Below are 55,873 nucleotides of genomic sequence, written 5' to 3'. Positions count from 1 at the left end.
CCGGACCGGCGCCATGGGCGATCCGCCGCGCCGCGGTCTCCACCTCGCTCATCAGCTGCCGCGCGACGGCGACGTGAATCTCGGCCTTCGAGCCAAAGAAGCGATAGACGTTGGCGGGAGACATGCGCAGCGCGCGCGCAATGTCGGCCACAGTGGTTTTCTGGAACCCGATTTCGCGGAAAAGCCGCTCGGCCGTCTCCACGATGCGCGCGCGCGTCTCGGATTCGCGAGAGGCCGCCGCCTCGGTCACATTGGTCATTCGGCCGCCTCCCCGACGAGACCCCGGCCGCGCGCGACGGGCGCCGGCGCATTGGCCGGCAGGCGGGCGTCGAGATGCTTGCGGAACCAGAGCGCGTAAAGCGCCGGCAGGAATAACACTGTCAGGAAGGTCGCGACAAACAGACCGCCCATGATGGTGAGCGCCATCGGTCCCCAGAAGGCGGAGCGCGAGAGCGGAATCATGGCCAGAATGGCGGCGAGCGCCGTGAGCGCGACAGGTCGCACCCGCCGCACCGTGGCGCCGATGATCGCCTCGCGATAATTGGCGCCGTCTTCGAGATCCTGCCGCACCTGATCGACGAGGATGATCGAATTGCGCATGTCCATGCCCGACAGCGCAAAGAGGCCGAGAAGCGCCACGAAGCCGAAGGGCGCATGGGCGAGGTTGAGCGCGAGCGAGGCGCCGATGAGGCCGAGCGGCGCGCTCACCATCACGAGCGCGACGCGGGTGAAGTCCTGCAACTGGAACATCGCGATCGTCAGCATGAACAGGATCACGACCGGAAACAGCACGAAGATCGAGGCGTTGCCTTTGGCCGATTCCTCGATCGCGCCGCCCATTTCGATGCGGTAGCCGCTCGGCAGGCTGTCCCGGATTTCGGAAAGCTTGGCCCAGACGCGGTTCGAGACGTCGGGCGCCTGTGTTCCGTCCTTCACGCCCGAGCGCACCGTGATCGTCATGTTGCGGTTGCGCCGCCAGAAGATCGGCTCCTCGTGCTCATAGACGATCTTGGCGACCTGCGAGACGGTCACGGGCTTGCCGTCGCGGGAATAAACGACCATGTCGCCGAGCCGGCCCAGCGCGCCGCGCTCCTCGGGAACGGCGCGCGCCACCACGTCGATCTGGTCCGTGCCGTCGCGCAGCGTCGTCACGGTGACGCCCGAGATCGCCATGCGGACGCGGTTCGAAATGTCCTGCGGCGTCACGCCGAGAAGACGCGCGCGATCCTGGTCGAGAACGAGACGCACGCTCGGCGTCTGCTCGTTCCAGGACAGATGCGGATCGTCCGCGCCGGGGTCCTGCTCGAGAATGTCGCGAATCCGATAGGCGATGTCGCGCACCTTCTGCGGCTCGGGGCCGACCACCCTGAATTGAACCGCGAAGCCGACCGGCGGGCCGTAGGAAAAGCGATCGACGCGCGCGCGCGCCTGTGGCAGCGCGCCATTGGCGATGGCCGTTTCCAGTTTCTTCTTCAGCCGTTCGCGCGCCGCGATGTCCTTCGAGACGATGACGGTCTCGGCATAGGCCTCGTTGGGAAGCTGCGGATTGAGCCCGAGCCAGAAGCGCGGCGGCCCCTGCCCGATATAGGTCGTGAAGAAATTCACGTCGGAGTCGTCCTGCAAAAGCGCCTCCGCCTGCTTGGCGGCCTCGAGCGTCGCGCCGATGGAGGAGCCCTCCGGCAGGCGCATTTGCAGGAACAGCTCGAGGCGCTCGGCGTAGGGAAAGAACTGCTTCTGCACGACGATCATGCCGAGTATGGCGAGAAGGAAGACGGCCACGGTCGAGGCGATTACCTTCATCCGATTATCGACCGCCCAGCCGACCACCGCACGCAGGCGCCGATAGAAGGGCGTCCGGTAGATCTCGTCGGGATCGTGATGGGGATGCAGCTTGCCGAAATCGGGAAGTAACTTCACGCCAAGGAAGGGCGTGAAGGTGACCGCCACCAACCATGAGGCAAGGAGCGCGATCAGCAGAACCCAGAACATCGAGCCCGTATATTCGCCCACGCCCGAGGCGGCGAAGCCGACTGGCAGGAAGCCGGCGGCCGTGATCAGCGTGCCGGTCAGCATGGGGAAGGCGGTCGAGTCCCACGCGAAGGTCGCGGCCTTGATGCGGTCGAAGCCCTGCTCCATCTTCACCATCATCATCTCCACCGCGATGATGGCGTCGTCCACCAGAAGACCGAGCGCGATGATGAGGGCGCCGAGCGAAATGCGCTGCAGGTCGATCCCCATCAGATTCATGAAAATGAAGACGACCGCGAGCACGAAGGGCACGGAGGCCGCAACGATGACGCCCGTGCGGAAGCCGAGCGACACGAAGCTCACGCCCAGGACGATGACCAGCGCCTCGACGAAGGAGCGGGTGAATTCGCCCACCGCCTCCTCGACGACCTTCGGCTGATCGGCGATCTGGTCGATCTCGACGCCGATGGGCGTCTTCGCGCGGATGTCCGCGACCGCCTCGCCGACCGCCTTGCCGAAGTTGAAGACGTTGCCGCCCTTCGCCATCACGGCGCCGACGACGATCGCCGGCTGCCCCCTGTAGCGAACGAGAAACGACGGCGGATCCTCGAAGCCGGCGTGGACATCGGCGATGTCGCCGAGCCGGATGACCTTGCCATTGGCGGGGATCGGGATCGCGGAAATCGCGTCGGAGCCTTTCAGCTCCTCCGTCACCTGCACGCGAATCCTGTTCGACGAGGTCTCGAAGGCGCCGGCGTCGGCGACGGCCGCCTGCTTGGCGAGCGAGTCGAAGATGGCCTGAGGCTCGACGCCGAGATTTGCGACCTTGGTCTGGCTGAACTCGACATAGATGCGGCGGGGCTGCTCGCCATAGACGTCGACCTTCATCACTTCCGGCGTCTCGACGAGACGCTGGCGCAGACCTTCGACGACCTTGTGAAGCATGTCGTAGTCGGCGCCGTCGCCCGTCACGGCGTAGAGCACGGAGTCGACGTCGCCATACTCGTCATTGACGTTCGGCCCGCGCACGCCAGCCGGCAAATCGCTCTTTATGTCGTTGAGCTTCTTGCGCAGCTGATAGAAGAGCTGCGGAATTTCCTTCGGCGGCGTCGTATCCTTGAAGGCGATCTGCGTCGCGAGGAACCCGGGCTTGGTGTAGGTCTCGATCTTGTCGAGATAGGGCAGCGTCTGGAGCTTCTTTTCGACGAGATCGGCGACCTGGTCGCGCATCTCCTGCGCGGTCGCCCCCGGCCAGGTCGCAATGATGTTCGCGACCTTGATGGTGAAGGACGGATCCTCCGCGCGCCCGAGCCGCAGATAGGAATAGAAGCCCGCGGCGCCGATCGCGAGCATCAGGAACAGCATCAGTTGCGGGCGCAGCACCGCCCATCGGGAGAGATTGAACCCCATGCGGCTTCCCTCCTCAAAGCGTCTGGCGCGTCAGGACGCGCACCTTGCGGCCTGGCTCCAGCTTGTGAACGCCGAGCACCACGACCTGATCGGCGGGAGAAATCTCCCCCGTCACCAGCGCCGCGTCGGAATCGAGGCGCACGAGCTTCACGGGCGAAAGCTGGAGGCGCCCGTCGGCGTCGACCTTCCAGACCGACGGTCCGGTCCCCTGATTGTAAAGCGCCGACAGCGGCACGCTCATCACCGCGTCAGTGCCGGCGGCGGCGATGGAGAGAGTGGCGCTCATGCCCAGCGCCAGCGCCGAGTCGGCGTCCAGGATCGAATAGCGGGCGGCGAAGGTGCGCGTCGCGACATCGGCCGAAGGGCTGAGTTCACGCAGCTTCGCATGGTAGGTCTTTCCCTTGCCGGACCAGAGCGTCAGGGTCGCCGCGCCCTTGTCGGCCAGGGGAGCGAAATCCTCGGGGAGCGAGACCGCCGCCTCGAGCTCGCCGGAATGGGCAAGGCGAATGGCCGTCTGGCCCGCGGCGACGACCTGTCCGGGCTCGACAAGAGTTTGCGTCACGACCCCGTCGCCATCGGCGCGCAGCGTGGCGTAATCGAGCGAATTACGCGAAAGCTCCAGCGCGCGTTCGGCGCGCTGCTGGCGCCCCCGCGCCTCCTGCGCCGCGGCGCGAATGCGGTCGAGGGTGGCGTCGGTGGTCCAGCCGTTCTTTCGCAGCGCCAGCGCGCGCTTCTCGTCGCCCTGCGCCTGCGCCACCACCATTTTCGCTGCGGCGAGCTCGGCCTCGGCCTGCTCCCGCTGGAGGCGGAAATCATTCTCGTCGAGCGCCGCAAGCGGGTCGCCCGCCTTCACCTTCTGGCCGGTCTGCACGAAGCGCTTCACGACCTTGCCGGCGACGCGGAAGCCCAAGTCCGATTCGACCCGCGGCCGGATCGTCGCCGCGAAGTCCCGCTCCTGCGACTGCGCCGCAACCTGAGGCTTCGCCACGAGGACAGGACGCTCATAGAGGGAATCTTTCTTTTCCTCTTCATGCTTGCCGCAGGCGGCGAGGCCGAGCGTGGCGGCGAGCGCCAGGGCGCCGGGCAAGAACAATCGGGCTGAGAATTTATGAGATCCGGACATGGGCCGCGCGGCGCCTCCTGCGCTGGTCGTGCGACATCTGACGATTTTCAATATTTATCATTCGTCACTAAATGGTCAAGGCGCCGGCGAGTCCATTCGACGAGACCCTTGCCGTAAGCTTTACCGGAGGAGCGGCGGCGGCTTGTCGCAGCGGATTCCTTCTTCTATATGCGGCCAGCCCTTGCGGCAGACCGGGGCAAATACAATCTTGGGAAACGACAGCGCCTGTGGATCGCGCGGCGGGCTCATGGCGAGCCGCCGTCCTCGGGCGTCGAAGGGACCGCTTCGGGGTCCAGTTTCGAAAGCGAAAGGAAGAAACAATATGGCCAAAATTATCGGCATCGACCTTGGCACGACCAATTCCTGCGTGGCCGTCATGGAAGGGTCGACCCCCAAAGTGATTGAGAATGCGGAAGGCGCGCGCACGACGCCCTCGATCGTCGCCTTCACGGACGACGGCGAGCGTCTCGTCGGCCAGCCGGCGAAGCGTCAGGCGGTGACGAACCCCGACAAGACCTTTTTCGCCATCAAGCGCCTGATCGGCCGCACCTTCGACGATCCGATGACCAAGAAGGACATCGGTCTCGTTCCCTACAAGATCGTGAAGGCCCCCAATGGCGACGCCTGGGTCGAGGCGGCCGGCAAGCAGTATTCGCCCTCGCAGATTTCGGCTTTCATCCTGCAAAAGATGAAGGAGACGGCGGAGGCTTTCCTCGGCCAGACCGTGACGCAGGCCGTCATCACCGTTCCCGCCTATTTCAACGACGCCCAGCGTCAGGCGACGAAGGACGCCGGCAAGATCGCGGGCCTCGAGGTTCTTCGCATCATCAACGAGCCGACGGCGGCGGCGCTCGCCTATGGCCTCGACAAGAAGCAGTCGGGCACCATCGCGGTCTATGACCTCGGCGGCGGCACGTTCGACGTCTCGATCCTCGAGATCGGCGACGGCGTCTTCGAGGTGAAGTCGACGAATGGCGACACCTTCCTCGGCGGCGAGGACTTCGACAACCGGGTCGTCGAATATCTCGCGGGCGAGTTCAAGAAGGAGCAGGGTATTGACCTCACCAAGGACAAGCTCGCGCTCCAGCGTCTGAAGGAAGCGGCCGAGAAGGCGAAGATCGAGCTGTCGTCAGCGACGCAGACCGAGATCAACCTGCCCTACATTACCGCCGACGCCACGGGTCCGAAGCATCTGACCCTGAAGCTGACGCGCGCGAAGTTCGAGGCCCTGGTCGACGATCTGATCCAGCGCACGGTCGAGCCCTGCCGCAAGGCGCTCAAGGACGCGGGCCTGTCCGCGGCCGAGATCGACGAAGTGGTGCTCGTCGGCGGCATGACCCGCATGCCCAAGGTGCAGGAGGTCGTGAAGCAGTTCTTCGGCAAGGAGCCCCACAAGGGCGTCAACCCGGATGAGGTCGTGGCCATCGGCGCGGCCGTGCAGGCGGGCGTGCTTCAGGGCGACGTGAAGGACGTTCTGCTGCTCGACGTGACTCCGCTGTCGCTCGGCATCGAGACGCTCGGCGGCGTGTTCACGCGCCTCATCGACCGCAACACGACGATCCCGACCAAGAAGAGCCAGGTGTTCTCGACCGCCGAAGACAATCAGCAGGCCGTGACCATCCGCGTCTTCCAGGGCGAGCGCGAGATGGCTGCGGACAACAAGCTGCTCGGCCAATTCGATCTGATGGGCATCCCGCCGGCGCCGCGCGGCGTGCCGCAGATCGAGGTGACCTTCGACATCGACGCCAACGGCATCGTCAACGTCACGGCGAAGGACAAGGCGACGAACAAGGAGCAGCAGATCCGCATCCAGGCGTCGGGCGGCCTGTCGGACGCCGACATCGACAAGATGGTCAAGGACGCCGAGATGCACGCCGCCGAGGACAAGACGCGGCGCGAGCTCGTCGACGCCAAGAACCACGGCGAGGCCGCGATTCACACCGCGGAGAAGTCGGTCGCCGAATTTGGCGACAAGGTCTCGGGCGCCGACAAGAGCGCGATCGAAGCGGCCATTGCGGCGCTGAAGACCGCGCTCGAGGGCGACAACGCCGAAACCATCAAGGCCAAGACCAATGAGCTGGCGCAGGCCTCGATGAAGCTGGGCGAGGCGATGTACAAGGCCCAGCAGGCGGGAGCCGCGGACGCCGGGGCGGCCGAGGCTCCGAAAGACGATGTCATCGACGCCGAATTCAAGGATGTCGGCGACGACAAGAAGTAAGCGCCGCCGGCCTCCGACGGCCGATGCGCTAGCCAACGGAGCCCGGCGTTCGCAGCGCCGGGTTTCGTTGCGTTTCGGGTCTTTTGCAATACGGTCGAAGGGCGTCCGGCGCGGCCGGGTCGCCGGGGCCGCACGACTTTTGGATTCGACGACCTGACCATGTCCAAGCGCGATTACTATGAAGTCCTCGGCATCTCGAGGACGGCGACCGAAGTCGAGATGAAGATCGCCTTCCGCAAGGCGGCGATGCAATGCCATCCGGATCGCCACCCGGGCGACACCGAGGCGGAGGCGCGCTTCAAGGAGCTCAACGAGGCCTATCAATGCCTCTGCGATCCGCAGAAGCGGGCCGCTTACGATCGTTTCGGCCATGCCGCCTTCGACCAGGGCGGCGGCTTTGGAGGCTTCGGCGCCGGGGAGGGCTTCGGGGCCTCGATGGCCGACATCTTCGAAGATCTCTTCGGCGACGTGATGGGGCGGCGCGGCCGGTCGGGTGGTCGCGAGCGCGGCTCGGACCTGCGCTACAACATGGAGATCACGCTCGAGGAGGCCTACAACGGCAAGGCCGCCTCGCTCAAAATCCCGACCTCCGCCACCTGCGAGGCCTGCGAGGGCACGGGGGCGAAAAAGGGCTCCAAGCCCAAGACCTGCACGACCTGCGCCGGACATGGCCGCGTGCGGGCGCAACAGGGCTTTTTCGCCATCGAGCGCACCTGCCCGGCCTGCCAGGGGCGCGGAGAAATCATCGAAAACCCCTGCCCCTCCTGTTCGGGCTCCGGCCGCAAGACGGTGGAGCGTTCGCTCTCCGTCAATGTGCCGCCCGGCGTCGAAGACGGCACGCGCATTCGCCTCGCCGGCGAGGGCGAGGCCGGCATGCGCGGCGGGCCGTCCGGCGATCTCTACATCTTCCTCTCAGTCAAGCCGCATCCCTTTTTCCAGCGCGACGGGGCCGACCTTTATTGCCGCGTGCCGATCTCCATGGTTCGCGCCGCGCTTGGCGGCGAGGTCAGGGTCCATGGCATCGACGGCTCCGAGATCAAGGTGAAGGTTCCCGAGGGCTCGCAATCGGGCAAGCAGATCAAGGCCAAGGGCAAGGGCATGCCGGTGCTGCGCGGCCGCGATCACGGCGATCTCCATGTGCAGCTTTCCGTCGAAACGCCGCAAAAACTCACCAGGCGGCAAAAAGAACTTCTCGCGGAATTCGAGAAGGAATCCTCCCACGAGACTCATCCCGAGGAGCACGGCTTCTTCGCGCGGATGAAGGATCTGTTCGGGGGCTAGGCGGGGCCGCGGATGTCGTCGCCCATCCCGGAGACTTGTCCCTTGTGCGCGCGCGAACTCGGAAGCGCGCGCATCACCGAGCACCATCTCGTCCCTCGGCGCTACAGGGGAAAAGAAACCCGGCGGATGCATGCGATCTGCCACCGAAAGATCCACGCGACCTTCACCGACCAGGAATTGCGCGACCGCTACCACAGTTTCGAGCGCCTCCTCGAGCATGAGGAGATCAGGATTTTCGTCGCCTGGGTGCGCAACAAGCCACCTGGCTTTTATGCGCCGACGAAGGTGAGCGCGCGCCGGAGGTAGCGACGGCCCTCATCGCAGAGCGCGCGTTGTCTTTGCCGCGCGCCTCCCCTATTGTCGCGCCACGGCCCCGGCAGCGGGGCCGTTTGCTATAGGCCGATAGAAGCCGACTTGAGGGAAACCGCCCTTGGACGACCGCAAAAGCTCGCTCGCCGACAGCGCCCGCTTCATCAAGCAGTGGGTGGAAAATCCGCGCCTCATCGGAGCCGTGTCTCCGTCGGGTCCGGCGCTCGCCAGGACGATGGCAAGCTACGTCGACCTCTCCCGCGAGGGGCCGATCGTCGAACTCGGTCCCGGCACCGGTCCCGTCACCAAGGCTTTGCTCGCCCGCGGAATCGCGCCAGAACGGCTGGTGCTCGTCGAATATGAAGGGCGTTTTTGCAAGATGCTCGGCGAACGCTATCCTGGCGTGCGGATCGTTCAGGGCGACGCCTATGGGCTGAAGAAGACGCTCGATGGAAAGATCGGGAGCCGCGTGGCGACAGTCGTCTCCAGCCTCCCCCTCCTGGTCCGGCCCGAGCGCGACCGCGTCGCCTTGCTGCATCAGGCTTTCGAACTGATGGGCGATGACGGCTTGTTCATCCAGTTCACCTACGGGCTGACGAAATCGCCCATGCCGCTCCATGCCCACGATCTGAGCGGCGCCTATGTGGGCAAGGGCTCGGCTCCGGTCCTGATGAACATCCCGCCCGCGCGCGTCTGGCGCTACCGCAAGGCCGGCCACGTCAACAAAATATAAAGCCCGAGAACGCAACGATGGACGCCAAGGCTCGCGACCGCCTCATTGTCGCGCTCGATGTCGAGACGGTCGAGGCCGCGCGCGCGCTCGTCAGGGCGCTCGGCGACGCCGTCTCCTTCTACAAGATCGGCATGGAGCTCGCCTATGGCGGCGGGCTTACGCTGGCGCAGGAGCTGAAAGACGCCGGCAAGCGCGTCTTCATCGATCTGAAGCTCCACGACATCGGCGCGACGGTCGAGCGCGCGACGCGGCAGATCTCACGCATGGGCATGGATTTCCTCACCATCCACGCCTATCCGCAGACCATGGCCGCCGCCCGCGCCGGCGCGGGGGATCTGAAGCTGCTCGCAGTGACGGTGATGACGTCCTACGACGACGCAGATCTTGAGGAAGCGGGCTACGCCTATGGCGTCGCCGACCTCGTCGCGCGGCGCGCCGCCCAAGCCAAAGCTGCGGGCGTCGACGGCCTCATTCTCTCGCCGCTGGAGCTTTCCGCGATTCGGGCGCTCGTCGGACCTGAAATGCTTCTCGTGACGCCGGGCGTGCGTCCGGCAGGCGCGGATGCCGGCGACCAGAAGCGCATCATGACCCCATCGCAGGCCATTGCGGCAAGCGCCAATCATATCGTCGTCGGAAGGCCCATCACCCGCGCCGCCGATCCGCGCCAGGCGGCGGAAGCGATTGTCGCGGAGATCGCGCCTTGAAGCCTTCCGCCCTTGCCGGAACCCGAAGCGGCGGCAAGGCTCAGCGGCTGCCGCGCTCCCCGAAATAGGGCGCTTCCGGCGTGCAGTCGGGCGTGGAGCAGCGGGGCTTATAAGCGTATGGGATCATCGCGACGACAAAGAGCGCGACACCCAAGGCGATGATGACGAGTTTATAGTTCATGCAACTCTTATGCAGATAGAGACGCACCCGCGTCCGTGACAATGTCTCTTTTCGGGCCGCCGAGCGAGGCCGCCTGCCCTATAGAATGCCCAAAGTCGGCGCATCGAATCGCCTGGGCCGGCAGAGAGAGAAGCGAGGCGCGTGTCGCAGGGTTGGCGCCGGGGGATGGCTGATTGGCCGGCAGCCAGGCAGGGGCAAGCGCGCTGGCCAGCGCCGCCGCGGAGTGCTAGAAGCCGACAGCGGATTGATCTCTATAGCATTCTCGACGTACGCCATGCTGACCCTCATCGCGCTGACTGCCCTCGCCGCCTGGCTCTATCTGCTCATTTTCAATTCCGCCTTCTGGCGGCTGACGGAACACGACAGCAAATTTGTTCCCGAGGGCGCCCGCCTGCCGGCGGACGGCCATGTGATCGCCATCGTCCCGGCGCGGGACGAGGCGGAAGTGATTTCGACGAGCGTCGCCTCGCTCCTGCGGCAGGATTTCCCCGGCCGGTTCGAGGTCGTGCTCGTCGACGACGACAGCACGGACGGCACCACCGAAGTCGCCCTCTCCCGCGCGCTGGCCGAACAGGCCGAGGACCGCCTCGCCATCCTGTCGTCGAACGGCCCCGGCGATGGCTGGACTGGCAAGATCGCCGCCATGCACAGGGGCTTCACTTACATCCGCGACCTGCCCCGCCAGCCCGATTTCGTGCTGTTCTGCGACGCCGACATCGCCTTCGAGCCACATGTTCTGACCCGCCTCGTCGCGGGGGCGACGGCCAGGGGCGCGGTGCTTTCCTCGCTCATGGTCAAGCTGCGCTGCGAGAGTCTGGCCGAGAAATGGTTCATCCCGGCCTTCGTCTTCTTCTTCCAGAAGATTTATCCCTTTCGCGCCGTCAACAATCCCAAAAGCAAGGTCGCGGGCGCGGCGGGGGGCGTGATGCTGGTGCGTCCCGAGGCGCTGGCGCAGGCCGGCGGACTGCCGGCGATTCGCGACGCGCTGATCGACGACTGCGCCCTGGGCGCGCTGATGAAGAAGCAGGGGCCGATCTGGCTCGGCCTTACGGACGACGTCTACAGCCTGCGCCCCTATCCGCGCTTTCGGGACATCGAGCGGATGGTGACGCGCTCGGCCTATGCGCAGCTCAATTATTCGCCGCTGCTTCTGGCCGGGGCCGTCCTCGGCATGGCGCTCGTCTATCTGGCGCCGCCGGCCCTGGCCTTCACCGAATCGCCGACGCGCGAGATTGCGCTCGTCGCCTGGCTGATCGGCGCACAGGCCTATATGCCGAGCCTGCGTTTCTATGGCCTTTCGCCCCTGCGCGCCTTTGCGTTGCCGGCGGTCGCGGCGTGCTATACGTGGTTTACCGCCGTTTCGGCCTGGCGGCACATGCGCGGCCGCGGCGGCGAATGGAAGGGCCGTTACCAGGCGTCTGCGTGATCGCGCGGCGCGGGGACATTCTTGGCGGCGGCGGGCGGCGCGAGGCTCCCCTCGCCATCGCGAAGGCGAGGGCATTGGCTGCTTGAGATGATCGACATCGCCGACACAAGTTCGGGAAAGACGCATCGCGACGAGAATTTCCCGGTCGCCTCGGTCCTGATCGCGCCGCAAAACCGCGCGCCGATCATGGCCTTCTATGACTTCGTGCGCGCCGCCGACGATATTTCCGACCATCCGACCCTTTCGGCGCAGCAGAAGCTCGATCTGCTGGAGCGCCTCGATCTCGCGCTCATGAATCGCGGCCCCGAGGAGCCGGTCGCCGCACGCCTGCGCGAGGAGTGCCGCGCCCGCCGGCTCGATCCCCAGCACGCGCGCGACCTCATCACCGCCTTCATGCGGGACGTGACCTATCTGCGCTACCGCGACTGGGACGACCTCATTTATTATTGCCGCTACTCCGCCATGCCGGTCGGCCGTTTCGTCTGCGACGTGCACGGCGAGAACCCCGAGCGTGTCTGGGCGGCGAATGACGCGCTCTGCGCCGCGCTGCAGGTGATCAACCACCTCCAGGATTGCGCCAAGGATTACCGCGACCTCGATCGCGTCTATGTGACGGCCGAGGCGCTCGACGCCCACGGCGCACGCGTCGAGATGCTCGCAGATGCCCGCGCGCCGGCGCCGCTTCTCGCCGCAATTCGCGATCTCGACGAGAAAACCGCCGGGCTGCTCGATCGCGCGCGTCCCTTCGCCGATCTCATCGACGATACCCGGCTCGCGATGGAAGTGGGCGCGATTCAGGCGCTCGCCGAGACGCTTGTCGCCCGGCTGCGCGTCGCTGATCCGCTCTGCGACAAGGTGCACGCCGGCAGGCTGGGCTTCGCCCTCGCCGGCGCGAGGGGCGCGCTCGGCGCTTTGCTGCGGCGCCCCCTGCGGACGCGCCGCGCCATTGCGGACGCTGCCTGATGACCATGGAAACCATCGCCGACATCGCGCCGCTCGAGACGCAGACCATTGCGGTCAAGAGCTCCTTCTATCTCGCCATGCGCATTCTCGAGCCATCGCGCCGGGACGCCATGTTTGCGATCTACACTTTCTGCCGCGCCGTCGACGACATCGCCGACGACGAGGGCGACCGAGCCGCCCGCCGCGAGGCGCTCGACGCCTGGCGTCTCGATCTCGACGAGCTCTACGCCGGCCGCATTCGCCCGCGCAGCGCCTTTCTCGCCGAGCCGGTGCGCCGCTTCAGGCTGGACCGCGCCGATTTCGAGGCCATCATCGACGGCATGATGATGGATGTCGAACAGGACATTTGCGCGCCGGACTGGGAGACGCTCGAAATCTATTGCGACCGCGTCGCGAGCGCCGTGGGCCGGCTCTCGGTGCGCGCGTTCGGCCTCGTCGAGGACGACGCGGCCGAACTTCCCACGGGGCCGAAGCTTCTCGCCTATCACCTCGGGCGCGCGCTTCAGCTCACGAATATCCTGCGCGACCTCGACGAAGACGCCGCGCGCGGGCGGCTATATCTTCCGCGCGAGGCGATAGACGAGGCGGGCGTCGCCACCCAGGCGCCCCATGCCGTGCTCGCCAGCCCGGCGCTCGACGCCGTTTGCGCGCCCGTCATGCAGCGGGCGCGCGAGCATTTCGAACAAGCCGATCTCGTCATGGCGGGCCTGCCGAAATCGGGCGTGAAGGCCCCTTATCTGATGGCCGCCGGCTATCGCTCCATTCTCGACCGCCTCGCCGAGCGCGGCTTCGCGCCGCCACGCGCCCCCGTGCGCATGTCGCGAGTGAAGCTGATCGGCGCCCTGCTCAGACACGCTTTCCTGTGAGCGGAACCATTCATATCGTCGGGGCGGGACTGGCCGGCCTCTCCTGCGCCGTCCGGCTCGCCGACGAAGGCCGGCGCGTGGCGCTGCATGAAGCCGCGCGCATGGCGGGCGGGCGCTGCCGCTCCTATTTCGACCCGTCGCTCGACCTCGTCATCGATAACGGCAATCATCTGCTGCTCTCGGGAAATTGGGCGGCGCGCGATTACGGCGCGCGCATCGGCGCGAGCGACGCCCTCGTCGGACCCGCGGAGTGCCAATTCGACTTCCTCGATTTCGAGACCGGCCGGCGCTGGCGGTTGCGGCCCAACGCCTCGAAAATCCCCTGGTGGATTTTCGTCCCCGACAGGCGCGTCCCCGAGACGCGCCCGCTCGATTACCTCGACGCCGCCAGGCTGCTATTCGCCAAAGCGGGCGCGACCATCGGCGAGACGATGCGCTGCGATGGCCTTCTCTTTGAAAAGCTCTGGCGCCCGGTGATGCTCTCCGCCCTCAACACCGAGCCCACCGAGGCGTCGGCGACGCTGGCGGGCGCCGTGCTGCGCGAAACGCTCGCCGCAGGCGGCGCCGCCTGCCGGCCGCTCGTCGCCAGGGGCGGGCTCGGCCACGCCTTCATCGAGCCGGCGCTCGCAAAACTTTCAGCGCAGGGCGTCAGCCCGCGCTTCGGCGCGCGGCTGCGCGAGATCGATGTCGACGACGGCCGCGTTCGCGCCCTGCGTTTCGCGGGGGAGGATATTGCGCTTGGCGAAGAGGACAGCGTCGTGCTCGCCGTCCCCCCCTGGAGCGCGACCGAGCTCGTGCCCAAGCTGGTCGCGCCCGACGACTATCGCGCAATCCTCAATGTCCATTTCAAGATCGCGCCGCCGCCCGGCCAGCCCTTGCTGCTCGGCATGGTCGGCTCGGTTTCCGAGTGGCTCTTCGCCTTCGATGACAGGCTCTCGGTCACGATCAGCGGGGCCGACCGGCTGATCGAGGAGCCGCGCGAGGCGCTCGCCGGGCAGATCTGGGCCGAGGTCGCCGCCGCGACGGGGCTTCCCCGCGATCTTCCCCCCTGGCAGATCGTGAAGGAAAAGCGCGCAACCTTCGCCGCGACGCCGGCGCAGGAAGCGCGCCGCCCCGGCGCCGAAACCGCCTGGCGCAATCTCTTCCTCGCCGGCGACTGGACGGCGACGGGCCTCCCCGCGACGATCGAGGGTTCGATCCGCTCGGGATACAAGGCGGCGGCGCTCGCTGGATGCGCGAAGGCTCCTTGACCATATGGTCAAATCACTATAACCGAAACGCCGTTCGGCCGCCCGCCGGACCGGAGGCGACCGACTTCTCACCCGAGCCGATGGACGACCCGCTTTCACCTCAAAGAGCCGCCGAGGACCATCTCCTCAAGGCGCAGCTCGTCGGCAGGATCGACGCGCTGCTCAAAGAGCGCGGCCTCAAGCAGATCGAGGCGGCGCGGCTCTTCGGCGTCAGGCAGCCCGATGTCTCGAAGATGCTGCATGGAGACTTCAGGCAGTTCTCGGTGGAGCGGCTTTTGCGCTTCCTCGTCGCCCTCGGACGGGACGTTGAAATCAACATCAGGCCTCATGCCGGCGCTGGAAAAACAGCGACGCTGCGCATCGCCTGAGACCGCATGACTTAAAGGGAATTTACGATGACCGCAGCCGCGCGCATTGAAACCTACGCTCCCGTCGGCGCCGAGGCGCTGGAGGCGAGCATCCAGAACGCCAAGCGCGCGCTGCTTGCGCTCGGCAAGACCGACGGCCATTGGTGCTTCGAGCTCGAGGCCGACACCACCATTCCGGCCGAATATGTGCTGATGCGCCATTTCCGCGCCGAGCCCGTCGACGCCGAACTGGAGCGCAAGATCGGCGTCTATCTGCGCCGCACGCAAAGCGAGCGCCACGGCGGCTGGCCGCTCTTCCAGGACGGCGACTTCAACATCAGCGCCAGCGTGAAAGCCTATTTCGCGCTCAAGATGATCGGCGACGACATCGAGGCGCCGCATATGGTGCGCGCCCGAAGCGCCATTCTCGCGCATGGCGGCGCGGCGACGAGCAATGTCTTCACCCGTTCGCTGCTCGCGCTCTATGGCGAAATCCCCTGGCGCGGCGTGCCGGTGATGCCGATCGAGATCATGCTGCTGCCGAAGTGGTTCCCCTTCCACCTCGACAAGATCTCCTATTGGGGCCGCACGGTGCTCGTGCCCCTGCTGGTTCTGATGACGAAAAAGCCAAAGGCGAAAAATCCCAAGGGCGTCCGCATCCAGGAGCTTTTCGTGACGCCGCCCGAGGAGGTGAAAGTCTGGCCGAAGGGCGAGCACCAGACCTGGCCCTGGGCGCATATCTTCGGCGAGATCGACAAGCTGCTGCGGGTTCTCGAACCCCACATGCCGAAGCGGTCGCGCGAACTGTCGATCGAACTTGCCGAAAAATGGACGACCGAGCGCCTCAACGGCGTCGACGGCCTCGGCGCCATCTTCCCGGCGATGGTCAACAGCCTGCTGATGTACGACGTGCTCGGCGCGCCCGAGAGCGACCAGCGCGTGAAGGACGCGCGCGAATCGATCGAGCGCCTGCTCGTGGTCAACGAAACGGAAGCCTATTGCCAGCCCTGCGTCTCGCCGGTGTGGGACACCTCGCTTGTCGCCCATGCGCTACTGGAGACCGGCGACCCGGATGCCCGCGAGCGTGCGCGCCAGGCGCTCGACTGGCTCGCGCCGCTTCAGGTGCTCGACGTGAAGGGCGACTGGGCGGTCCAGCGCCCGGACCTGCGGCCCGGCGGCTGGGCCTTCCAATACGCCAACGCCTATTATCCGGATGTGGACGACACGGCCGTCGTCGCGACCGCCATGGACCGGCTCACCGCCAATGAGAGCGCCAAGCCCTACGCCGAGCGCATCGCCCGCGCGAAGGAGTGGATCGTCGGCATGCAGTCGAAGAACGGCGGCTGGGGCGCCTTCGACGCGGACAACGCCTATCACTACCTCAACCACATTCCCTTCGCCGATCATGGCGCGCTGCTCGATCCGCCGACCGTCGACGTGTCGGCCCGCTGCATCTCGCTCCTCGCCCAGCTCGGCGAGACGGCGGAGACGAGCGACTGTCTGAAGCGCGGCGTCGATTACATCATCAAGGACCAGGAGAAAGACGGCAGCTGGTTCGGCCGCTGGGGCGCCAATTACATCTATGGAACATGGTCGGCGCTCTGCGCGCTCAACGCCGCCGGCCTGCCGCATGACCATGACGCCTATCGCCGCGCGGTGAATTGGCTGGTCTCGATCCAGAATCCCGACGGCGGCTGGGGCGAGGATCTTGTGAGCTACAAGCTCGATTACAAGGGCTATGAGCAAGCGCCCTCGACCGCCTCGCAAACGGCCTGGGCGCTGCTCGCCCTGATGGCCTCGGGCGATGTGGAGCATCCGGCCGTCGCGCGCGGCGTGGCCTACCTACAGGCGACGCAGGCCGAACACGGCCTGTGGAACGAGGCGCGCTTCACCGCCACCGGATTCCCGCGCGTCTTCTATCTGCGCTACCACGGCTATGCGAAATTCTTCCCGCTGTGGGCGCTGGCGCGCTACCGCAATCTGGTGGGCACGAACAGCAAGCTGGTGACCGTGGGGCTGTAAGCCCCGGCGCCGGGCGTGAGCGCTCCGTGACGGGGAAGTGCGCACGCCAAGTGCGCATACCCAGTGGGAGCGCGTGAACGAGAGGCATTTGCCGGCGGCGATCGCTGAGCCCAATTCACTAATGACGACCCGCTTGCTGGTCAGCCGTTGACTTCGCCCTCGGAAAGAGGGGAGTTAAGGCGACGGTCACGAAACAGGGAGAGGCCCATGACGCTGGTTCAGAGCCGCCGCAGAGAGGCGGCCAGCGTTCCGGCGCCGGGCCCGATCCTCGTTCTCACCGGCATGAAGCGCGAGGCTGCCTGTGTGGCGGGCGAGGGCGTCGTCGCCATTTGCAGCGGCGCGAATGTGCTCAAACTGCGCGCCGAGCTTGATCTCCTCCAGGGGCGCCGCTTCGCCGCCGTCGTCAGTTTCGGTCTCGCCGGAGGGCTCGATCACGCCCTGCGGCCGGGCGACCTCATGATCGCCGATACAGTCGTTTCGGGCGACGACCGCCACGAAACCCACGCGCGTCTCTCCGATGCGCTCGCCGAAGGCGCGGCCGCGAGGGGGTGCAAGACGATCTCCGGCGCCATTGTCGGCGTCGATCAGCCGGCGATGGATCGCCACGCCAAGACGCGCCTGCGCGAGCGGTCGCAGGCCGCGGCCGTCGATATGGAATCGCATCTCGCCGCCGAATTCGCCCGCGACCGGGGCATCCCTTTCGCCGTGGTGCGCGCGATCAGCGACCCCGCCCTGCGCGGATTGCCGTCGCTCGCCGCCAAGGCGCTGACGCCCGAAGGCGACGTGTGCGGAAAAACAGTGGCGCGCGAACTGATTCGCGCGCCCCGTCAGATTGGCGGATTGATGATGGCCGGGCTCGATTCCCGCGCGGCCTTCGGGTCCTTAAGCCGCTGTGGGCCGCTCCTCGGACCGCTTCTTCGCCTCGTGCTCACGGATCTCTGAGAGCTTGGCGATGTTCTCGTCATAGACATATTCGGCCGGGCGCTGATTCTCGAGCGAGATGTCGGGCGCCATGGGACCGTCGGTGCGAACGCCAAAGAGGGCGATCATGGCGGCCTTCCAGGGGCGACGCACCGAATCGGCCACGGCCGAGGGCTCGAAGCCGCAATGCACCATGCAGTCGGCGCATTTCTCGTAGTTGCCGACGCCATAGGCGTCCCAGTTCGTCTCTTCCATCAGTTGCTTGAAGGTCGGCACATAGCCTTCGCCGAGAAGATAGCAGGGACGCTGCCAGCCGAAGACCGTGCGCAGCGGATTTCCCCAGGGCGTGCAGAGATAGCTCTCGTTGCCGGCGAGGAAATTCATGAACAGGCCCGACTGCTGGAACTCCCAGGCCTTGCCGCCGCGCCCGCGGCGCAGGATGGCGCGGAACAGTTCCTTCGTCTTCTGCCGATTGAGGAAGTGGGTCTGGTCCGGCGCGCGCTCATAGGCGTAGCCGGGCGAGACCGTCATGCCGTCGACGCCGAGCGCGGTCGTCTCGTCTAGGAATTTGGCGACGCGCTCCGGATCGGCGTCGGCGAAGAACGTGCTGTTGGTGGTGACGCGGAAGCCTTTGGCCTTGGCGAGCTTGATCGCCTCGACCGCGCGCTCGTAGACGCCGTCCTGGCTCACGGCGCGGTCGTGCATCTCCCTGTCGCCGTCGAGATGGATCGACCAGGTGAAATAGGGAGAGGGCTTGTACTGGTCGATCTTCTTGGCGAGCAACAGCGCATTGGTGCAGACGATGGCGAATTTGCCGCGCTTGACGATGCCCTCGACGATCTGCGGCAGGTCCTTGTGCAGGAGCGGTTCGCCGCCGGCGATGACCACCACGGGCGCGCCGCACTCATCGACCGAGGCCAGCGATTCCTCGACGGACAGGCGCTTGTTCAGAATATGGTCGGGATAATCGATCTTGCCGCAACCCGCGCAGGCGAGATTGCAGCGAAACAGCGGCTCCAGCATCAGGACGAGAGGATAGCGTTTTCTGCCTAGAAGATGCTGCTTGACGATATAGGCGCCGATCTTCGCAACGTAACGGAAAGGTATGGACACGGCTTGTTCCTGTTTGTTGCGCGAACCTTCAAGGGGCCGCGAGACAAGAGGCGCCGGCGCGCGTCCTGCCGCGAGCGTCGCGCCGACTTGGCCCTCTAACACGAAAGACCAAGGAGGAAAACCCGGCCCGCCGCGCCCCCACGGCGCCTCTTTGCGGGCGCTCGACGCGACGGCTTGCGAAAAAGTGCAAATAGGTCTCATTTCCGTCCCATCAACCGGGAACCCTTGGGGCAGCAGGGCCGGAGATTCGAGGAGCGAGCTTTTTCCATGACCGTCGCGAGCCCGCCTGCGCGCCCTGAAAGCCCCGCTTCCCGCCGCATCGTCTCCCTGAGGGCGCTCCTTGCGCCGGCGAGACGCTTCTGGGCGGGGGAGATCGACCTCGGGCGCGTCGGCATGGCGGTGACGCTCCCGGTGCTGGCGTGGGTCTTCTATACGACCTCCTCGGGCATGATCGACATCATGCAGAAGGAGCCGGGCGATATTGTCGGCATTGTCGGCACGCTCGTCGCCACGACGGCCATTCTCGTCATGCTCGCCTCGACCTCCTGGTCGCTCGGCGCCGACCTCGCGGCGCTCATCGCGAGGCGGCGCATGGCGCGCGAGCGCATGCTCGTGAAGACGCTCGTCACGGCGGCGGTCTTCGTCTTCGTGTTCTCGATCTCCGCCTTTTTCTCCTTCACCTATTATTACAACAATATTTTCAAGCTCAGCTCGCGCAAGATCGTCGCCGAGCTGCAACCCATGGAGTTGGCCGCCAACGTCGTGCTGCCGGCGACGAAACAGATCAACGCGGCCTATGAGGCGGCCTCCGCCCGAATGGTCGCCGACCCCTCCTTCAGGAGCTATCTCGAGTCGCTCGACGCCCTGATCGACACGGCCCGCGCCGCGGGTCCGGCGCTGCGCGAGGCGATCCGCAAGAATCAGGAGGCGCAGCAGGCGATCCTCGCCAAGGCCGCGCAGCAGGTCGCGGCGGAGCTCGAAAGCGCCCAGACGGCGAGCCGCCAATATGACGAGGCGCGGGCCGAGATGACGACGCTCGAAAAGACCGTCGCCAGTCTCGACGCCATCATCAAATCCAAGCAGGAAGAAATCACGGCCCTCAACGCGACCGCCCGTCAGGAGGAGCAGCTCGCCGTGGACGCCGAGCACGGGCTCGACAATCGCGGCGCGGTGTGCGGGCCGAACTGCCGCACGCATCGCATCAAGGCCGAGGAGGCGAACCGACGCGCGGCGGCGATCCGACAGACGCTCGCCGGGCCGATGAACGAGCGCGCCAGCGCGCTCAGGAAGCGCGACGCGCTCGCCGCCCAGTCCATCGCCCTCAAGCAGAAGGCCGAACTGGCCGGCGTCGCCGCCAGAAAACCCGTTCCGAAAGGCGAGGCGGCGCTCGACCTCGACGCGACGCTGCGCGACCTCACGGCGCTACGCGACCAGTTGCGGGTCGAGCCGACCTGGGCGAAAGCGCGCGAGATCAGGCCGCTCTGTGAGCCGATCCTCGCCGCTGCGCGCCAGTCGAACGCCCTGCCCGCCTCCGTGGCCCACGACTTCGCCTGCGAGCCGCAGGGCGCCGCGCGCGATCTCCTGTCGGCGCGCGACGAGACGATCGCGGCGCGCGCCGCCTTCGACGCCAAATGCAGTCTCGACGGCGGGCTGCGCGACGAGCTCAACGCCATCGTCGCGAAAATCCGCGCCGCCCCCGCGTCGGACAGGAGCGCCGCCGCCAATGGCTTCAACGCCGCGAAGGGGCTCGTCGACGCCTGCGTCGTCGCCGGCAAGTCGGTGGGCTTGAGCGACGAGGACGTGCGCGAGCTCTTGAAGAAGAGCGACGCCTATCTGCGCGCGCACTCGACCGAGCGCAACAAGTTCGAACTGGCGCGGGAAGCCTTCTGGAGCTTCACGCCCGATTCGACCATGGCGATCGGCGTCGCCATGGCGCAGGACGCCTTCCTGTTCATCATGAAGTTCCTGTCGGAAATCTTCAAACGCGGCTTCGAGGCGCGCGAGCGGCGCCAGTTCATGACGCCGATGGATCTGACCGACGACGAGGAGGAGCCGGTCGAAGTCCGCGCCATGAAAACCATGCTGCGCGCCGCGCGGCCGGTTCACGGCGACATGAGCGAAATCGATCCCCAGGACGCCTCGCTGCTTCTGCTCGCGCCCAATGTGCGCGACAATCTCGTCGCCATTCTCAACCGGCTGGTGCGCGACGAGATCGCCCATGTCGACCGCCGCGGCGTCTATGTGGTGGACAATGTCACCATCTCGCAGGTCGAGGCCCGGCTCTACGCGGCGATGAAGCCCCGCGCCCGCGCGGCGCGTTTGGGTCTCGATAGCCTCGCCAATGGCCCCCGCGCCTATTACAGCGACCCCGTTCTGGCCCGCGCGCGGCGGCGGCGCCCCACCGCGCTGGAGCGTTATCTCTCGCCCGAACCCGCCTCGGCCGAAGAGGGCGCCGAGCCGGCGCCCTGATCCGCCGCGGGAAGCTGTCCGCTCAGCGGCAGGGACGGCACCAGCACCGGTAAGGACCGCAGGCGCGCACATAGCCCGGCGGACACCAGCGCCCCCATCCCTGGCAGGCGGCTTCCTCGATCGGCGTGAAGTTCCTGGCCTGCGAGTAGAGGCTGGCGGCGCCGTCGATCGGGCGGGCGGACGCCGCCAGGGGAACGAGACAGGCGGCCGCCGCGACCGCAACGAACAGTTTGCGCATAAGCTTTTCCCTTTTCGAGACAATTTGCGGCCCCAGGACGAGGCCGCGCCTGCTTAATGCGCTCGCGGCGGTTTGGTTGCGCAGCCCTCGCTAAATGGTCGGCCGGCGCCTTGGTCCCTTGCTGAGAACCAGCGTCGCCCAGCCGTCGATGTCGCCGCGCCGGGCGAGATAGAACCCTTGCCCGCGATAGGCCGCGAGAACGCCCGCGACGTCGCGCGCCAGAAGGCCGGACAGCACCAGCTCCGCGCCCGGCGCGGCGGCGCGGGCGATCGAGGGCGCGAGCAGCCGCAGGGGCTTGGCGAGAATATTGGCGAAGATCAGATCGTAGCGTCCGCCCATATCGCCGTGACGCAGCCCCGTCGCCACGACCGGCCGCACGAAGGCGACTGCGCCATTGGCGATGGCGTTGGCGCGGGCGGTCTCGACCGCCACGGGATCGATGTCGCCGCAGGCGACCTTCTGGCGCAAAAGCTTCGCCGCCGCGATGGCGAGCACGCCGGTGCCCGTGCCCACGTCCAGAACGCGCCGCGGGCGGCGGCGCTTCGTGACGCCGTCAAGCGCCCGCAGGCAGCCCAGCGTCGTGCCGTGATGGCCGGTGCCGAAGGCGAGCGCCGCCTCGATCTCGACGCCGACGTCATTGGGCCTCAGCCGCGCGCGATCATGCGCGCCGTGCACCAGCACCCGGCCGGCGCGCACGGGCTCGAGCCCGGCGAGCGATTTCTGCACCCAGTCTTCCTTTGCGATCTCGCAAAACTCGGCGCGGGCGGCGGTCTCGGCGTCGCTCACCGCCTCGATCAGGGCGCGGATTTCATCCTCGTCCGGCGCTTCGGCGAAATAGACCTCGACCGACCAGACCGGGCCGTCGTCCACCTCGAAGGCGCCGGCGGCGGTTTCCGTCGGGTCGAATGTCTCGACGATGATGTCGGCGACGGCGCGGGCGCGGCTTTCGTCGCAGGAGAGGCGCAGCACATGGCTGGCGCCATTGGGGGGAAGACCTTCGAGCATGGGAGCGCGCTTAGCATGGAGTGGCCGCGCGCGTCACCTTTCCTCCCTCGCCTTTCCCGCGTCGCCTGCGCCCTGTATGGTCCCGGCGTCGCAAGGGAGCGTAAATGACCGAGAAAGTCGCCATTTGTCTCGTCGGGCCGAAGAAAGGCGGCAAGTCTTCTCTGCTCGCCACTCTCACCGATTGCGTCGCCCAGAGCGCCTTCGGCTATTCGCCCCGTCTGCGTCCGGCCCTTCAGGCGATCTCGCAGGCCGAATTCAGCGCCGAACCCGCCGACTTCCGGCGCAGCGATCTCTTTTCGATCGAACAGGGGGATTACGAGCGCCTCAGGCGCGATTTCTCAGATGGGGGCGTCGCCACCGACACGCTCAACACTTACGAATATTATTTTCGTCTCTCCGTGAACGGCGAGGCGCCGCCGGAGGTGGTCACGCGGGGCCCCTGGCTTCTGGAGATCGTCGATTCGGCGGGCGAGATCGCCGTGCCGCCCGATGGCGGCGAGGTCGCGATCCTGAACGACGTCAAGGCGAAACTCGCCCGCCAGCTTCTCGAGTCGGAGGCGATCGTCATGGTCCTGCCGCTGGTGCGGCTCGAGGACTCGGCCTGGACCGGCACGCTGTCGCGGCTGATCGACCGGCTGGCGCTCGCGCGCAGCAAGCGGCTGAAGCGCGTCGTCGTGGTCTTTTCGCAATATGACCGGCTCTTCACGCGGCTCGGCCCCAGCGCCTTCACCTATGCCTGCGATCCGGCCGTGGCACTGCATGTGCTGCGCAAATCCTTGCGCGCCGCGCCATGGCTCGATCGCCTGCGGGCGCTGGAGCAGCCGGGCGGCGGCGTCTCCGTTCGCTACACGGTCGCCTCCTCTTACGGCTTCGCCAAGCGGTTCCAGAACCCCAACATGGACCCGCATCAGCCCGGAGAGCGGCGGTTCCGCCGCGCCGGCGTCGACGGCGCCCGCGCCTACAGCGAATATTGGCGCCCCTTCCTGACCGCCGAGCCGATCCTTTACGCCGCGCTTGGGCTCGACAGCGCCTTCACCTTCTCCCACGCGCAGCTCGACGCGCGGGCGGAGGAAAATTCCGGCCTCTCAATTCTTGCTTAATAAAACCCTCCTATCTCTCCTATGGCGTGTAACGCTTTCGTGAGGGTCCCGCTGATGTCGACGGGCGCGCCGACCGGCGCAGAGACGAGCATCCTCTGCTTTCATCGCCTCCACTACGGCAAGCTCGCGGAGGGCGAGGACCGCCGTGTGCCCGCATCAGCGGGTTACGCGATCACACGCCGCTCGCGCGGCCTCGATCCGGCCTGGGACCCCTTTCTCTCCCCGCTGCGGCTCACCGAACTGCGCCGCTTCGAGCCCGACGCCATCGACATCGACGCGCGGGGGAGCGGTTGCCTCATTGCGCGAGCCATTGGCGCCGGCGTCGCCTTCATGCGGGCGCGCTTTCGTCCCGAGGATGGCGAGCGGGGCGTCGGCCGGCTGCATCAGCAGGCGGCGATCTGGCTCGGCGCGCTCGACGACTGGCGGCGCCATCCGGCGGCCTGCCTCTCGATCGCCAGCCGCGAACTGCGCGCCCTGCCCGATCTCGTTGGCGAAAATGAATCGGCGCGGATGAGCGAACCGCCGCTGCGCTGGCGCGCGCCGACGCCCGACGCCGCGAGCGTGCGCCGGCTGCTCGAGCGTGCGCCTTGGGCCATTCCCATGATGGAGACGCTGCTCGACGGCGCCGAAAACGGCGGCGAGGCGGTGTGCGACTTCGGCGCGCATGATTTCGCGCGGGAGGAAGACTTCCTCTCCGCCGTGGGGCTCGCCCTGCAGGCGCTGCCGCCGTCCTATCCCCGCTGGAGCGACATCGCCATCGTCTCGGGCCTCGCCACGCCGATCGGCGGGCTCTGCCTGCGTTACGTTCCATCCTGGAGCCGCGCCCGGGCCGCGGCATAGCAGTTGCCGGCAGGCGGCGCGCGGACTAGCTTTGCCCCATGTTCGAAGCAAAATTCCAATCCTTCGCCGACGCCGCCTCCTCGCATGAAAGCGCCGCGCGCGTCGCCGCGCTGCGCGACGAGCTGAAGCGCCTGACCCTCGACGGCTATCTGCTGCCGCGCGCCGACGCGCATCAGAACGAATATGTGCCGAAAAACGCCGAGCGCCTGGCCTGGCTCACGGGCTTTACCGGCTCGGCGGGCTTCGCCATCGTGCTGGAAAAGGAAGCGGCGATCTTCGTTGATGGCCGCTATGTGATCCAGGTGCGTCAGGAAATCGACCCCTCGATCTTCACGCCTCTCGACATTGCGGAAACCTCGCCCGCCCAATGGCTCGCGCAGCACGCGGACGAAGGCGCCCGCATCGGCTACGATCCCTGGGTGCACACGAGCGGCCAGATCGAACGTTTCGCCAAGGCGCTCGAGGGAAAGCGCGTCGAACTCGTCCCATTGGAGAGCAATCCCGTCGACGCGCTCTGGACGGATCGTCCGCCCGAGCCGATGGGTCGCGTCTCGCTGCACCCGCCGCGCTACGCCGGCGAGACCGCGGCCTCGAAGATCAAGCGGCTGAAGGCGGGCCTCGGCGGCGCCGATGCGCTCTTGCTGTCGGACCCCCATGCGATCTGCTGGGCCTTCAACATTCGCGGCGCGGACGTCGCGCATACGCCGATCGCGCTCTGTTTCGCGCTGCTGCCGAAGGACGGCGCGTCGCGGCTCTATATCGACGACGCCAAGCTCGACGCCAAGACGCGCACGACGCTCGAGAAGCTCGTTTCCGTCAAGGCGCCGGCGGCGCTGATCGACGATCTCTTGAGCGCCGGAACGCGCGGCGAGACCGTGCTCTTCGACGCCGCGACGGCGCCCGTGAAGCTCATCGAAACGCTGCGCGCGGCGGGCGGCAAGCCGCGTGTGGCCGACGACCCGGCCGCCCTTCCCAAGGCGATCAAGAACAAGGCGGAGCTCGCCGGCGCGCGCGCCGCGCATATTCGCGACGGCGCGGCGCTGACGCGCTTTCTCGCCTGGTTTTCCGAGGCCGCGCCGAGAGGCGGCCTGACGGAAATCACGGCCGCCGAGGCGCTCGAGACCTTCCGCCGCGAAGGGGGCGATTTGCGGGACATTTCCTTCCCGACGATCTCGGCCTTCGGCGAACATGCGGCGATCCCGCATTACCGCGTCACCGAAAAGAGCAATCTGAAGATCGGCAAGGGCGTCTATCTCGTCGACAGCGGCGCGCAATATCTCGACGGCACCACAGATGTGACGCGCACCGTCGTCGTCGGCCGCGCGTCGCGACAATTGCGCGATCATTTCACCCGCGTGCTCAAGGGCCATATCGCCATCGCCCGCGCGGTCTTCCCCAAGGGCGTCTCGGGCGCCCAGCTCGACGCCTTCGCGCGCCGTCCCTTATGGGAAGCGGGGCTCGATTTCGATCACGGCACGGGGCACGGCGTCGGCGCCTATCTCTCGGTGCACGAGGGGCCGCAGCGCATTTCCAAGCTTGGAACCACGCCCCTGCAGCCGGGCATGATTCTCTCGAACGAACCCGGCTATTACCGCGCCGGCGAGTATGGAATCCGGCTCGAAAATCTGGTCATCGTCGAAAGGCGCGAGATCGCGGGCGCCGAGCGGGAGATGTACGGCTTCGAGACGATCACCCTCGCGCCTTTCGACCTTGCCTGCGTCGAGCCGAAACTCATGAGCGCGGAAGAGATCGCCTGGCTCAACGCCTATCACGCGCAGGTGCGCAAGACGCTGTCGCCGCTCGTCGACGCGAAGACGCGCAAATGGCTGCGGGAGGCGACGCGGGCGCTCTGACGGCAAAGGCGCCGCTGTCGCCAAACCATCATCCGCCCGTTACAAAGGCTCCATCCAACCGTCACCGAACCGAAGCCGCATCGTCGCGAAAACGCAGCGCGAGGCTCCTAGCCTTGCATCATGGCGTTTACGACGGATTTGGCGGCGAAGCTGACGCGCGACGCGTCATCCTTCCCGCAGGATGGCCTTCATGGCCGCTGGCTTCGACGGTTTCTCGATGCGGATCTCGCGGCGGTTCATCTCTTCTCCCGCTCGGCGCGGCCGAAACTCATCCGCCCTCTCGCCATCGGCGTGAGCAAGCTCGGCAATGGCTGGATCTACCCGATCCTCCTCGTGATCGTTTTTTACGGGCTGGGGACGCAGGGGTGGCGCGTGGTCGCGCTCGCCGGCGCCAACGCCGCGCTGCTGCACATTCTCTACCCCGTGATCAAGCGCCGCTTTTGCCGCAAGCGGCCCTTCCATGTCGATGCGCGCCTGCCCTCGCTCCTGAAGACGCTCGACGAGCATTCCTTTCCGAGCGGCCACGCCATGACGATCACGGGCGTGCTCGCGCCCATCGTCCTCGCCTGGCCGGCGATGACGCTATCGGCCGCGCTTCTCGTTTTGTCCATGGCCTGGTCGCGAATCGCCACGGCCCACCACTATCCGAGCGACGTGGTCGCCGGCGTCGCGCTCGGCGCCGCCCTCGCCTTCCCGCTCTCGCGCTGTGCGCTGGGTTATTTCTAGCAAACAGGCACTTGCGCGCCTTCGACAAGGGCCGCGGCCGTCCCCTCTCCTCGCCTGCGGGGAAAGGGGACTCGCGCGCAAATAATCAGGCGGCGTGCCGCAAGTGGTCGGGCGCTGCGGGCGCCGGCCGCACGCGACCCGCCGCGCCGTCCAGCGCATGCGGAACAAGTTCGAGCCCCAGAAAGCGCGCGCGTTCGACCGGGCCGGGCAGACTCAGCGTTTCCGTAAAGCGGCGCTCGAAGCCGAAGCGGCGGTAATAGGGCGCGTCGCCGACGAGCAGGACAGCCCGATGCCCGAGCGCCCGCGCCCTGGCGAGCGACTCGCGGATCATCGCGGCTCCGAGGCCGAGCGAGCGCGCCTGTTCGGCGACCGCGAGCGGACCGAGCAGCAGCGCCGGGCGGCCGCCTGCGTCCACGGGCCATAACCTGATCGTCGCGATCAGCTCCGCTTCATCATCCCGGGCGACGAGCGCGAGCCCCGGCGCGGGCGCGCGTCCTTCGCGCAGCCGCTCGCAGGTCTTGAGAAAACGCGCCGGCCCGAAAGCCGAATCGAGCAGCGCCTCGCGGGCCGGGACATCCGCGGCCGTCTCGTCGAGAATGGCGAATGCGCGCTCGACCGGCATGGCCGGCGCCACGGCGGCGCAGTGGGAGAAGGCAAGATCAAAGGCCATCTGTTCCTCCCTTCGAGAGGACAAGCGACCCTCGCGCCTGGCGCGTCGGGAGCGCCGGCCGTACGGGACTGGTTACATGGAAGACGCGATTTATTCCCTCTCCCGCAAGCGGGAGAGGGGCGTGCACTGGAGGCCGCTCATCTCTTGCAGCTGCGCGGCCTCACCCGAATCGCAGGGCGTCAGATGATGAAGGTCTCGAGCGGCGGGAAGCCGTTGAAGCCGACCGCCGAATAGGTGGTCGTATAGGCGCCCGTTCCTTCGATCAGCACCTTCGTGCCGATCTCGAGCGACACCGGCAGAAGATAGGGCGCTTTCTCGTAGAGAACGTCCACCGAATCGCAGCTCGGCCCGGCGATGACGCAAGGCGCCGTCGGGGCGCCGTCGGCTTCCGTGCGAATCGGATAGCGGATCATCTCGTCGATCGTCTCGGCGAGGCCGTTGAACTTGCCGATGTCGAGATAGACCCAGCGCAGTTCGTCCTCGGCCTGCGATTTCTTCGAGATGAGCACGACCTCCGCCTCGATCATGCCGGCGTTGCCGACCATGCCGCGGCCCGGCTCGATGATCGTCTCCGGAATCCGGTTGCCGAAATGCTTCGACAGGGCGCGGAAGATCGCATTGCCATATTGCTTCACGGCCGGGACGTTCTTGAGATATTTCGTCGGGAAGCCGCCGCCGAGATTGACCATCTGGAGCGTGATGCCGCGCTCAGCGAGCTCGCGGAAGATATCCGCCGCCGACTTCAGCGCGCCGTCCCACTTGCGCGGATCGGTCTGCTGCGAGCCGACATGGAAGGACACGCCATAGGCCTGCAGGCCGAGGCGATGCGCATGTTCGAGCACCTGCGTCGCCATCTCGGGAACGCAGCCGAACTTGCGCGACAGCGGCCACTCCGCGCCGGAGCCGTCGCAGAGAATGCGGCAGAACACCTTCGAGCCCGGAGCGGCGCGCGCGATCTTCTCGACCTCTTCGACGCAGTCGACCGCGAAGAGACGAATGCCGAGCTCATAGGCGCGCGCGACGTCGCGCTCCTTCTTGATCGTATTGCCGAAGGAAATGCGGTCGGGCGTGGCGCCGGCGGCGAGCGTCTGCTCGATCTCGGGAACCGAGGCCGTGTCGAAGCAGGAGCCGAGAGTGGCGAGCAGCGACAGCACTTCCGGCGCCGGATTGGCCTTCACGGCGTAGAAGACGCGCGTGTCGGGCAGCGCCTTGGCGAAGCCGAGATAGTTCTCGCGCACCACGTCGAGATCGACGACCAGGCAGGGGCCCGTGTCGCGACCGGCGCGGCGACGCTCGGCGAGGAATTCGTGGATACGGTCGGTCATTGCGGCATCCCCTTCGAAGGGCGCGTAGCGCGCCAGGAACCAGTTGCTTCGGCGGATGCACGACGTCCTTCGCTCGCGCGCGGTGGAGACGCGACGAACGGCGATGCGCCAGCAATCCAGGATCGCTTCACGCTTGCGCGCGAACGATCCGGTGATGCGCCGTTGGCTTTTCGGGACGCAGACGGACACGCGCGCAAGCGCATGTCGCCACGATCCGATCAGCCATCGATTGGAAGGGGAAGGATCCCTTTCCGCACGCCCGGCAAGAAAGACAAGCCTCTTCGGTAAGCCGACCTTTGGAGGGCCGACAGAGACCAAAAAAGCCCGGTCCGTCGTTGCTTTAAGTCGCGATCCTCCGCTGAGGGCGGAGTTCGCCGGTTCGCCTCCGGCTGCCGGTTTTTCTCGGGCGGTTGACCGGCCTCTTGTCCGGATCCCCGCCGACCGACACACGACCACAGGCACGTGCGATTTGGGCAAAACTGTAGATACGCGCTTTCACAGCGAAGACAAGAATTTTTTTGACTCACGTCAGGACATTTTTGATGTGCGTTGCAACGAAGGCGCGGCCGGGCGCGCCAAAGCCGGGATCGCGGGCGTCGCTGCTTGCGCAAAGGGCGCGTTCTCGCTAGAGCAGCTTAGGGCGGCCGCATGTGAAAATGCGGAGATTGTAGGCATTTCCGGTATCCCAGAATGAGCGACATCACCCGGCGCCAGATGATCGGCGCCCTCGCCGCAACGGGCGCTCAATGCGTCCTGCCGGCCTACGGCCAAAGCCCGGCGCCGAGATTCGGCTTCGACGACGTGCTCCAGCGCGCCCGCGCGCTCGCCGCGGCTCCCTTCGAGGATGTGACGCCGCGCCTGCCCGGGCCGTTCGAGTCGCTCGACTTCGACACGTGGCGCGACATTCGCTTCAAACGCGACCACGCGCTTTTTTCCAATCTCGCAGGCGGCTTCCGGCTCGAGACCTTCCATCTGGGCTTTCTCTATCGACGTGCCGTCACGGTGAACACGATCCGCGACGGCATCGCCGCGCCGATTCCCTATTCCCCCGCGATGTTCGACTATGGGCGCCTCAAGGCCGGCGACAGCCTCGGGATCAACACCGGCTTCGCGGGCTTCCGGCTGCATTATCCGGTCAACGACCCGCATGTTCAGGACGAGGCGATTTCCTTCCTCGGCGCGAGCTATTTCCGATTTCTCGGCCGCGACCAGCAATATGGGCTCTCGGCCCGCGCGCTTTGCGTCGAGGCGGGAACGAATCGCGAGACCTTCCCCTTCTTCCGCGAATTCTGGGTGGAGACGCCGGCGCAGGGGAGCAATCGCGCGACCATTTACGCGCTTCTCGACGGCGAAGCCGCGACCGGCGCCTATCGTTTCGATCTCGGCGTCGGGCAGGAGAGCACGCTCGACGTGCAGGCGACGCTGTTTCCGCGCCGCGCGGGCGTGAAGTTCGGCCTCGCGCCGCTCACCTCCATGTATCTCACCGGCGAAAACGACCGTCGCATCCGCGACGGCTTCCGCGACGAGATTCACGATTCGGACGGCCTGCTCGTTCACAATGGCTCGGAGGAATGGCTCTGGCGGCCGCTCGGCAATCCCGCCCGGGAGCGTATGTCGTCGTTCCTCGACCATAATCCGCACGGTTTCGGTCTGTTGCAGCGCGACCGCACCTTCGAGTCCTATCAGGACCTCGATCTCGCCTATCAGAACCGGCCGAGCTATTTCGTGGAGCCCGCGGGCGAATGGGGCGCGGGCTGCGTCGAACTCATCGAACTGCCGACGCCGGACGAAACCAACGACAATATCGTCGCGAGCTGGACCCCCGCCACGCCGCCGGAGCCCAGCAAGCCCTTCGACTATGGCTATCGAATCACCGCGGGACTCGACATGCCGCGCCTCGCGCCCAACGGCCGCGTGCTGCATACATTCGAGGCGCAGGCGCGGGCGCTGGGCTCTTCCGAGCCCTACGATCCCGGCGCGCGGCGGTTCCTCGTCGATTTCGCGGGCGGCGATCTCGCCTATTATGTCGCTGATCCCTCGCAGGTCGAAGCGGTGGCGACAAGCTCGAAGGGTCAGGTGCTGCGCGCCAGCGTCATCGCCAATCCGCATATCGACGGTCTGCGCGCGCTGTTCGACGTGACCGTGAAGCCGGGCGATACGGCGGATCTGCGCCTGTTCCTGCGCGCCAACGGCCGCACGCTCACGGAAACCTGGACGCTGCCCTGGTCGCCGCCCTCGGCGACCTGACGGCGCGCCTCAACGGTCTCTTGAATTCTCCCAATCGCGCAGGCGGTTGGCGAGAAGAAAGCCGTCCGCCTCGCGCGTATCCTCCAGATAGTCCTGCGCGGCGGCGGTGAGGCGCTCGATCGTCTCGGAGTTGTACCGCTTGTTTTCGGGGTCGAGCGCAGCATTGGTGACGATCACGAGAATGCGTCTGGTCTCCCCGTTCCCGAGCTGGGCCGTCCAGACCTTCGCTCCGCGCGCCAACGGATGAGTGAACTCCATGAAAACCGTTCCCTATTAGGCGTCCCGCGCCGCATCTCGCGTGCAAAGCCTTGTCATAGTCAACGGGCCTAAACGCTGGGCGGCGGCTCTACTCGGTTTTCAGCCGCGCCAGATCGAAGGCTTCGACGTCGCGCAGCAACTCGATGAAGGCGGTCGCCCAGTAATCGGCGATGGCCTCGCCCTTTTCGGCGGTGGCTTTCGAGGCGTCGCCCATCGCGCCGGCGGGGGAGAGGTCCTGCGCCATCCAGCCGAAGCCGGCCGGGCGGTCGGCGCGCAGCCAGGCGAAGTCGCGCTCGAAATCGAGCGAGGCCGGCGGGAAATTCTTGGCGCGGCCCATATCCACGCGTTCGGGACGGAACGCGAGCATCAGCGAGGTTTCGATCTCTCCCCCATGAATGCCGTGACGCTGCTCGGCGGCGGAGAAGAGCCCGTCGGGATAGCCGAATCGCGCCCAGGAGCAGGTGACCGCGAGCATATTGAGCCGCGCGCGCAGATCGAGCGCGACCGTGGCGACGAGGGCGGAGTTGCCCCCGTGCGAATTCATCAGCACGAGCTTTCTCACACCCGCGCGCGCCACGCCTTCGGCGATCTCGGCGAGCATGCGGGCCGCCGTCTCGAAGGAAAGCGACAGCGTGCCGGGAAAGTCGCGATGTTCGAGCGACACGCCGACGCTTTGCAGGGGCAGAAAGACCGCGTCGAGGTCCGGCGGCAGGCGCAGAGCGACGCGCCCGATGGCGCTCTCCATGATCATGGCGTCGACGCCGAGCGGCAGATGCGGCCCATGCTGCTCGACGGCGGCGATGGGCAGCACGGCGATCACGCCCGACATGTCGTGGGCGCGGATGTCGCGGAGAGAGAGCTCGGACCAGAAGCGCGAAGGCAGCATGCGCGATTTAAGCCTTATGGCGCCCGAAAGGTCAAAGGCGCGGCCCGGCGTCTTGCGGACGGGCCCGCGGATGCAAAAATTTCTATCGGGCTGCTATGGTGCGGCGAACCCGAAACAGGAAAGTCGATCTTATGTCGCAATTACTTTCCCGCCGCGAGGCGGCCCTTCTGCTCGGCGCGGCTGCCGCGGCGCTCCTCGATGGCGCGGCCCTCGCGGAAGACGCGAAGAAAATGGTCGTGCACAAGAGCGCCACCTGCGGCTGCTGCGGCGGCTGGGCGAAGCATATGCGCCAGGCGGGCTTCATCGTCGAAGAGATCAACGAGCCGGACATGAAGGCGGTGAAGGCGCGGCTCGGCGTGCCGGAGAAGATGGCCTCCTGCCACACGGCCGAACTCGACGGCTATCTCATCGAGGGGCATGTGCCCGCCAAGGCCGTCGCGCAATTGCTGGCGGAGCGTCCCAAGGCGACCGGCCTCGCCGCGCCGGGCATGCCGATGGGATCGCCCGGCATGGAGATGGGCGAGCCCGAAGTCTATACGCTGTATTTGTTCGACGCGTCGGCCGCGCGCGAATTCGGCAAATGGCGGGGCGACAGCCCGGCCTGATCGCCCGCCTCCCTCAGAAGGCCGAGATAGCGGGCCGCGCCCCTTCCGGCGGCGCGGCCGGTGGCGAAAGCCGCCTGCAGCAGATAGCCGCCGGTCGGCGCGTCGAAGTCGAGCATTTCGCCCGCGACGAACACGCCCGGCATCTTCGTGACCATGAGATGGGCGTCCACCTCGTCGAAGGAGACGCCGCCCGCCGTCGAGATGGCGCGCTCGAGACCCGCGACGCCCGTGACCGTCAGGGGCGCGTTCTTCACGAGCGCTGCAAGCGTCTCTGCGTCGCGCGGGAGGCCCCCGGCGCCCGCCGCCTCGCGCATCAGGCCAATCTCGGCCCTGGAGAATCCGGCGCGGCGCAGGAAGGTCGCGTGAGACTGCTTGGCGGGCCGGCGCGAGAGCTTGCGGACGAGGCAGGCGAGGCTGGTGTCGGGTCTGAGATCGACAGCGAGGGTCGTCTTGCCCGCCGAAGCGACGGCGTCTCGCAGTCGCGAGGAAAGCGCATAGACAGGGCCGCCTTCGAGGCCCGTGCGCGTGACCACGATGTCGCCGCGCGCCACGGCGTCGCCATGGCGCAGTAGCACGGTCTTGACCGGCTGGCCTTCGAAATCGCCGCGGAAGATCGGGCTCCAGTCGACGAGCGCGCCGCTGTTGGCGGCGGCGAGCGGCGTCACCGCGACCCCGGCCGCACTGAGGGCGCCGGTCCAGCCGCCCTCCGAGCCGAGCCTCGGCCAGGAGGCGCCGCCGAGCGCCAGCACCACCGCGTCGGCGCGGCGCAAAATCTCGGCGCCGTCCGGCCCCTTGAGCCGCAGCACGCCGCCCTCCGCCTCGAAGCCCAGAAAGGCGTGCCGCGTGGAGATGGCGACGCCGAGGCTGGAGAGCCGCGCCAGCCAGGCGCGCAGCAGGGGCGAGGCCTTGAAGCTCGCCGGAAACACCCGCCCGCTCGAGCCCACGAAGGTCGTCTCGCCGAGGCCGGCGCAGAACTCGCGCAGCGCCTGGGGCGGAAAGGCGCGGATGATGGGGCCGATGCGCCTGGCCGCCGCGCCGTAGCGCGAGATGAAACGCTCGAGATTCTCGCTGTGGGTGATATTGAGGCCGCCACGGCCGGCCATGAGAAATTTGCGCGCGGGGCTGGCCTTGTGCTCATAGATGGTCACGCGCGCGCCCGCGCGGGCGAGCGCCTCGGCCGCGAAAAGCCCGGCGGGCCCCGCGCCGATTACGGCGCAGAACGGAGCGACGGCGTCGTTAATGTGAGCAGCCTCCACTCGAGCGGCGGCGACAAAGGCGAAAGGGGGATGGCTTTGTCCCATCTCTTGTCCACGCTTCTGGTCGGCGTTTTCATCTGTGGACGAGTTAGCACGAGCGCGCCCATGAGCAAAAGAAGACTTTGAAATGAGCATGAAGGATATGCAGCAAAAGGACGCAGCCGGCGCGCGCTTCGCCTTCACCGTGGCGGAGGGCGAGGCCGGCGCGCGGCTGGACCGCTACCTGGCCGAGCGTCCCGAGCTCGTCGGCGCGCATCTCTCGCGCAGCCGAATCAAATCGCTGATCGAGGAGGGACGCGTCGCCCTGCGGGGCGCAGCCATGCGCGACCCGGCCAAGAAGCTCGCCCTTTCCGACGAGATCGTGCTCGACGTGCCGCCGCCGGAGCCCGCCGAGCCCCAGGCCGAGAACATCGCCCTGAACATCGTTTACGAGGACGCGCATCTCATCGTCATCGACAAGCCGGCCGGACTCGTGGTGCATCCGGCGAGCGGGCATGAGAGCGGCACGCTGGTCAATGCGCTGATCGCCCATTGCGGCGAGAGCCTTTCCGGCGTCGGGGGCGTGAAAAAGCCCGGCATCGTGCACCGCATCGACAAGGACACGACCGGCCTGCTCGTCGTCGCCAAGACCGACGCCGCGCATCACGGCCTGTCGGCCCTCTTCGCCGACCATGGCCGCACACTCTCGCTCACCCGCGAATATCTGGCCTTCGTCTGGGGCGTCCCGGACCGGGCGCATGGCGTGATCGAGACTTTTCTCGGGCGCCATTCGATTCAGCGCGAGAAAATGGCGGTCGTCCCGGAGGCGCGCGGCCGCGAGGCCATCACCCATTGGGAGAAGGTCGCCGATTACGGCCTCGCTTCGCTCGTGCGCTGCCAGCTCGAGACCGGCCGCACCCATCAGATTCGCGTGCATCTCGCCCATATCGGCCATCCGCTGATCGGCGACGCGACCTATGGCGCGGGCTTCAAGACCAAGATCGCCAAATTGCCGGAAGACGCGCGCGCGGCGGTCGAGACGCTCGGCCGACAGGCGCTCCATGCCGCGACGCTCGGCTTCGAGCATCCGATCACCGGCGAGGAAATGATGTTCGAAAGCGAGTTGCCGGACGACCTCGCCAAGCTGATGGCGGCGCTCGAACAGGTCTGAGCTGGCCGCCGGCGGGAACCCCACTCTGGCGGCGCGGTTATCCGGGCGAGGACTGTCTTGCCCGGAGGGAGAGATGAACGCCAGCAGCCCTGAAACCTACAGGCGGCTCGCCGCAGCGATTGCGCTCGCGCTGCTGTTCACCATCCCAGCCGCCGCCCCCTCCTTCGCGCAGCGCCTGAGGTTCGTCCCGCCGCCGGTCTGGGTCAAGAAGCCGGTCACGCCCTATGCCGGCGATTGCGGCCCCAACCCGCCGCCGGGCTATCGCTACGATCTGCAAGGCTGGCGGACGGGCTTCAACCGGGACTTCTACTGCTACATGCTCGACGAGGACTGACGGCTTTCGACCTCGTGGGCGGCGTCCCTCTCCTCGCGTCATGGCCGGGCGCGTCCCGGCCATCCACGCTTGCCCGGCGCCCCCGTGGATGCCCGCGACAAGCGCGGGCATGACGGCGACGGGCGCTCGGGACGCCGAACCCTCCCGGCCCGCGATTTGTCTCGATTTTCCCCTGGCGGTCTTGCGCGCGGGCGGTCCCTTACGTCTTCGCTCCGCGCGCAGCTCTCCTGGCGAGCGTGCGCAGGCGCAGGGCGTTGAGCTTGATGAAGCCTTCCGCGTCGCGCTGGTCGTAGGTTCCGCCCTCCTCGAAGGTGACGAGGTCCTGATCATAGAGCGACCAGGGGCTTTCGCGGCCGACGAGCGTCGCCGAGCCCTTGTAGAGCTTCAGCCGAACGCGGCCCGTGACATGCTCCTGCGAATGGTCGATCGCCGCCTGGAGCATCTCGCGCTCGGGCGCGAACCAGAAGCCGTTGTAGATGAGCTCCGCGTAGCGCGGCATCAGCTCGTCCTTGAGATGCGCGGCGCCGCGATCGAGCGTGAGGCTCTCGATCCCGCGATGGGCCACGAGCAGGATGGCGCCGCCGGGCGTCTCGTACATGCCGCGCGACTTCATGCCGACGAAGCGGTTCTCGACGAGATCGAGCCGGCCGACGCCATGCAGGCGCCCGAGGTCGTTGAGCCTGGCGAGCAGCGCGGCGGGCGACAGCGCCACGCCGTCGACGGCGACCGGGTCGCCCCTCTCGAAGTCGATCGTGACATATTGCGGCGCGTCGGGCGCGTCCTCGGGATTGCCGGTGCGCGAATAGACGTAATCCGGCGTCTCCTGCGCGGGGTCTTCGAGAACCTTGCCTTCCGAGGAGGTGTGCAGAAGATTGGCGTCGGTCGAGAAAGGCGCCTCGCCGCGCTTGTCCTTGGCGATCGGGATCTGATGCGCCTCGGCGAAGGCGATGAGGTCGGTGCGCGAGGCGAGGTCCCATTCGCGCCAGGGCGCGATCACCGTGATGTCGGGATCGAGCGCGTAATAGCCGAGCTCGAAACGCACCTGGTCGTTGCCCTTGCCGGTCGCGCCGTGGCAGACCGCTTCCGCGCCCATCTTATGGGCGATCTCGATCTGCTTCTTGGCGATCAGCGGACGCGCGATGGAGGTGCCGAGGAGATACAGGCCCTCATATTGGGCGTTGGCGCGAAACATCGGGAAGACGTAGTCGCGCACGAATTCCTCGCGCAAATCCTCGATGAAGATGTTCTCGGGCTTGACGCCGAGCAGCAGCGCCTTCTCGCGCGCCGGGCCGAGCTCCTCGCCCTGGCCGAGGTCCGCCGTGAAGGTGACGACCTCCGCGCCATAGGTCGTTTGCAGCCATTTGAGGATGATGGAGGTGTCGAGGCCGCCGGAATAGGCGAGGACGACCTTTTTGATGTCTTTCTTGTGCCGGGTCATTTGCTGCTCTGGCTGGGGCTGGAATTCGGCCGGACTATAGGCGCCGCGCGGAACAGCGCAAGCCGGACGCCCAAAACAGGAACGGCGCCGCGCGGGCGCCGCTCCCCATGGATTTTGCGGGAGCGCAGGCTAGTCGAAGGCGAGCTGTGCGGTGACGACGGCGCGATCGAACCAGGCCGACGGCTCGTAGCAATAACCATTCGTCGCGACCGGGGCGTCCTGGCAGCGCGAACCCGTCGCGGTCCATCGGAAGCCTGCGGCGTTCATGCAGGAAACGATGTGCCGGCCGATGACGCCGCTCTTGCCGCCGCGCGCGTCGGGATGCTCGGTTTCTCCCTCCAGTTCGCATTGCGAGGCGCGCTGCATTTGCCCCTTCAGAAACGCCGTATTGCTGCTGCCGGTGAAATGTACGCCGACCCCGGCGACGAACATGAAGCCGGCGGCGGCGAAGACGACGCCCTGCGCGAGACGCGAGCGCGTCTGCATCAGCACGAGATTTCCCCGCATGAAGCCCAGCCCGCCGCCGACGACCATGATCACACCGAGCGCGAATGTAACAGCCATGTAAAACGCGGTAAAATCCGGGCTCATATCATATTCTCCAAGTATATTACGTCCACCTAACGCCTGCTCAACGACAATCTCCGCACGAGTGGAGAGTTGATGTAGAAGGAGGCGTTTTTCTGCTCCCATACGCCGGATCAGGACCAGGGATTATTTTCAAGTTTTCATTTTTGCTTGGTCTCGTCTGTGACTTTGTCTTGATTGCAGATTTTTAATATGCGCCGCCGGTTCGGGGGCGGCCTCGTCTTTCGGGACCGGCCCCGCTACAATATCGGCATGAGCACTCATCCGACGCATGACACGGGCAAGATCGCCGGCCTCACGCCCGCGCGCCGGCGCGCGCTCGATATCCTCATCGAGGCGAACCGTCCGGTCGGAGCCTATGAAATGATCGATCTGATGGCCGAGGCGGACGGCAAACGGCCGGCGCCCGTCTCCGTCTATCGCGCGCTCGCCTTTCTGCTCGATCACGGGCTCGCGCACCGACTCGAATCCAGGAACGCCTTCGTCGTCTGCGGCCATGCGCATGGCGCGGAGGAGCCGGTCGTCTTCATGATCTGCGAACAGTGCGGCGAGGTGAAGGAGGCGACCTCCGCCGGCCTCGCGCGCGAGCTTTCCGCCCTGGCGTCGGGAGCCGGCTTCAAGGCGCGCACCCGCGTCGTGGAGATCGCCGGGCGCTGCGCCCGCTGCGCCGGCGGCTGACGCATGCGCGCCGAACGCTCGAACGGGCCCGCCGGCCTGCACGCCTTTCCGCCGCGCATCCTCCTTGCCGCCGTCTTCATCCTTCTGACGGCGTTCGCGTTCGCGGCGCCCGCCTATCCCGAACTGACGGGGCGCGTCGTCGATCAGGCGAATGTCGTTCCGGAGGCCGAGCGCGCGACGCTGCAAAAGAAGTTGAAGGATCTCGAAGACAAATCCGGCATTCAGCTCGTCGTCGCGACCATCCGCTCGCTCGAGGGCGGAGACATCGAGACCTACGCCAACGGCCTCTTCCGTTACTGGAAGCTCGGCGAGGCGAAGAAGAACAACGGCGTCCTTTTCCTTGTCGCGCCGAGCGAGCGCAAGATGCGCATCGAGGTCGGCTATGGCCTCGAGGGCACGCTCACCGACGCGCTGTCCAAGATCATCCTCGCCACCGCCGTCGCGCCGAAATTCAAGGCGGGCGACTATGGCGCCGGGATCGAGCGCGGCGTCGACGGGATCATCGAGGTTTTGAGCGGCGACGCCGCCGAATGGGTGAAAAAGGCGCGGCCGCAGCCTACCCCCTTCGACGAGATCGTCCCTTTCATCATCTTCGCGCTGTTCATCTTCATCTTCATCATGATGGCGCGCAGCGCCGGCCGCCCCGGCCAGGGCCGGCGCTACCGCCGCGGCGGGCCGACGGTCATCTTCCTGCCGCCGGGCGGCGGCTGGGGCGACGGGGGCTCCTTCGGCGGCTCCTCGTGGGACGGCGGGGGCGGCGGCGGTTTCGACGGCTTTTCCGGCGGCGGCGGCGATTCGGGCGGCGGCGGCGCCTCGGGAGACTGGTGATGCGGGTGACGACGGAAGACCTCGACCGCATTGTCGACGCCATTGGCCGCGCCGAACGGCTGACGTCGGGCGAGATCGTCTGCGCGCTGGCGCGTCGCTCCTCCGATTACGCCTATGTGCCGCCGCTCTGGGCGGCCTTCTTCGCGCTGGCGACGCCCTGGCCGCTCGCCGTATTCACGGGCCTCTCGGCCCGGATGATCTATGGGGCGCAGATCGGCGTCTTCATGCTCGCGGCGCTCGTCGTATCCTGGCCGCCGATCCGCCTCGCGCTGACGCCCCGCCTCGTGAAACGGCGCCGCGCCGAACGCGCCGCCATCGAGCAGTTCTTTCTGCGCGGCGTCGCGGGGACTCGGAGCCGCACCGGCGTCCTGATCTTCGTCTCCTTCGCCGAGCGTTACGCCCGGATCATCGCCGACGAGGGGCTGAACGGGAAGATCGGCGACGACCAATGGAAAGCCGCGCTCGCGCCGCTTCTGGCCTGCCTGGGGGAGGGGCGCTGCGCCGAGGGGTTCGTCTCGACCATCGAGGAATGCGCCCGCCTCCTCGCCCCCGTCGCCCCGCCGGGACCGGAGGGGGACGAGTTGCCGGATCGGATTTACGTGAGTTGAGAAAAATTGATGGAGCTTTAGCGAAGAGAAAGCGTCATTGCGGCTTAGCCCCCCACCCCTACCCCTCCCCGCCGCTTCGCGGGGGAAGGAGATAGCGGCCCGGGCTTAGGCTCGACGGAGACGGGGACGTCGCTGCGTGATGATCTCTCCCTCCCCCGCTTGCGGCGGGGAGGGGTAGGGGCGGGGGGCCGCGCCGCTCAGGACCGCGTCTCCGCCCCGGAAACCCGCCTTTTCTATTCCCTTTCCCCCGTCGCTCCTGTAAAACGCGCCGCATCGCAACAAAAAAGCCGCCTCAGAGCGTCCGGGCCAAGCGGGCCGTCGGAACGGGTCGCGGCTGTTTTAAACGGCCGGTTCCATGCAGCTGCGCAACATCGCCATCATCGCCCACGTCGACCATGGCAAGACTACTCTCGTCGACTGCCTCCTGCGTCAGTCGGGCGCCTTCCGCGAGAACCAGCGCGTCGCCGAGCGCGTGATGGACTCGAACGATCTCGAAAAGGAGCGCGGGATCACCATCCTCGCCAAGGCGACCTCGGTCGTCTGGAAGGATATCCGCATCAACATCGTCGACACCCCCGGCCACGCCGATTTTGGCGGCGAGGTCGAGCGCATCCTCTCCATGGTGGACGGCGCCATCGTGCTCGTCGACGCGGCGGAAGGCCCGATGCCGCAGACGAAATTCGTTGTCGGCAAAGCGCTCAAGATCGGGCTGAAGCCGATCGTCTGCGTCAACAAGGTCGACAAGCCCGACGCCCGCGTGCAGGAAGTCGTCAACGAGGTTTTCGACCTTTTCGCCGCGCTCGACGCGACCGACGAGCAGCTCGATTTCCCGATCATCTACGGCTCGGCCAAGCAGGGCTGGATGGCCGAGGAGCCGGACGGCCCCAAGGACGACATGGCCCCGCTCTTCGATCTCGTGGTCAAGCACGTGCCGCAGCCCAAGGTCGAGGACGGCGGCTTCCGTATGCTCGGCACGCTGCTCGAGGCCAATCCCTATCTCGGCCGCATCATCACGGGCCGGGTCTTCTCGGGAGTCGTGAAGCCCAACCAGCCGGTGAAGGTGCTCGACCGCGCGGGCAAGATCGTCGAACAGGGCCGGGTCTCGAAGATTCTGGCCTTTCGCGGCATCGAGCGCCAGCCGATCGAGGAGGCCGAGGCCGGCGACATCATCGCCATCGCGGGCCTGGAGCAGTTCAACGTCGCCGACACGCTTTGCGCGCTCGAGGTGAGCGAGCCCCTGCAGGCGCAGCCGATCGACCCGCCGACGCTCTCCATGACCTTCCTCGTCAACGACAGCCCGCTCGCGGGCACGGAGGGCGACAAGGTCACGAGCCGCATGATCCGCGCGCGCCTCTTCAAGGAGGCCGAGGGCAATGTGGCGCTGCGCGTCGAGGACGCGCCGATGGGCGACGCCTTCATCGTCTCGGGCCGCGGCGAATTGCAGCTTGCGATCCTGATCGAGACCATGCGCCGCGAGGGCTTCGAGCTCGGCGTGTCGCGTCCGAAGGTCGTCTATCGAAAAGATGAGGACGGCGAAATTCTGGAGCCCGTCGAAGAGGTCGTCATTGACGTCGACGAGGAGCATTCCGGCGTCGTCGTGCAGAAGATGTCCGAGCGCAAGGCCGAGATGATCGAGATGCGGCCGTCCGGCGGCAATCGCCTGCGTCTCGTCTTCCACGCCCCGACGCGCGGCCTCATCGGCTATCAGGGCGAGCTGCTGACCGACACCCGCGGCACGGCGATCATGAACCGCCTGTTCCACTCCTATGCGCCCTTCAAGGGCGAGATTCAGGGGCGGCGGAATGGCGTGCTGATCTCCAACGATCAGGGCGAGGCGGTCGCCTACGCCATGTGGAAGCTCGAAGATCGCGGGCCCATGATGATCGAGCCGGGCTGGAAGGTCTATCGCGGCATGATCGTCGGCGAGCACACGCGCGACAATGATCTCGAGATCAATGTGCTCAAGGGCAAGCAGCTCACCAACATCCGCGCCGCCGGCAAGGACGAGGCCGTGCGCCTCACCCCGCCGATCAAGATGACGCTGGAGCGGGCGCTCGCCTATATCGAGGACGACGAACTCGTCGAAGTGACGCCGAAGTCGATCCGCCTGCGCAAGGCGATCCTCGACCCCAACGACCGCAAGAAGGCGAAGGGCAAGGCCGCGCTGGTGGCGTAAGGGGGGCTGCGGGGTCTCCCCCGCGCTCTGGCCGAGGGAGCCAGCAAATCCCTCCCCCAGCAAATCCCTCCCCCAGCAAATCCCTCCCCCTCGTGGGGAGGGTGGCCCCGCGAAGCGGGGTCGGGTGGGGGGGTTGGCTGGGCGCGATGCTCAGCCGCGCTCGCGCGCGGCCTCCCGCCAGCCGATGTCCCGCCGGCAGAATCCTCCCGGCCAGTCGATGGCGTCGACGGCCGTGTAGGCTTTCGCCTGCGCCTCGGCGACGCTGGCGCCGAGCGCCGTCACATTCAGCACGCGTCCGCCCGCCGCCAGAAGGCGCGCGCCCTCCCGCCGCGTGCCGGCGTGGGTGACGATCACATCCGGCAGCGCCTCCGCCTGCGCGACGCCCTTGATCTCGGACCCAGTCAGCGGCGTTCCGGGGTAGCCCTTCGCCGCAAGCACCACCGTCAGGGCGACCTGGTTGGAAAAACGCGGGCGCGTTTCGTCGAGCGCCCCGCGCGCCGCCGCGAGCATGAGGGCGAGCAGATCGTCCTCCAGACGCGGCAGGATGACCTGCGCCTCGGGGTCGCCGAAGCGGTTGTTGTATTCGATGAGCTTGGGGCCATCCTTCGTCAGCATCAGCCCGGCGTAGAGCACGCCCTTGAAAGGCGCGCCCTTCTCCCGCATCGCGCGCATCGTCGGCTCGATGATCTCGGCCATCACGCGCGCCTCGATCTCCGGCGTCACGACGGAAGCCGGCGAATAGGCGCCCATGCCGCCGGTGTTCGGCCCTGTGTCGCCGTCGCCGACGCGCTTGTGATCCTGCGCCGTGGCGAAGGGAACGGCCCGCTCCCCATCGCAGATGGCGAAGAAGGACGCTTCCTCGCCTTCGAGGCATTCCTCGATCACCACTTCCGCGCCCGACTGGCCGAAGAGCCCCGCGAACATCGCCTCCACCGCGCGCTCGGCCTCCTCCAGCGTCGTCGCCACGACGACGCCCTTGCCGGCCGCGAGCCCATCCGCCTTCACCACGATCGGGGCGCCCTTTTCCCGCACGTGAGCGAGGGCGCCGGCCTTGTCGGAGAAACGTTCATAGGCGGCGGTGGGGATCCCGTAGTCCCGGCAAAGATCCTTTGTGAACCCCTTGGAGCCCTCGAGCTGCGCCGCCGCCTGCGTCGGCCCGAAGGCCAGAACCCCGGCGCGGTCCAATGCATCGACGAGGCCGCCGATCAGCGGCTGCTCGGGTCCGACGACCACGAGGGCGACGCCCATGTCCTTGCAGAAGCGCGTGACCGCGCCGTGATCCGAGGCGTCGAGATCGACATTCTCCGCCTGCTCGGTCCCGGGATTGCCCGGCGCCACATAAAGCCGCGTGAGAAGCGGGCTTTTGGCCAGCGCATTGGCGATGGCGCATTCGCGCCCGCCCGATCCGATGAGAAGCACGTTCATGGTGAGAGGCCCCGGCCTTCCTTTTTAAGCCCCGCGCGCGGGAAGAGGGGGAATTAGCGCGCTTTGGGCCAAAAAGGAAACCGCTTCCCTCCCCTGCCGCAAATGCTCTAAACACGGCCCAAGATTCCCGCAGAAACCCGAGACGGAGCCGATGGCGCGCCAGTTCATCTATCACATGCAGGGCCTCACCAAGACCTATCCGGGCGGCAAGAAGGTCCTCGACAACATCCACCTCTCCTTCTACCCGGACGCCAAGATCGGAGTGCTCGGCGTCAATGGCGCGGGTAAGTCCACGCTGCTGCGCATCATGGCCGGCATCGACAAGGAGTTCACCGGCGAGGGCTTCGTCGCGGAAGGGGCGAAGGTCGGCTATCTGCCGCAGGAGCCGCAGCTCGATCCGGCGCTGAACGTGCGTGAGAACGTCATGCTCGGCGTCGCCGGGAAGAAGGCGATCCTCGACCGCTACAATGATCTCGCCATGAACTACTCCGACGAGACCGCCGATGAAATGACGAAGCTGCAGGACGAGATCGAGGCCAAGGGCCTGTGGGATCTCGACAGCCAGGTCGATCAGGCCATGGACGCGCTCGGCTGTCCGCCCGACGACGCCGACGTGACGAAACTTTCCGGCGGCGAGCGGCGCCGCGTGGCGCTCTGCAAGCTGCTGCTCGAACAGCCCGAGATGCTGCTGCTCGACGAGCCGACGAACCATCTCGACGCCGAGACGGTGAACTGGCTCGAAGGCCATTTGCGCAACTATCCGGGCGCGATCCTGATCGTCACCCACGACCGCTACTTCCTCGACAATGTCACCGGCTGGATTCTGGAGCTCGATCGCGGCCGCGGCATTCCCTATGAGGGCAATTACACGAGCTGGCTGAAGCAGAAACAGAAGCGCCTGATGCAGGAGGCGTCGGAAGACAAGGCCCGCCAGCGCGCGCTCGAAGCCGAAAGCGAATGGATCGCCGCCTCGCCCAAGGCGCGCCAGGCGAAGAGCAAGGCCCGCATTCAGCGTTACGAAGAGCTCGTCGCCAAGCAGAACGACAAGGCGCCGACGACCGCGCAGATCATCATTCCCGTGGCGGAGCGCCTCGGCGCCAATGTCATCGACTTCGAACACATCGCCAAGGGCTTCGGCGACACGCTGCTGATCGACGATCTTTCCTTCAAGCTGCCGCCCGGCGGCATTGTCGGCGTGATCGGGCCGAACGGCGCGGGCAAGACCACGCTGTTTCGCATGATCACCGGGCAGGAGACGCCGGACAAGGGGACGATCGCCATCGGCGAGAGCGTGCAGCTCGGCTATGTCGATCAATCGCGCGACGCGCTTCACGCCAACAAGACCGTCTGGGAGGAAATCTCGGAGGGCAATGACGTGATCTATCTCGGCAAGCGCGAGATCAATTCGCGCGCCTATTGCTCGGCCTTCAACTTCAAGGGCGCGGATCAGCAGAAGAAGGTCGGCCAGCTTTCGGGCGGCGAGCGCAATCGCGTGCATCTCGCCAAGATGCTCAAGAGCGGGGCCAATGTGCTGCTGCTCGACGAGCCGACGAACGACCTCGACGTCGAAACGCTACGCGCGCTCGAAGAAGCGCTTGTGGATTTCGCCGGCTGCGCCGTCATCATCTCGCACGACCGCTTCTTCCTCGACCGCATCGCGACGCATATCCTCGCCTATGAGGGCGACTCGCATGTCGAATGGTTCGAGGGCAATTTCGCGGAATACGAAGAAGACAAGAAGCGCCGCCTCGGCGTCGACAGCGTCATTCCGCACCGGCTGAAATACAAGAAGTTCGCGCGCTGATCGACGGATAGACGCTGTCGCTCGCGAGCGTCTCCCTCCGCCTTGCGCGGAATGGGTGACGAGCCCCGCGCCCCGTCAAGCCCGGCCTCGAGCCGGGCGCCCACGGCGCGTTCCCGGCAATGGTCCCGCGTGGATGGCCGGGACAAGCCGGCCATGACGAAGGGGCATCGCAGCCCCCTTCAACGCCCGAAGGCCTTGCGGAGCTCGTCCTTCGCTTCTTCCAGCACCCGGCGGCGCTCTCGGGGCAAATCGCGCCCTGCGCGATTGATGTAGAAGGTGAGCATGGACATGGCGGAGCGAAACGGCGTCGCCTTGCGGCGTTCGCTCGCTTCGGCCGAGCGTTTGAGCGAGAGCGCGATTCGTTTCGGATCGTCCCAGGTGAAGACGCCCGCCTCGAGGTCGAGCGCATGGCTCTCCCGCGTGACCTCCTGCGACCAGCAGGCGTCTTTTCGAGCCTTGCGCGCCATCGGCCGCCATTTCCTTCAGCTCACGGGTTTTCAACAAAAAAACCCGGCCGCTGTTCGCGGCCGGGCCTACGCGTTCAAAAAAATCCTGAAATCAAGGCCCCGATCGCCCGCAATCCCTTGAAGCAACAGAGGAAATATCAACGCTTCATTCATTGCCTCCGCGTGCGCTGGCGCATAGCAGGCAGCCCCGACGCCGCAGCCGGGCTGCGTTCCTGCCACGATTTCGCCATCTCGTCGTGGCGACTTACAGGGGTTAATGAAGCGGCGTTTCGAGGGGAAAATATCAGATCATGAAATCAACCGCTTGCGCCGCGGGTTTGGCGGCTCTCGCTCTCGCCGGATGCGCTGCAACGGAGTCGCCGGTCGCCTCGGCCCCCGAATCTTATGTCAATGAGCCGCGCAGCGACGAACCCGTCGCCGACAAGACGGGGCTTCATTCGCACATTGCGCGTTTCGCCCGCCTTTACGATATCCCCGAGTCGCTCATTCACCGTTCGGTTCGGCGGGAGAGCAATTACAATCCCACCGCTCACCATGGCCCTTATTGGGGTCTGATGCAGATCCGCCACGATACGGCGAAGCACATGGGCTACAAGGGTCCAGCGAGCGGGCTGCTCGACGCGAAGACCAATCTCACCTATGCGGTGCCCTATCTCGCCAACGCCTACAAGCTGTCGGGCGGCAATGAAGCGCGCGCGATCAAGCTTTATGCCGGCGGCTATTATTACGAAGCCAAGCGGCGCGGCATGCTCGACCTTCTCCACACGGAGCCGCTCGACTCCGAATGAGGCGGCGCCTTGGCGCGCGCCGGGCTCTGCTGCGCGATGAGCGCCTGCTGGGCGCGTCTACTGGCCTTTCGGCGTGAAGGTCGACCGCACGCGGCCGCTCCCCTGCCCGCCGCCGCCCTGAACCGTGGCGACGCCGCTCGTCACGTCATAGACCAGCCGGTCGCCCTTCACGATATTGTCGCCCTGAGTCAGGGTCACATTGCCGGTCAGATAGACCTTGTTGTCGGCCTTGTCGTAGCTGCCGCGATCGCCCGTGCCGATCTGGTCCTTGGAGACGAGCGTCACCGGCCCGTCGGCGTCGATGTGCCTGACGCGGTCATTGCTGGCCCCCGCGTCGGGAGCGCCCTTGCCCTCAAGGAAAATGGTGAGGCGCGACGCCTTGAGGGTCGACGGCCCGTTCGTGACGATGACGCTGCCCGAATAGACGAGCTTCTGGTCCTGATCGAAATAATCGAGCTTGCCCGCGTCGATGTTGAGCGGGTCCTTGGCCGTGGCGCCGGGCAGAACGCCGCCCGAACGACCCTTGGCTTCGGCGGCCCCGGCGAGCATGAGCGCCGCGAGGGCGCAGAGGGTAAGGCGTTTCATCGTTTTTCTCACTTGGCCGCGCCCATGGCTCCCGGCGGCGCGCCATCCTCTCCGTAGAGCACGGAGCGGACATTGCCGGTGAAGGTCGCGCGGCGTTCCTTTTGCGAAAATTCAACATGCGCCGACCTCACCTCGCCACCCTGGATCTTCAGCGTGACCGGCTTGTCGGAAGTCATGACGCTCGCCTTGAAATCCATGGCGGCCGTCTCTGTTCGAAGCTCGAAGCTCTTGGCGTCGGTGATCTGGACACCGCCGCTCATGTCCGCGTGATCCGTCTTGGTGCTGTAGACGGCCTTGGGCGCCGTCAGCACGACGGCGCTGTCCCCGGTCGTTTCGACGCGCACGTCGAGCCCATCGAGATCAATCTGATCCGGTTTGGCGATGTCCTGCACGCCGACGCGCGCCCGGACCTCATAGGGTCGGCCATCCTTGCGATAGCCCACGAGCTTTGGACTTTCGATCACGATGCGCGTGCCCTGGAGCGCGACGCGGGCAAGATTGAGATCGACCGGAAGGAAGCGCAGGGAACTCACCAACAAGCCGAGGCCGACGAGGCCCACCGTGCCGCCGACGCCCCAGACGATCCAGCGTCGCAGCTGAGCGACCCGCGCCGTATGGCGCAGCGCCTCCGGAAAGGCGCTTTCGCGGCGCGCGGTGAGACCGGCGAGACGGTCGCGACCGGCGGCCGGCTTTTGAATGCGCTTCTCCTTGCCCGGCGGCGCGGGAGCGGCCGGAGGCGAGGCGGGGGAAGCGTCAGCGGCGCTGCCGTCTGTCATGTTCGGCTTTATCCGGCGAGCCCATGGCGAATTCGAGGCGCGCGCCCGTCAGCGGCGCAGTCTCACTCATGGGAGAAGATGTCGGTCTCGGGCCAGCCGAGAAGATCGAGCCGCGCCCGCGCCGGGAGGAAATCGAAACAGGCCTGCGCCATCTCGGTTCGCTCCTCGCGGGCCAGCATGGCGTCGAGCCGCTCCTTGAGCTGATGCAGATACAAAACGTCCGACGCCGCATAGGCCTGCTGGGCGTCGCTCAGATTGGCGGCGCCCCAGTCGGAGGATTGCTGCTGCTTGGAAATCTCGACTCCGGCGAGCTCGCGGACGAGGTCCTTCAGACCATGGCGGTCGGTATAGGTGCGGGTGAGCCTGGAGGCGATCTTGGTGCAATAGACCGGCGCCGGCATGATCCCGAAGGTCTTGGCGAGAATGGCGAGGTCGAACCGGGCGAAATGGAAAAGCTTCAGCACGCTCGGGTCCGCAAGAAGCTTCTCGAGATTGGGCGCGCGGGTCTGTCCGCGCGCGATCTGCACCAGTTCGGCGTCGCCATTGCCGAAGGAGAGTTGCACGAGACACAGACGATCGCGATGGGGATTGAGCCCCAGCGTCTCGGTGTCGATTGCGACAATGGACGAGAGGGCGGCCCCGGAGGGCAGGTCGCCCTGATGCAGACGTATCGTCATGGCTTCCGATTCGTTCGATGCGGCTTTGGCGCTCTCTTAGCGAAAAGCGAAAAGCTTGTCGAAGCCGCCGCCATCTCCCCTTTCATTTTCCCTTGCGCGGCCGCCGAGGCCTGCGCGTCCCAAAGGGCGACTCGCCCGCCTCCATCCGCTCCTCGATGAATTTCGCCCAGGCGATCAACGGCTCGCAGACCGAGGCCGTGATCTGCCGAAAGCTGAAATCTGGCTCGGCGGCGAGCCGGCGCAGCGAATGCCCGAGGTAATAGGCTTCCACCATCGTCTGCTCCAGCCGCGTGCGGCCGCCGTCTGCGGGCTCCTGCCCCGCCTCGCTCAAATCCGTCGTCATAGCTTACTCCCCCAGCCTCGTTCCCCGGCGCGATTTCGCGGCCCTGCCCGGCCCGGCCAGCCTGCGCTGGACGGCGGGGACGCAACTCAATTGGTTAAACCGACAACCCGAAGGCTCCCCTACTCCAAAAGCTCGCTTTCTAACGTCTGTACGCTACAGGTTAAGCTTTCGCCGCACCGACCGCAAGGCGCCGCCTCTTGCCAGCCCGCAAGCGGCCGTACACTGTAGGACTAACGCAGCGCACAAACGGACAATCCCGCTTGACCGACGAACCCATCAGCTTCAGCGGCGCCGAGTGGCGCTTCAACGCCATCTTCATCGAATTGTCGGTTCGCCTGTTCGTCATCGGCTTTCTGACCTATTGGACCTTCGCCATCGTCGCGCCCTTCGGGGCGATGATCGTCTGGAGCGTGGTGCTCGCCGTTGCGCTCTATCCGCTGTTCGACCGGCTGGCGGCGGCGCTCGGCGGCCGGCCCGCCGTCGCGGCCGCCCTGATCACGCTCGCCGCGCTCGTTCTCGTCATCGGACCGGCGACCTGGATGGGCGTCGGCTTCATCGAGCCGGTCAGAGGCCTGATCGCAGGCTTCGACAACGGCGACATCGCCATTCCACCGCCTCCCGAGGCCGTGAAGAACTGGCCGCTTGTCGGCGTGCAGATCTACGCGTTCTGGGAACTCGCCTCGACCAATCTGCACAGCGCCCTGGCGCAGATCCTGCCGCAGCTCAAACCGGTCGGCGAATATCTGCTCGGCATGGTGCGCAACGCGGGCGTCGGCACGCTGAAGTTTCTCTTGTCGGTGATCCTGTCGGGCTTCCTGCTCGCCTACGCCACGCCTCTCATGGTGGGCGTGCGGGCGCTGGCGCGGCGCATCGATCCCTCGAACGGACACAAATATCTCGACATCGCCGGCGCGACGATCAACGCCGTCTCACGCGGCGTGATGGGCCTCTCCATCATGCAGGCGGTGGTCGGCGGCATTGGCATGTATCTGGCGAATGTGCCCGGCGCGAGCCTGCTTACGATCGCCATTCTCGTCCTCGGCATCGTGCAGATCGGTCCGCTCATCGTCGTCGCGCCGGTCGTGTTCTGGGCCTGGACGGCGCTCCCGACCGCCGGCGCCGTCGCCCTGACGCTGTGCATGCTGACAGTGAATTACATGGACAATGTGCTGAAGCCCTTCATCTTCGCGCATGGGCTCTCGACGCCTATTCCGGTGATCTTCATCGGCGTCATCGGGGGCGTGCTGGCGCATGGGATCGCCGGTCTCTTCGTCGGTCCGGTGGTGCTCGCCGTCGTCTGGGAGCTCGGCACCGCCTGGATCGCGGAGGAGATCGCGGCTGGCGCGCCAAAAGCGGTCGAGCCCGAACCTCTGCTCGCGCCCCGGCAGGAGCGGCAGGTGGAAGCCTCGTAAGCGCGCGCTTTATCCGCCGCGCAAAGCCTTGAGCACCTTGAGGCTGGCGCGGCCATTGCGCGGCAGGCCGACGCGCCCCTGATAATCGGCGATGGCTTCCTTGGTCTTCGTGCCGATCACGCCGTCGGCGTCGCCCACGTCATAGCCGGCGCGCACGAGCAGCGCCTGCAATTCGCGGCGCTCGGCGCGCGAAAGGCCGGGATCGTCGGTCGGCCAGGGGGTCTGGATGCCGGGGCGGCCCCGAAGCATGTCGGAGAGGACCGCGATCGCCAGCGCATAGGATTCCGCGGCGTTGTAGGAATAAATCGCGTCGAAGTTCTTCGTCACCAGAAAGGCGGGGCCATTGCGGCCGGCGGGCAGAAGAAGGCCGGCCGATCCGCCGCCGAGACCGCCGCCGTCGAGCCGCGTGATTCCCCGCGACTCCCAGAAGGACATGGGCTGCTTGCGGCTGCGGCCGGAGGGGCCGGAGAAGCTTTCGGGGAGACGCACCTCAAAGCCCCAGTGCTCGCCGGCGCGCCAGCCGCTCTTTCTCAGGAAATTGGCCGTGGACCCGAGCGAATCCGCTGCCGAGCTCGCGATGTTGCGGCGGCCGTCGCCGTCGAGATCTACGGCCGTGCCGAGGAAGGTCGAGGGCATGAATTGCGTGTGGCCGAAGGCGCCGGCCCAGGAGCCCATGAACTCGTCCGGGCGGATGTCGCCATTGTCCAGAATCTTCAGCGCGGCCACGAATTCCTTGCGCCAGTAGTCGTTGCGCCGCGGGGCCTCGCAGGCGAGCGTCGCGAGCGACTGCACGACCGGGCGCTTGCCGAAGCTCTTGCCGAAATCGGACTCGACGCCCCAGACGGCGACGACGGTCGCCGGATCGACGCCATAGCGGCTTTCAGCGGCGTGGAGGGCGCTGGCGTATTTTTGCAGCATGGCGCGTCCTTCCGCGACGCGCTCCTCGTCGACGAGGCCGGCGACGTAATCCCACACCGGCGTCGTGAACTCGGGCTGCTTGTCCATGAAACTCACGGCGTCATTGGGCTCGAGCCCGTCCGTCGCCGCGGCGATCGCTTGCTGGCTCACCCCCGCTCCCGCCGCCGCATGGCGCAGCCCCCCCACACAAGCGGACCATTCCGCGCGCGCCGGCGCCGCGAAAAGCAGGAGCGCGGCCGACGCCGCAAGCAGGCAATTTTGCTTCATGGACGAAAGCTTATCGCGAGAAGACGTTTTTTTCGTGGGGAGGCGGGCGCAAAAGCCCGTCCCACGAGCTCGGAGCCCATGCGCCGGCCGCTGTCGCGATCCGGCGCATGGCGTCGTTGCGTTACTGCTCGCAGACCCTGCGCGGGCGTGAGCCGATTACCTCGCCATATTCGTCGAACACGGGGCGGCGTTCGGTCCAGCAGCGGACCGGCGGCGGCGGCGGCGGCGCATAGACGACCGTCGGCGGACCCTGCTGGGCCAGCGCGCCGCCGGCGATGGCGCCGAGCGCGAAGCCGCCGATGCCGGCGGCGATCGCGGGACCAGCCGAGTCGGCCCGCGCAGGCGCGGCCTGGATCATCACGGCCCCGATCGCCGAAGCGGCGAGAATCGCGGCGAGGAACTTGCGCATTGGGTAGTCTCCGAAAGGGCGAGGGGCCAAAGACGAAAAGCCTTCACTCGTCGCTACGTTAGCGATCGAGGGTCGATGAATCGTAAATTCGCGGCCAAATGGCGACGCTTCCCGGTCAATCGGCTCAAAGCCTGGAAATTTTTGGTTTCGCCGGGGGAGGCGACACAGGCGCCGCGGCGCCCGGCACCCGCGCCTTCTCGCCCCCGACGACCGGTGGCGGGACGTCATTCGACGCGCGCGGCGGCTCCTTCACATGGAAGGCCGCGGCCGCCGCTTTGGCCGCCGCCAGCTCCTTCGAGTCGAGCCTGGACGCGACCTCGTCGCGCTTCCTGGCGGCGTCGGCGTCGCCCTGCGCGGCGGCGGCGGAGAACCAGACATAGGACTGCACGAGGCTCTGCCCGACGCCGAGCCCCCGCGCATGGAGGATCGCGAGATTGTACTGACTGTCGCGCACGCCGTATTCGCCCGCTTTGCGGAACCACTCGGCCGCAGCGCCGTAATCGGGCTTGCCGCCGTCGCCGCCCTCGGCGAACAGGACGGCGAGATTGTGCATGGCGCGGGCGTTCCCCGCCTCCGCGGCGGCTTGATAGAGCTTGCGGGCGCGCGAATAATCTCGTTCGACCCCGACGCCCTTTTCGTAAAGCGAGCCGAGCCGATACATGGCTGGCGCGAGTCCCTGAGCCGCAGCCCTTTCGAACCATTGCGCCGCCATGCGCGGATCGCGCGGCAGGCCGCGGCCCTCCGACATGCGGAGAGCAAGGTCATATTGCGCCGCCGCGTCGCCGCCCTCGGCCAGCGCCCGGATGGCGCCGATGGCGTCGGGCGGCGGCAGGGGATTGAGCGCAGCCCCGCCGATGGAGCCGACAGGGGTCCTGTCGACGGGCGCGGTCTCGGCGTTCGGAACGATCATGCGCGGCGGCGGCGCAGCCGGAGCGGCGGCGGGCGCCTTCGTCGCGTCCGGGACAGCCGCGCGCGGGCGGGCGGGCGCCGCCGGCGCGGGGTTCTTCGCGGCCTCCCCGACCACGCCGGCGGCGGGGGCTGAACCGCCGGCGCCGGCCTCGCCGTCTTCCGGCGTCGCCTCTGCATGCTGATGGTTGTCCTTGCGCCAATTATCGACGCCCTCGATGCCGACGCGGGCGATCTGATAGGCGCCCGCCATCAACACCAGCGCGCCGAGGCCGAGCAGCAGCGGCCGCTTGCGATCCTGAATCGCCGCCAGAAGTCCCGCGCCCTTGCCTTCGGGCGCGCGCTCGACCTCTTCGGCGGGCGTTTCCGCCCGCGTGGCGCTGCGGCGCGCCTGATAGGCCGTTTCGGCGGCGGCGGCGTCACGGGCGGCCTGCTGGGCGGCGCGGCGCGCGGCGGCGATGAAATCCATCTGGGCCGGTTCTGGCCGGCCCCCCAGGCCGGTCTCGAAGGCCGGCTCGCGGCGCTGCGGGCGGGCGGCGCCGGGCGGCATCAGGAAATCGCCGAGGTCGTCGTCGTCAGCCTCGATGCGCGAGGACGCGCGCGGCTCCGCGAGGACCCCCGGCGCGCGGGCGGCCGCGGCGGGCTTCGCGGCGCCGCGGATTTCCGTGAGCTCGTCCTCGAACATGGCGAGACGCTCGACGACGCGCTCGAGGGTCTCGTGCACGGCGAGCAGCGTCTCATGGGTGCGCTGGCTGCTCTCGTCCTGCTTGTCCCGAATTTCGACCAGCTCGCGCTCCAGCGCCGCCCGCAGGGCGCCGGGCGCGGGGCTCGCCTCACGCAGGATCTCCTGCGTGGCGCGGCGCACCGCCTCCTCTGCGGCGAGCGAGGTTGCGCTCTTCGTCTCCTCGAGCTGCCCGACGAGGGCGCCGATCTTCGCCTCGACGGCGGCGAGCGCAGCGCCGTTCTCGTCGTTGCGGGCGAGCCGTTTCGACAGCGCGCCGATCTGCCTTTCGAGGGCCTTCAGCGCCTCACCGTCGTCTCGCGCGCCGACCGCCTGATTGATGCGCGCGGCAAGCTGTCCGACGAGTTCCGTCAGCTCCTCCTGACGCGACGCGACGCGCGAGCCTTCCTCGGCGCGATGCGTCAGCGCCGACTGCATGCGTTCGAGACGGGCGGCGATCTCGTCGAGCTGCGCATTGCGCGGAGCCGCGGCGAGAAGCGCGCTCAGTCTCGGATTGGCGCCCGGATCGTCGAGGCGGTCGACCTTTCGGGACAGCTGTTCGATCTGGTGGCGGATCGGCTCGATGTCCGGCGCTTGTGCGCCGGCCGCAAGCGCCGTCTCCACCTTGCGATCGAGCCCGCGGACGAGGTCCTCGATGGCCCCGATGGCGGGCGCCGCCGCGACGCCACGCTCGAACCGCTGCGACAGCGTCTCGCGCATCCCGTCGATACGCTGGGCGAGATCGTGGAAGTGCTTCTCGGCCGGCGGAGAGGCGACGGGCAACCGGCTCCCCAGCGAATCGAGCTTGCGGCCGATTTCCTCCAGAGCCGGCGCCTCGGTCTTTTGCTCCAGCGCGGAGTCGAGCTTGCGCGCCAGCCCGGCGACGAGATTTTCGAGCCCGGATGTGTCGACGGGCGGGACCGGGCCTTTTTCGAGCCGTCTCGCGAGCATCTGGCCGAGATCGTCGATGCGCTTGCCCAATTCGTCGATGCGCTTGCCGCCGGCGCTGGCGACGAGCTCGTCGAGCTGGCCGGCGAGCCGCTCGAGGCGGCCGTTGAAGGTGTCTAGGCTCGCCGTTGTCTCGGAAGAGACGATCGCGCGGATCGAGCGCGCGGCTTCCCCCATGTCCAGGGCGGCCGCGGCCTTTGAGGCGACGCCCGCCCCCGAGCGTGCGAGCGCGTCGACGCGCTGGGTGAGATCCACAAGCCTCGTTTCGATCTTTTCGAGGGGCAACGGCCTGGCGGCGAGCGCCGAGAGCTGCTCCCGGATGTCGCCGCTCCGTTCGACGAGCTCGCGAATGAGCGCGGAGTCGGCGGCGTTCGGTTCCTGGAGCGCGTCGAGTCGGCGCCCGATGGTCAGGACGTCGGCGTGGAGATTGCGGACGATGGGGCTCGGGTCGAGGTCGCGAATGCTGGCGCGCAGCTCATCGGCGATCCGCTCGGCGGGTTCGAGAAGATCGTCTGCGACGCCGCGACACCGCTGCGTCTCGACGCGGCGGGCGAGGTCGTGCAGCGCCATCTCGATGGCGGCGACCGAGGCGCGCGGCGCGAGGTCGCCGATTGCGCTGGACATGTCCTCGAGGTCCCTGCGGAGGCCCTCCACCTGGCGCATGGCGACGAGTTGCTGATCGGCCCGCTCCACAGCGCCGTGCCGAACCGCTTCGATCTGCTGCGAAATGGAGTCGAGCGTCGCCTGAACCGCGGCGAATCGGTCCGGCGCCGGCGCGAGCGACGGCTCCGGCTCGTGCGGCAGAGGGCGCGCCGGCTCGGCGGCGAGCAGAGCGCGCTGACGGCGCGTGATTTCGGCGACGGCTTCGTCCAGCGGGCGCCGAACCGGCGGTTCGACCCGGCCGGGCTCTGGCGCGGGAGCCTGCTCTTCCGCCGCAGGCTCGGGCGCGCCCCCCCGAGGCTCCGAGCCGAGCCTTCGGGCGATTTCGTCAAGGCGCTGGTCGAGCCCCTCGAGCGCCCGCTCCACCCCCGAGACGCGATCGGCGCCCGAAAGCGTGTCGAGGCGGGACTCGAGCCGCGCCAGCGCGGCGCGGATGGGACGCGCGTCATCGACAGCGGCGGGCTCTTCGGCGAGGCGCGATTCGAGCCGGCCCAGCCGCTTGGCGAGGGACGCGAGGCCCTCTTGCGCGCTCTCCCGGCTCAGCTCGCCTTCTTCGAGAAGACCGGCGAGATTGTCGAGCGCGCGCGCCGTCTCACGCTCGCTTTCGGCGATTCGGCGGTGGAAGATGGCGGCGGCGTCGGCGACGATCGCCTC

52 protein-coding genes (2 of these 52 only partly in view) are annotated in these 55,873 nt (G+C 67.1%); 29 read left to right on the top strand and 23 right to left on the bottom strand.

Annotation, left to right across the window (positions count from 1 at the left end; genetic code table 11):
• The 3 genes in view from WOC76_RS06250 to WOC76_RS06240 are tightly spaced (at most 13 nt apart) and all read right to left on the bottom strand, a layout consistent with a single transcriptional unit that may run on beyond the window.
• A protein-coding gene (locus WOC76_RS06250; RefSeq protein ID WP_341108233.1) for a TetR/AcrR family transcriptional regulator crosses the window boundary here: on the bottom strand, positions 1-259 show its 5' end (the start). Its footprint begins 356 nt before the window's first position; only the first 259 of its 615 coding nucleotides appear in the window; its start codon is at positions 257-259; its stop codon lies beyond the left edge, outside the window.
• Positions 256-3,378, bottom strand: coding sequence for an efflux RND transporter permease subunit (locus tag WOC76_RS06245; RefSeq protein WP_341108235.1), 3,123 nt, complete (start codon positions 3,376-3,378; stop codon positions 256-258). The genes WOC76_RS06250 and WOC76_RS06245 overlap by 4 nt, the downstream gene beginning before the upstream one ends.
• A 13-nt stretch (positions 3,379-3,391) precedes the next feature.
• Positions 3,392-4,501 (bottom strand): efflux RND transporter periplasmic adaptor subunit, encoded by a 1,110-nt coding sequence (locus WOC76_RS06240; RefSeq protein ID WP_341108238.1) that lies wholly within the window; start codon positions 4,499-4,501, stop codon positions 3,392-3,394.
• Positions 4,502-4,823: 322 nt separating this feature from the next.
• On the opposite strand from WOC76_RS06240, the gene dnaK reads away from it, so the two are divergent.
• From dnaK to pyrF, 5 genes are all read left to right on the top strand, one after another.
• Positions 4,824-6,719 carry a molecular chaperone DnaK gene (dnaK, locus tag WOC76_RS06235; protein ID WP_341108239.1) on the top strand — a complete coding sequence of 632 codons (1,896 nt, stop codon included), beginning with the start codon at positions 4,824-4,826 and terminating at the stop codon, positions 6,717-6,719.
• A 159-nt stretch (positions 6,720-6,878) separates the two neighbouring features.
• Positions 6,879-8,000, top strand: coding sequence for a molecular chaperone DnaJ (gene dnaJ, locus WOC76_RS06230; RefSeq protein ID WP_341387689.1), 1,122 nt, complete (start codon positions 6,879-6,881; stop codon positions 7,998-8,000).
• 12 nt (positions 8,001-8,012) lie between these two features.
• A complete protein-coding gene (locus WOC76_RS06225; RefSeq protein WP_341108242.1) occupies positions 8,013-8,306 on the top strand; it encodes an HNH endonuclease in 294 nt (97 codons plus the stop codon).
• A 124-nt stretch (positions 8,307-8,430) separates the two neighbouring features.
• Positions 8,431-9,042: a class I SAM-dependent methyltransferase gene (locus WOC76_RS06220; protein WP_341108243.1), complete on the top strand. Its 612-nt coding sequence runs from the start codon at positions 8,431-8,433 to the stop codon at positions 9,040-9,042.
• A 17-nt stretch (positions 9,043-9,059) separates the two neighbouring features.
• Positions 9,060-9,746 carry an orotidine-5'-phosphate decarboxylase gene (gene pyrF / locus WOC76_RS06215; RefSeq protein ID WP_341108244.1) on the top strand — a complete coding sequence of 229 codons (687 nt, stop codon included), beginning with the start codon at positions 9,060-9,062 and terminating at the stop codon, positions 9,744-9,746.
• Between the two features lie 40 nt (positions 9,747-9,786).
• On the opposite strand, the gene WOC76_RS06210 is transcribed toward pyrF, so the two are convergent.
• Positions 9,787-9,927, bottom strand: a complete 141-nt coding sequence (locus WOC76_RS06210; protein WP_341108245.1) for a hypothetical protein — start codon at positions 9,925-9,927, stop codon at positions 9,787-9,789.
• 274 nt (positions 9,928-10,201) lie between these two features.
• Between WOC76_RS06210 and WOC76_RS06205 the strand changes: the two genes are divergently transcribed.
• From WOC76_RS06205 to WOC76_RS06175, 7 genes are all read left to right on the top strand, one after another.
• Complete coding sequence (locus tag WOC76_RS06205; protein ID WP_341108247.1) at positions 10,202-11,353, top strand: glycosyltransferase; 1,152 nt, start codon at positions 10,202-10,204, stop codon at positions 11,351-11,353.
• A gap of 87 nt (positions 11,354-11,440) precedes the next feature.
• Positions 11,441-12,316: a squalene synthase HpnC gene (gene hpnC, locus WOC76_RS06200; RefSeq protein WP_341431330.1), complete on the top strand. Its 876-nt coding sequence runs from the start codon at positions 11,441-11,443 to the stop codon at positions 12,314-12,316.
• Positions 12,316-13,182 carry a presqualene diphosphate synthase HpnD gene (gene hpnD, locus WOC76_RS06195; protein ID WP_341108837.1) on the top strand — a complete coding sequence of 289 codons (867 nt, stop codon included), beginning with the start codon at positions 12,316-12,318 and terminating at the stop codon, positions 13,180-13,182. The genes hpnC and hpnD overlap by 1 nt, the downstream gene beginning before the upstream one ends.
• Positions 13,179-14,432, top strand: a complete 1,254-nt coding sequence (hpnE, locus tag WOC76_RS06190; RefSeq protein ID WP_341431329.1) for a hydroxysqualene dehydroxylase HpnE — start codon at positions 13,179-13,181, stop codon at positions 14,430-14,432. Before hpnD ends, hpnE begins: the two co-directional genes overlap by 4 nt.
• Complete coding sequence (locus WOC76_RS06185; protein WP_341431328.1) at positions 14,429-14,800, top strand: helix-turn-helix domain-containing protein; 372 nt, start codon at positions 14,429-14,431, stop codon at positions 14,798-14,800. The genes hpnE and WOC76_RS06185 overlap by 4 nt, the downstream gene beginning before the upstream one ends.
• 27 nt (positions 14,801-14,827) lie before the next feature.
• Positions 14,828-16,801 carry a squalene--hopene cyclase gene (gene shc, locus WOC76_RS06180; protein WP_341108249.1) on the top strand — a complete coding sequence of 658 codons (1,974 nt, stop codon included), beginning with the start codon at positions 14,828-14,830 and terminating at the stop codon, positions 16,799-16,801.
• A 207-nt stretch (positions 16,802-17,008) separates the two neighbouring features.
• Complete coding sequence (locus WOC76_RS06175) at positions 17,009-17,743, top strand: phosphorylase family protein (protein ID WP_341387683.1); 735 nt, start codon at positions 17,009-17,011, stop codon at positions 17,741-17,743.
• Here WOC76_RS06175 and hpnH read toward each other — a convergent pair.
• The gene (gene hpnH / locus WOC76_RS06170; protein WP_341108250.1) at positions 17,684-18,835 is read right to left on the bottom strand and encodes an adenosyl-hopene transferase HpnH; all 1,152 of its coding nucleotides are present in this window, start codon (positions 18,833-18,835) and stop codon (positions 17,684-17,686) included. The genes WOC76_RS06175 and hpnH overlap by 60 nt on opposite strands.
• Before the next feature lie 267 nt (positions 18,836-19,102).
• Here hpnH and WOC76_RS06165 point away from each other — a divergent pair, with 267 nt between their 5' ends.
• A complete protein-coding gene (locus WOC76_RS06165; protein WP_341431327.1) occupies positions 19,103-21,304 on the top strand; it encodes a hypothetical protein in 2,202 nt (733 codons plus the stop codon).
• 22 nt (positions 21,305-21,326) lie between these two features.
• On the opposite strand, the gene WOC76_RS06160 is transcribed toward WOC76_RS06165, so the two are convergent.
• Together WOC76_RS06160 and WOC76_RS06155 are read right to left on the bottom strand one after the other, a co-directional pair.
• On the bottom strand, positions 21,327-21,542 hold the full coding sequence (locus tag WOC76_RS06160) for a hypothetical protein (protein ID WP_341108253.1): 216 nt from the start codon (positions 21,540-21,542) through the stop codon (positions 21,327-21,329).
• Positions 21,543-21,632: 90 nt separating this feature from the next.
• Positions 21,633-22,547: a 50S ribosomal protein L11 methyltransferase gene (locus tag WOC76_RS06155; RefSeq protein WP_341108255.1), complete on the bottom strand. Its 915-nt coding sequence runs from the start codon at positions 22,545-22,547 to the stop codon at positions 21,633-21,635.
• Positions 22,548-22,651: 104 nt separating this feature from the next.
• Here WOC76_RS06155 and WOC76_RS06150 point away from each other — a divergent pair, with 104 nt between their 5' ends.
• From WOC76_RS06150 to WOC76_RS06135, 4 genes are all read left to right on the top strand, one after another.
• Positions 22,652-23,647 (top strand): hypothetical protein, encoded by a 996-nt coding sequence (locus tag WOC76_RS06150; RefSeq protein WP_341108256.1) that lies wholly within the window; start codon positions 22,652-22,654, stop codon positions 23,645-23,647.
• A 54-nt stretch (positions 23,648-23,701) separates the two neighbouring features.
• Entirely contained in the window at positions 23,702-24,487 is a 786-nt protein-coding gene (locus WOC76_RS06145) for a hypothetical protein (RefSeq protein ID WP_341108257.1), read from the top strand.
• Between the two features lie 38 nt (positions 24,488-24,525).
• The gene (locus WOC76_RS06140) at positions 24,526-26,340 is read left to right on the top strand and encodes an aminopeptidase P family protein (RefSeq protein ID WP_341108259.1); all 1,815 of its coding nucleotides are present in this window, start codon (positions 24,526-24,528) and stop codon (positions 26,338-26,340) included.
• Between the two features lie 120 nt (positions 26,341-26,460).
• Positions 26,461-27,066 (top strand): phosphatase PAP2 family protein, encoded by a 606-nt coding sequence (locus WOC76_RS06135; protein WP_341108261.1) that lies wholly within the window; start codon positions 26,461-26,463, stop codon positions 27,064-27,066.
• An 85-nt stretch (positions 27,067-27,151) separates the two neighbouring features.
• On the opposite strand, the gene WOC76_RS06130 is transcribed toward WOC76_RS06135, so the two are convergent.
• Both WOC76_RS06130 and WOC76_RS06125 read right to left on the bottom strand, forming a co-directional pair.
• On the bottom strand, positions 27,152-27,688 hold the full coding sequence (locus WOC76_RS06130; RefSeq protein WP_341108839.1) for a GNAT family N-acetyltransferase: 537 nt from the start codon (positions 27,686-27,688) through the stop codon (positions 27,152-27,154).
• Positions 27,689-27,915: 227 nt separating this feature from the next.
• Entirely contained in the window at positions 27,916-29,061 is a 1,146-nt protein-coding gene (locus WOC76_RS06125; RefSeq protein WP_341389784.1) for a type III PLP-dependent enzyme, read from the bottom strand.
• Positions 29,062-29,164: 103 nt separating this feature from the next.
• Between WOC76_RS06125 and WOC76_RS06120 the strand changes: the two genes are divergently transcribed.
• The gene (locus WOC76_RS06120) at positions 29,165-29,755 is read left to right on the top strand and encodes a hypothetical protein (RefSeq protein ID WP_341108262.1); all 591 of its coding nucleotides are present in this window, start codon (positions 29,165-29,167) and stop codon (positions 29,753-29,755) included.
• On the top strand, positions 29,752-31,308 hold the full coding sequence (locus WOC76_RS06115) for a glucan biosynthesis protein (protein ID WP_341387673.1): 1,557 nt from the start codon (positions 29,752-29,754) through the stop codon (positions 31,306-31,308). The genes WOC76_RS06120 and WOC76_RS06115 overlap by 4 nt, the downstream gene beginning before the upstream one ends.
• 9 nt (positions 31,309-31,317) lie before the next feature.
• Here the strand turns inward: WOC76_RS06115 and WOC76_RS06110 are convergent, their stop codons facing one another.
• Complete coding sequence (locus tag WOC76_RS06110) at positions 31,318-31,566, bottom strand: hypothetical protein (RefSeq protein WP_341387670.1); 249 nt, start codon at positions 31,564-31,566, stop codon at positions 31,318-31,320.
• An 88-nt stretch (positions 31,567-31,654) separates the two neighbouring features.
• Entirely contained in the window at positions 31,655-32,452 is a 798-nt protein-coding gene (locus WOC76_RS06105; protein ID WP_341108266.1) for a creatininase family protein, read from the bottom strand.
• 131 nt (positions 32,453-32,583) lie between these two features.
• Here WOC76_RS06105 and WOC76_RS06100 point away from each other — a divergent pair, with 131 nt between their 5' ends.
• The gene (locus WOC76_RS06100; RefSeq protein ID WP_341108267.1) at positions 32,584-33,057 is read left to right on the top strand and encodes a DUF411 domain-containing protein; all 474 of its coding nucleotides are present in this window, start codon (positions 32,584-32,586) and stop codon (positions 33,055-33,057) included.
• Here the strand turns inward: WOC76_RS06100 and WOC76_RS06095 are convergent.
• Positions 32,985-34,358 (bottom strand): NAD(P)/FAD-dependent oxidoreductase, encoded by a 1,374-nt coding sequence (locus tag WOC76_RS06095; RefSeq protein ID WP_341387667.1) that lies wholly within the window; start codon positions 34,356-34,358, stop codon positions 32,985-32,987. The genes WOC76_RS06100 and WOC76_RS06095 overlap by 73 nt on opposite strands.
• Before the next feature lie 82 nt (positions 34,359-34,440).
• Between WOC76_RS06095 and WOC76_RS06090 the strand changes: the two genes are divergently transcribed.
• Positions 34,441-35,463 (top strand): RluA family pseudouridine synthase, encoded by a 1,023-nt coding sequence (locus WOC76_RS06090; protein WP_341387665.1) that lies wholly within the window; start codon positions 34,441-34,443, stop codon positions 35,461-35,463.
• Between the two features lie 73 nt (positions 35,464-35,536).
• Entirely contained in the window at positions 35,537-35,797 is a 261-nt protein-coding gene (locus WOC76_RS06085) for a hypothetical protein (RefSeq protein WP_341108268.1), read from the top strand.
• 199 nt (positions 35,798-35,996) lie between these two features.
• On the opposite strand, the gene WOC76_RS06080 is transcribed toward WOC76_RS06085, so the two are convergent.
• Together WOC76_RS06080 and WOC76_RS06075 are read right to left on the bottom strand one after the other, a co-directional pair.
• The gene (locus WOC76_RS06080; protein ID WP_341108269.1) at positions 35,997-37,235 is read right to left on the bottom strand and encodes an argininosuccinate synthase; all 1,239 of its coding nucleotides are present in this window, start codon (positions 37,233-37,235) and stop codon (positions 35,997-35,999) included.
• Positions 37,236-37,364: 129 nt separating this feature from the next.
• On the bottom strand, positions 37,365-37,826 hold the full coding sequence (locus tag WOC76_RS06075; RefSeq protein ID WP_341387662.1) for a hypothetical protein: 462 nt from the start codon (positions 37,824-37,826) through the stop codon (positions 37,365-37,367).
• A gap of 189 nt (positions 37,827-38,015) precedes the next feature.
• On the opposite strand from WOC76_RS06075, the gene WOC76_RS06070 reads away from it, so the two are divergent.
• The 4 genes from WOC76_RS06070 to typA all read left to right on the top strand — a co-directional run bounded on the left by WOC76_RS06070 (position 38,016) and on the right by typA (position 42,113).
• Positions 38,016-38,501, top strand: coding sequence for a transcriptional repressor (locus tag WOC76_RS06070; RefSeq protein ID WP_341108273.1), 486 nt, complete (start codon positions 38,016-38,018; stop codon positions 38,499-38,501).
• A 3-nt stretch (positions 38,502-38,504) separates the two neighbouring features.
• Complete coding sequence (locus tag WOC76_RS06065; RefSeq protein ID WP_341108275.1) at positions 38,505-39,329, top strand: TPM domain-containing protein; 825 nt, start codon at positions 38,505-38,507, stop codon at positions 39,327-39,329.
• Positions 39,329-39,937, top strand: coding sequence for a TPM domain-containing protein (locus WOC76_RS06060; RefSeq protein ID WP_341108276.1), 609 nt, complete (start codon positions 39,329-39,331; stop codon positions 39,935-39,937). Before WOC76_RS06065 ends, WOC76_RS06060 begins: the two co-directional genes overlap by 1 nt.
• A gap of 355 nt (positions 39,938-40,292) precedes the next feature.
• Positions 40,293-42,113, top strand: a complete 1,821-nt coding sequence (gene typA, locus WOC76_RS06055; RefSeq protein WP_341108278.1) for a translational GTPase TypA — start codon at positions 40,293-40,295, stop codon at positions 42,111-42,113.
• 150 nt (positions 42,114-42,263) lie between these two features.
• Here the strand turns inward: typA and purD are convergent, their stop codons facing one another.
• On the bottom strand, positions 42,264-43,538 hold the full coding sequence (gene purD, locus WOC76_RS06050; protein ID WP_341108280.1) for a phosphoribosylamine--glycine ligase: 1,275 nt from the start codon (positions 43,536-43,538) through the stop codon (positions 42,264-42,266).
• Positions 43,539-43,689: 151 nt separating this feature from the next.
• Here purD and ettA point away from each other — a divergent pair, with 151 nt between their 5' ends.
• Positions 43,690-45,342, top strand: coding sequence for an energy-dependent translational throttle protein EttA (ettA, locus tag WOC76_RS06045; RefSeq protein ID WP_341108282.1), 1,653 nt, complete (start codon positions 43,690-43,692; stop codon positions 45,340-45,342).
• Positions 45,343-45,521: 179 nt separating this feature from the next.
• Here ettA and WOC76_RS06040 read toward each other — a convergent pair whose 3' ends face one another.
• Positions 45,522-45,809, bottom strand: a complete 288-nt coding sequence (locus WOC76_RS06040; RefSeq protein ID WP_341387653.1) for a DUF3175 domain-containing protein — start codon at positions 45,807-45,809, stop codon at positions 45,522-45,524.
• A gap of 290 nt (positions 45,810-46,099) precedes the next feature.
• Between WOC76_RS06040 and WOC76_RS06035 the strand changes: the two genes are divergently transcribed.
• Positions 46,100-46,597, top strand: a complete 498-nt coding sequence (locus WOC76_RS06035) for a lytic transglycosylase domain-containing protein (protein ID WP_341108284.1) — start codon at positions 46,100-46,102, stop codon at positions 46,595-46,597.
• A gap of 57 nt (positions 46,598-46,654) precedes the next feature.
• On the opposite strand, the gene lptA is transcribed toward WOC76_RS06035, so the two are convergent.
• The 4 genes from lptA to WOC76_RS06015 all read right to left on the bottom strand — a co-directional run bounded on the left by lptA (position 46,655) and on the right by WOC76_RS06015 (position 48,978).
• Positions 46,655-47,182, bottom strand: coding sequence for a lipopolysaccharide transport periplasmic protein LptA (lptA, locus tag WOC76_RS06030; RefSeq protein ID WP_341108286.1), 528 nt, complete (start codon positions 47,180-47,182; stop codon positions 46,655-46,657).
• A gap of 8 nt (positions 47,183-47,190) precedes the next feature.
• Positions 47,191-47,958, bottom strand: coding sequence for an LPS export ABC transporter periplasmic protein LptC (gene lptC / locus WOC76_RS06025; protein ID WP_341108288.1), 768 nt, complete (start codon positions 47,956-47,958; stop codon positions 47,191-47,193).
• A gap of 62 nt (positions 47,959-48,020) precedes the next feature.
• Entirely contained in the window at positions 48,021-48,635 is a 615-nt protein-coding gene (locus WOC76_RS06020) for a ribonuclease D (RefSeq protein WP_341108289.1), read from the bottom strand.
• 82 nt (positions 48,636-48,717) lie between these two features.
• Complete coding sequence (locus tag WOC76_RS06015; protein ID WP_341108291.1) at positions 48,718-48,978, bottom strand: hypothetical protein; 261 nt, start codon at positions 48,976-48,978, stop codon at positions 48,718-48,720.
• A 260-nt stretch (positions 48,979-49,238) separates the two neighbouring features.
• Between WOC76_RS06015 and WOC76_RS06010 the strand changes: the two genes are divergently transcribed.
• Positions 49,239-50,390 carry an AI-2E family transporter gene (locus tag WOC76_RS06010; RefSeq protein WP_341108293.1) on the top strand — a complete coding sequence of 384 codons (1,152 nt, stop codon included), beginning with the start codon at positions 49,239-49,241 and terminating at the stop codon, positions 50,388-50,390.
• 9 nt (positions 50,391-50,399) lie between these two features.
• On the opposite strand, the gene WOC76_RS06005 is transcribed toward WOC76_RS06010, so the two are convergent.
• From WOC76_RS06005 to WOC76_RS05995, 3 genes are all read right to left on the bottom strand, one after another.
• The gene (locus WOC76_RS06005; protein ID WP_341387649.1) at positions 50,400-51,575 is read right to left on the bottom strand and encodes a lytic murein transglycosylase; all 1,176 of its coding nucleotides are present in this window, start codon (positions 51,573-51,575) and stop codon (positions 50,400-50,402) included.
• 121 nt (positions 51,576-51,696) lie between these two features.
• A complete protein-coding gene (locus tag WOC76_RS06000; RefSeq protein ID WP_341108294.1) occupies positions 51,697-51,984 on the bottom strand; it encodes a hypothetical protein in 288 nt (95 codons plus the stop codon).
• A gap of 124 nt (positions 51,985-52,108) precedes the next feature.
• On the bottom strand, positions 52,109-55,873 hold the 3' portion of the coding sequence (locus WOC76_RS05995) for a peptidoglycan-binding protein (RefSeq protein ID WP_341431326.1). 432 nt of this gene lie beyond the right edge of the window; only the last 3,765 of its 4,197 coding nucleotides appear in the window; its start codon lies off the right edge, out of view; it ends in the stop codon at positions 52,109-52,111.

This window comes from Methylocystis sp. IM3, from assembly GCF_038070105.1.
In the GTDB taxonomy this organism is placed as follows: domain Bacteria; phylum Pseudomonadota; class Alphaproteobacteria; order Rhizobiales; family Beijerinckiaceae; genus Methylocystis.
This window is presented reverse-complemented; position numbering and strand designations above follow the sequence as displayed.

Bases quoted from the DNA above. Each gene is read 5' to 3' on its own strand.
- WOC76_RS06155 (WP_341108255.1), bottom strand. From the start codon at position 22,547: ATGCTCGAAGGTCTTCCCCCCAATGGCGCCAGCCATGTGCTGCGCCTC.
- WOC76_RS06150 (WP_341108256.1), top strand. From the start codon at position 22,652: ATGACCGAGAAAGTCGCCATTTGTCTCGTCGGGCCGAAGAAAGGCGGC.
- WOC76_RS06125 (WP_341389784.1), bottom strand. From the start codon at position 29,061: ATGACCGACCGTATCCACGAATTCCTCGCCGAGCGTCGCCGCGCCGGT.
- WOC76_RS06225 (WP_341108242.1), top strand. From the start codon at position 8,013: ATGTCGTCGCCCATCCCGGAGACTTGTCCCTTGTGCGCGCGCGAACTC.
- WOC76_RS06110 (WP_341387670.1), bottom strand. From the start codon at position 31,566: ATGGAGTTCACTCATCCGTTGGCGCGCGGAGCGAAGGTCTGGACGGCC.
- WOC76_RS06175 (WP_341387683.1), top strand. From the start codon at position 17,009: ATGACGCTGGTTCAGAGCCGCCGCAGAGAGGCGGCCAGCGTTCCGGCG.
- purD (WP_341108280.1), bottom strand. From the start codon at position 43,538: ATGAACGTGCTTCTCATCGGATCGGGCGGGCGCGAATGCGCCATCGCC.
- WOC76_RS06095 (WP_341387667.1), bottom strand. From the start codon at position 34,358: ATGGGACAAAGCCATCCCCCTTTCGCCTTTGTCGCCGCCGCTCGAGTG.
- WOC76_RS06140 (WP_341108259.1), top strand. From the start codon at position 24,526: ATGTTCGAAGCAAAATTCCAATCCTTCGCCGACGCCGCCTCCTCGCAT.
- WOC76_RS06040 (WP_341387653.1), bottom strand. From the start codon at position 45,809: ATGGCGCGCAAGGCTCGAAAAGACGCCTGCTGGTCGCAGGAGGTCACG.
- WOC76_RS06005 (WP_341387649.1), bottom strand. From the start codon at position 51,575: ATGAAGCAAAATTGCCTGCTTGCGGCGTCGGCCGCGCTCCTGCTTTTC.
- WOC76_RS06020 (WP_341108289.1), bottom strand. From the start codon at position 48,635: ATGACGATACGTCTGCATCAGGGCGACCTGCCCTCCGGGGCCGCCCTC.
- WOC76_RS06240 (WP_341108238.1), bottom strand. From the start codon at position 4,501: ATGTCCGGATCTCATAAATTCTCAGCCCGATTGTTCTTGCCCGGCGCC.
- shc (WP_341108249.1), top strand. From the start codon at position 14,828: ATGACCGCAGCCGCGCGCATTGAAACCTACGCTCCCGTCGGCGCCGAG.
- WOC76_RS06100 (WP_341108267.1), top strand. From the start codon at position 32,584: ATGTCGCAATTACTTTCCCGCCGCGAGGCGGCCCTTCTGCTCGGCGCG.
- WOC76_RS06130 (WP_341108839.1), bottom strand. From the start codon at position 27,688: ATGCCGGTCGAGCGCGCATTCGCCATTCTCGACGAGACGGCCGCGGAT.
- WOC76_RS06070 (WP_341108273.1), top strand. From the start codon at position 38,016: ATGCGCCGCCGGTTCGGGGGCGGCCTCGTCTTTCGGGACCGGCCCCGC.
- WOC76_RS06080 (WP_341108269.1), bottom strand. From the start codon at position 37,235: ATGACCCGGCACAAGAAAGACATCAAAAAGGTCGTCCTCGCCTATTCC.
- WOC76_RS06245 (WP_341108235.1), bottom strand. From the start codon at position 3,378: ATGGGGTTCAATCTCTCCCGATGGGCGGTGCTGCGCCCGCAACTGATG.
- WOC76_RS06135 (WP_341108261.1), top strand. From the start codon at position 26,461: ATGGCGTTTACGACGGATTTGGCGGCGAAGCTGACGCGCGACGCGTCA.
- WOC76_RS06090 (WP_341387665.1), top strand. From the start codon at position 34,441: ATGAGCATGAAGGATATGCAGCAAAAGGACGCAGCCGGCGCGCGCTTC.
- WOC76_RS06115 (WP_341387673.1), top strand. From the start codon at position 29,752: ATGAGCGACATCACCCGGCGCCAGATGATCGGCGCCCTCGCCGCAACG.
- dnaK (WP_341108239.1), top strand. From the start codon at position 4,824: ATGGCCAAAATTATCGGCATCGACCTTGGCACGACCAATTCCTGCGTG.
- WOC76_RS06210 (WP_341108245.1), bottom strand. From the start codon at position 9,927: ATGAACTATAAACTCGTCATCATCGCCTTGGGTGTCGCGCTCTTTGTC.
- typA (WP_341108278.1), top strand. From the start codon at position 40,293: ATGCAGCTGCGCAACATCGCCATCATCGCCCACGTCGACCATGGCAAG.
- lptC (WP_341108288.1), bottom strand. From the start codon at position 47,958: ATGACAGACGGCAGCGCCGCTGACGCTTCCCCCGCCTCGCCTCCGGCC.
- WOC76_RS06065 (WP_341108275.1), top strand. From the start codon at position 38,505: ATGCGCGCCGAACGCTCGAACGGGCCCGCCGGCCTGCACGCCTTTCCG.
- WOC76_RS06120 (WP_341108262.1), top strand. From the start codon at position 29,165: ATGCGCCAGCAATCCAGGATCGCTTCACGCTTGCGCGCGAACGATCCG.
- hpnD (WP_341108837.1), top strand. From the start codon at position 12,316: ATGACCATGGAAACCATCGCCGACATCGCGCCGCTCGAGACGCAGACC.
- WOC76_RS06085 (WP_341108268.1), top strand. From the start codon at position 35,537: ATGAACGCCAGCAGCCCTGAAACCTACAGGCGGCTCGCCGCAGCGATT.
- dnaJ (WP_341387689.1), top strand. From the start codon at position 6,879: ATGTCCAAGCGCGATTACTATGAAGTCCTCGGCATCTCGAGGACGGCG.
- lptA (WP_341108286.1), bottom strand. From the start codon at position 47,182: ATGAAACGCCTTACCCTCTGCGCCCTCGCGGCGCTCATGCTCGCCGGG.
- WOC76_RS06075 (WP_341387662.1), bottom strand. From the start codon at position 37,826: ATGAGCCCGGATTTTACCGCGTTTTACATGGCTGTTACATTCGCGCTC.
- WOC76_RS06165 (WP_341431327.1), top strand. From the start codon at position 19,103: ATGACCGTCGCGAGCCCGCCTGCGCGCCCTGAAAGCCCCGCTTCCCGC.
- WOC76_RS06105 (WP_341108266.1), bottom strand. From the start codon at position 32,452: ATGCTGCCTTCGCGCTTCTGGTCCGAGCTCTCTCTCCGCGACATCCGC.
- WOC76_RS06145 (WP_341108257.1), top strand. From the start codon at position 23,702: ATGTCGACGGGCGCGCCGACCGGCGCAGAGACGAGCATCCTCTGCTTT.
- WOC76_RS06035 (WP_341108284.1), top strand. From the start codon at position 46,100: ATGAAATCAACCGCTTGCGCCGCGGGTTTGGCGGCTCTCGCTCTCGCC.
- WOC76_RS06205 (WP_341108247.1), top strand. From the start codon at position 10,202: ATGCTGACCCTCATCGCGCTGACTGCCCTCGCCGCCTGGCTCTATCTG.
- WOC76_RS06160 (WP_341108253.1), bottom strand. From the start codon at position 21,542: ATGCGCAAACTGTTCGTTGCGGTCGCGGCGGCCGCCTGTCTCGTTCCC.
- WOC76_RS06060 (WP_341108276.1), top strand. From the start codon at position 39,329: ATGCGGGTGACGACGGAAGACCTCGACCGCATTGTCGACGCCATTGGC.
- hpnC (WP_341431330.1), top strand. From the start codon at position 11,441: ATGATCGACATCGCCGACACAAGTTCGGGAAAGACGCATCGCGACGAG.
- WOC76_RS06015 (WP_341108291.1), bottom strand. From the start codon at position 48,978: ATGACGACGGATTTGAGCGAGGCGGGGCAGGAGCCCGCAGACGGCGGC.
- pyrF (WP_341108244.1), top strand. From the start codon at position 9,060: ATGGACGCCAAGGCTCGCGACCGCCTCATTGTCGCGCTCGATGTCGAG.
- ettA (WP_341108282.1), top strand. From the start codon at position 43,690: ATGGCGCGCCAGTTCATCTATCACATGCAGGGCCTCACCAAGACCTAT.
- WOC76_RS06000 (WP_341108294.1), bottom strand. From the start codon at position 51,984: ATGCGCAAGTTCCTCGCCGCGATTCTCGCCGCTTCGGCGATCGGGGCC.